The organism is Arcanobacterium hippocoleae, from assembly GCF_031456295.1.
GTDB classification, from domain to species: domain Bacteria; phylum Actinomycetota; class Actinomycetes; order Actinomycetales; family Actinomycetaceae; genus Arcanobacterium_A; species Arcanobacterium_A hippocoleae.
This window is the reverse complement of sequence record NZ_JAVDUJ010000001.1, coordinates 115,344-173,014: the sequence shown is the minus strand read 5'-3', so window position 1 is coordinate 173,014 and position 57,671 is coordinate 115,344. Positions and strand designations below refer to the sequence as shown.

The 57,671-nt window shown below is 46.9% G+C and carries 50 protein-coding genes and 1 pseudogene (1 of these 51 only partly in view); 12 read left to right on the top strand and 39 right to left on the bottom strand.

Translation table 11 applies throughout. The annotated features are described in order from the left end of the window. The 5 genes from J2S36_RS00850 to J2S36_RS00830 form a co-directional block, all read left to right on the top strand. Positions 1 to 1,525: the 3' portion of a PspC domain-containing protein gene (locus J2S36_RS00850; RefSeq protein WP_309954611.1), read on the top strand. It extends 17 nt beyond the left edge of the window; 1,525 of the gene's 1,542 nt are visible here — the last part of the coding sequence; its start codon lies off the left edge, out of view; its stop codon occupies positions 1,523 to 1,525. 89 nt (positions 1,526 to 1,614) lie between these two features. Beyond that, positions 1,615 to 1,845, top strand: a complete 231-nt coding sequence (locus tag J2S36_RS00845; RefSeq protein WP_309954610.1) for a hypothetical protein — start codon at positions 1,615 to 1,617, stop codon at positions 1,843 to 1,845. Between the two features lie 56 nt (positions 1,846 to 1,901). Further along, positions 1,902 to 2,441: a YbhB/YbcL family Raf kinase inhibitor-like protein gene (locus J2S36_RS00840; protein WP_309954608.1), complete on the top strand. Its 540-nt coding sequence runs from the start codon at positions 1,902 to 1,904 to the stop codon at positions 2,439 to 2,441. An 87-nt stretch (positions 2,442 to 2,528) separates the two neighbouring features. After that, positions 2,529 to 3,005: a tRNA (cytidine(34)-2'-O)-methyltransferase gene (locus J2S36_RS00835; RefSeq protein WP_309954606.1), complete on the top strand. Its 477-nt coding sequence runs from the start codon at positions 2,529 to 2,531 to the stop codon at positions 3,003 to 3,005. A 261-nt stretch (positions 3,006 to 3,266) separates the two neighbouring features. Further along, the gene (locus J2S36_RS00830; RefSeq protein WP_309954604.1) at positions 3,267 to 3,578 is read left to right on the top strand and encodes a helix-turn-helix domain-containing protein; all 312 of its coding nucleotides are present in this window, start codon (positions 3,267 to 3,269) and stop codon (positions 3,576 to 3,578) included. Between the two features lie 87 nt (positions 3,579 to 3,665). Here J2S36_RS00830 and J2S36_RS00825 read toward each other — a convergent pair whose 3' ends face one another. The 5 genes from J2S36_RS00825 to glgA all read right to left on the bottom strand — a co-directional run bounded on the left by J2S36_RS00825 (position 3,666) and on the right by glgA (position 8,629). After that, positions 3,666 to 4,544 (bottom strand): TrmH family RNA methyltransferase, encoded by an 879-nt coding sequence (locus J2S36_RS00825; protein WP_309954602.1) that lies wholly within the window; start codon positions 4,542 to 4,544, stop codon positions 3,666 to 3,668. 224 nt (positions 4,545 to 4,768) lie between these two features. Beyond that, positions 4,769 to 5,863 (bottom strand): SPFH domain-containing protein, encoded by a 1,095-nt coding sequence (locus J2S36_RS00820; protein WP_309954600.1) that lies wholly within the window; start codon positions 5,861 to 5,863, stop codon positions 4,769 to 4,771. A 40-nt stretch (positions 5,864 to 5,903) separates the two neighbouring features. Beyond that, a complete protein-coding gene (locus tag J2S36_RS00815; RefSeq protein WP_309954598.1) occupies positions 5,904 to 6,332 on the bottom strand; it encodes an NfeD family protein in 429 nt (142 codons plus the stop codon). 221 nt (positions 6,333 to 6,553) lie between these two features. Next, positions 6,554 to 7,339, bottom strand: coding sequence for an ABC transporter ATP-binding protein (locus J2S36_RS00810; RefSeq protein WP_309954596.1), 786 nt, complete (start codon positions 7,337 to 7,339; stop codon positions 6,554 to 6,556). Positions 7,340 to 7,402: 63 nt separating this feature from the next. Beyond that, complete coding sequence (gene glgA / locus J2S36_RS00805) at positions 7,403 to 8,629, bottom strand: glycogen synthase (protein ID WP_309954594.1); 1,227 nt, start codon at positions 8,627 to 8,629, stop codon at positions 7,403 to 7,405. Positions 8,630 to 8,948: 319 nt separating this feature from the next. Between glgA and glgC the strand changes: the two genes are divergently transcribed. Then, positions 8,949 to 10,193 carry a glucose-1-phosphate adenylyltransferase gene (gene glgC, locus J2S36_RS00800; protein ID WP_309954592.1) on the top strand — a complete coding sequence of 415 codons (1,245 nt, stop codon included), beginning with the start codon at positions 8,949 to 8,951 and terminating at the stop codon, positions 10,191 to 10,193. 181 nt (positions 10,194 to 10,374) lie between these two features. Here the strand turns inward: glgC and J2S36_RS00795 are convergent, their stop codons facing one another. The 23 genes and pseudogenes from J2S36_RS00795 to J2S36_RS00685 all read right to left on the bottom strand — a co-directional run bounded on the left by J2S36_RS00795 (position 10,375) and on the right by J2S36_RS00685 (position 36,025). Further along, positions 10,375 to 10,608, bottom strand: coding sequence for a hypothetical protein (locus J2S36_RS00795; protein WP_309954590.1), 234 nt, complete (start codon positions 10,606 to 10,608; stop codon positions 10,375 to 10,377). A 562-nt stretch (positions 10,609 to 11,170) separates the two neighbouring features. After that, the gene (locus J2S36_RS00790) at positions 11,171 to 12,784 is read right to left on the bottom strand and encodes an ABC-F family ATP-binding cassette domain-containing protein (protein ID WP_309954588.1); all 1,614 of its coding nucleotides are present in this window, start codon (positions 12,782 to 12,784) and stop codon (positions 11,171 to 11,173) included. Between the two features lie 118 nt (positions 12,785 to 12,902). Next, positions 12,903 to 13,226: a metal-sulfur cluster assembly factor gene (locus J2S36_RS00785; protein WP_309954586.1), complete on the bottom strand. Its 324-nt coding sequence runs from the start codon at positions 13,224 to 13,226 to the stop codon at positions 12,903 to 12,905. 115 nt (positions 13,227 to 13,341) lie between these two features. Further along, positions 13,342 to 13,836, bottom strand: coding sequence for a Fe-S cluster assembly sulfur transfer protein SufU (gene sufU, locus J2S36_RS00780; protein WP_309954584.1), 495 nt, complete (start codon positions 13,834 to 13,836; stop codon positions 13,342 to 13,344). Beyond that, positions 13,833 to 15,128, bottom strand: a complete 1,296-nt coding sequence (locus J2S36_RS00775; RefSeq protein WP_309954582.1) for a SufS family cysteine desulfurase — start codon at positions 15,126 to 15,128, stop codon at positions 13,833 to 13,835. The genes sufU and J2S36_RS00775 overlap by 4 nt, the downstream gene beginning before the upstream one ends. A gap of 41 nt (positions 15,129 to 15,169) precedes the next feature. Then, positions 15,170 to 15,919 (bottom strand): Fe-S cluster assembly ATPase SufC, encoded by a 750-nt coding sequence (gene sufC / locus J2S36_RS00770; protein WP_309954581.1) that lies wholly within the window; start codon positions 15,917 to 15,919, stop codon positions 15,170 to 15,172. A gap of 42 nt (positions 15,920 to 15,961) precedes the next feature. Beyond that, positions 15,962 to 16,297, bottom strand: coding sequence for a non-heme iron oxygenase ferredoxin subunit (locus tag J2S36_RS00765; protein WP_309954580.1), 336 nt, complete (start codon positions 16,295 to 16,297; stop codon positions 15,962 to 15,964). Further along, positions 16,287 to 17,432: a Fe-S cluster assembly protein SufD gene (gene sufD, locus J2S36_RS00760; protein ID WP_309954579.1), complete on the bottom strand. Its 1,146-nt coding sequence runs from the start codon at positions 17,430 to 17,432 to the stop codon at positions 16,287 to 16,289. Before sufD ends, J2S36_RS00765 begins: the two co-directional genes overlap by 11 nt. Position 17,433: 1 nt before the next feature. Continuing rightward, entirely contained in the window at positions 17,434 to 18,879 is a 1,446-nt protein-coding gene (gene sufB, locus J2S36_RS00755) for a Fe-S cluster assembly protein SufB (RefSeq protein ID WP_309954577.1), read from the bottom strand. Positions 18,880 to 18,932: 53 nt separating this feature from the next. Continuing rightward, complete coding sequence (locus tag J2S36_RS00750) at positions 18,933 to 19,625, bottom strand: helix-turn-helix transcriptional regulator (protein ID WP_309954575.1); 693 nt, start codon at positions 19,623 to 19,625, stop codon at positions 18,933 to 18,935. 146 nt (positions 19,626 to 19,771) lie between these two features. Beyond that, the gene (gene murJ / locus J2S36_RS00745) at positions 19,772 to 21,340 is read right to left on the bottom strand and encodes a murein biosynthesis integral membrane protein MurJ (RefSeq protein ID WP_309954572.1); all 1,569 of its coding nucleotides are present in this window, start codon (positions 21,338 to 21,340) and stop codon (positions 19,772 to 19,774) included. Positions 21,341 to 21,407: 67 nt separating this feature from the next. Further along, on the bottom strand, positions 21,408 to 22,271 hold the full coding sequence (locus tag J2S36_RS00740; RefSeq protein WP_309954570.1) for a hypothetical protein: 864 nt from the start codon (positions 22,269 to 22,271) through the stop codon (positions 21,408 to 21,410). Between the two features lie 69 nt (positions 22,272 to 22,340). Beyond that, positions 22,341 to 23,342, bottom strand: coding sequence for a copper transporter (locus J2S36_RS00735; protein ID WP_309954568.1), 1,002 nt, complete (start codon positions 23,340 to 23,342; stop codon positions 22,341 to 22,343). 10 nt (positions 23,343 to 23,352) lie between these two features. Then, positions 23,353 to 24,528: a putative cytokinetic ring protein SteA gene (steA, locus tag J2S36_RS00730; protein WP_374717339.1), complete on the bottom strand. Its 1,176-nt coding sequence runs from the start codon at positions 24,526 to 24,528 to the stop codon at positions 23,353 to 23,355. Further along, positions 24,521 to 26,233, bottom strand: coding sequence for a DNA repair protein RecN (recN, locus tag J2S36_RS00725; protein ID WP_309954567.1), 1,713 nt, complete (start codon positions 26,231 to 26,233; stop codon positions 24,521 to 24,523). The genes steA and recN overlap by 8 nt, the downstream gene beginning before the upstream one ends. A gap of 2 nt (positions 26,234 to 26,235) precedes the next feature. Then, positions 26,236 to 27,078, bottom strand: a complete 843-nt coding sequence (locus J2S36_RS00720) for an NAD kinase (RefSeq protein WP_309954566.1) — start codon at positions 27,076 to 27,078, stop codon at positions 26,236 to 26,238. 339 nt (positions 27,079 to 27,417) lie between these two features. Continuing rightward, positions 27,418 to 28,158, bottom strand: a pseudogene (locus J2S36_RS00715) (TlyA family RNA methyltransferase); the annotation flags it as partial. Positions 28,159 to 28,279: 121 nt separating this feature from the next. Beyond that, positions 28,280 to 28,453 carry a hypothetical protein gene (locus J2S36_RS00710; RefSeq protein ID WP_309954564.1) on the bottom strand — a complete coding sequence of 58 codons (174 nt, stop codon included), beginning with the start codon at positions 28,451 to 28,453 and terminating at the stop codon, positions 28,280 to 28,282. A gap of 174 nt (positions 28,454 to 28,627) precedes the next feature. Next, on the bottom strand, positions 28,628 to 29,662 hold the full coding sequence (locus J2S36_RS00705; RefSeq protein WP_309954561.1) for an HAD-IIA family hydrolase: 1,035 nt from the start codon (positions 29,660 to 29,662) through the stop codon (positions 28,628 to 28,630). 36 nt (positions 29,663 to 29,698) lie between these two features. After that, positions 29,699 to 31,261, bottom strand: coding sequence for a hypothetical protein (locus tag J2S36_RS00700; protein ID WP_309954559.1), 1,563 nt, complete (start codon positions 31,259 to 31,261; stop codon positions 29,699 to 29,701). Positions 31,262 to 31,529: 268 nt separating this feature from the next. Further along, positions 31,530 to 33,014 carry a sensor histidine kinase gene (locus J2S36_RS00695; protein WP_309954557.1) on the bottom strand — a complete coding sequence of 495 codons (1,485 nt, stop codon included), beginning with the start codon at positions 33,012 to 33,014 and terminating at the stop codon, positions 31,530 to 31,532. Next, positions 33,014 to 34,771: an ABC transporter transmembrane domain-containing protein gene (locus J2S36_RS00690; protein ID WP_309954555.1), complete on the bottom strand. Its 1,758-nt coding sequence runs from the start codon at positions 34,769 to 34,771 to the stop codon at positions 33,014 to 33,016. Before J2S36_RS00690 ends, J2S36_RS00695 begins: the two co-directional genes overlap by 1 nt. 27 nt (positions 34,772 to 34,798) lie before the next feature. After that, complete coding sequence (locus J2S36_RS00685; protein WP_309954553.1) at positions 34,799 to 36,025, bottom strand: hypothetical protein; 1,227 nt, start codon at positions 36,023 to 36,025, stop codon at positions 34,799 to 34,801. 507 nt (positions 36,026 to 36,532) lie between these two features. Here J2S36_RS00685 and J2S36_RS00680 point away from each other — a divergent pair. Then, positions 36,533 to 37,999, top strand: coding sequence for an amino acid permease (locus J2S36_RS00680; RefSeq protein ID WP_309954551.1), 1,467 nt, complete (start codon positions 36,533 to 36,535; stop codon positions 37,997 to 37,999). A gap of 102 nt (positions 38,000 to 38,101) precedes the next feature. Here J2S36_RS00680 and gnpA read toward each other — a convergent pair whose 3' ends face one another. The 7 genes from gnpA to J2S36_RS00645 form a co-directional block, all read right to left on the bottom strand. After that, entirely contained in the window at positions 38,102 to 40,303 is a 2,202-nt protein-coding gene (gnpA, locus tag J2S36_RS00675) for a 1,3-beta-galactosyl-N-acetylhexosamine phosphorylase (RefSeq protein WP_309954549.1), read from the bottom strand. A gap of 154 nt (positions 40,304 to 40,457) precedes the next feature. Next, the gene (locus J2S36_RS00670) at positions 40,458 to 41,951 is read right to left on the bottom strand and encodes an arylsulfatase (protein WP_309954547.1); all 1,494 of its coding nucleotides are present in this window, start codon (positions 41,949 to 41,951) and stop codon (positions 40,458 to 40,460) included. Positions 41,952 to 42,006: 55 nt separating this feature from the next. Continuing rightward, entirely contained in the window at positions 42,007 to 42,843 is an 837-nt protein-coding gene (locus J2S36_RS00665; RefSeq protein ID WP_309954545.1) for a sulfite exporter TauE/SafE family protein, read from the bottom strand. Positions 42,844 to 42,959: 116 nt separating this feature from the next. Beyond that, on the bottom strand, positions 42,960 to 43,139 hold the full coding sequence (locus J2S36_RS00660; RefSeq protein ID WP_309954544.1) for a DUF6903 family protein: 180 nt from the start codon (positions 43,137 to 43,139) through the stop codon (positions 42,960 to 42,962). Further along, positions 43,136 to 44,107, bottom strand: coding sequence for a carbohydrate ABC transporter permease (locus J2S36_RS00655; protein WP_309954542.1), 972 nt, complete (start codon positions 44,105 to 44,107; stop codon positions 43,136 to 43,138). The genes J2S36_RS00660 and J2S36_RS00655 overlap by 4 nt, the downstream gene beginning before the upstream one ends. Positions 44,108 to 44,118: 11 nt before the next feature. Then, positions 44,119 to 45,111 (bottom strand): carbohydrate ABC transporter permease, encoded by a 993-nt coding sequence (locus tag J2S36_RS00650; protein ID WP_309954540.1) that lies wholly within the window; start codon positions 45,109 to 45,111, stop codon positions 44,119 to 44,121. Positions 45,112 to 45,335: 224 nt separating this feature from the next. Then, a complete protein-coding gene (locus J2S36_RS00645; protein WP_309954538.1) occupies positions 45,336 to 46,691 on the bottom strand; it encodes a carbohydrate ABC transporter substrate-binding protein in 1,356 nt (451 codons plus the stop codon). Between the two features lie 562 nt (positions 46,692 to 47,253). Here J2S36_RS00645 and J2S36_RS00640 point away from each other — a divergent pair. Beyond that, a complete protein-coding gene (locus tag J2S36_RS00640) occupies positions 47,254 to 47,562 on the top strand; it encodes an ArsR/SmtB family transcription factor (RefSeq protein WP_309954536.1) in 309 nt (102 codons plus the stop codon). A 243-nt stretch (positions 47,563 to 47,805) separates the two neighbouring features. Here J2S36_RS00640 and J2S36_RS00635 read toward each other — a convergent pair whose 3' ends face one another. Beyond that, a complete protein-coding gene (locus J2S36_RS00635) occupies positions 47,806 to 48,120 on the bottom strand; it encodes a hypothetical protein (protein WP_309954533.1) in 315 nt (104 codons plus the stop codon). 41 nt (positions 48,121 to 48,161) lie between these two features. Between J2S36_RS00635 and J2S36_RS00630 the strand changes: the two genes are divergently transcribed. Both J2S36_RS00630 and J2S36_RS00625 read left to right on the top strand, forming a co-directional pair. Then, complete coding sequence (locus J2S36_RS00630; RefSeq protein WP_309954531.1) at positions 48,162 to 48,890, top strand: ABC transporter ATP-binding protein; 729 nt, start codon at positions 48,162 to 48,164, stop codon at positions 48,888 to 48,890. 21 nt (positions 48,891 to 48,911) lie between these two features. Then, positions 48,912 to 51,275, top strand: coding sequence for an FtsX-like permease family protein (locus tag J2S36_RS00625; RefSeq protein ID WP_309954530.1), 2,364 nt, complete (start codon positions 48,912 to 48,914; stop codon positions 51,273 to 51,275). Between the two features lie 181 nt (positions 51,276 to 51,456). Here J2S36_RS00625 and J2S36_RS00620 read toward each other — a convergent pair whose 3' ends face one another. From J2S36_RS00620 to glf, 3 genes are all read right to left on the bottom strand, one after another. Further along, a complete protein-coding gene (locus J2S36_RS00620; RefSeq protein WP_309954528.1) occupies positions 51,457 to 51,699 on the bottom strand; it encodes a glutaredoxin domain-containing protein in 243 nt (80 codons plus the stop codon). A 24-nt stretch (positions 51,700 to 51,723) separates the two neighbouring features. After that, a complete protein-coding gene (locus tag J2S36_RS00615; protein ID WP_309954526.1) occupies positions 51,724 to 51,957 on the bottom strand; it encodes a DUF6767 domain-containing protein in 234 nt (77 codons plus the stop codon). 242 nt (positions 51,958 to 52,199) lie between these two features. Then, positions 52,200 to 53,396, bottom strand: coding sequence for a UDP-galactopyranose mutase (gene glf, locus J2S36_RS00610; protein WP_309954524.1), 1,197 nt, complete (start codon positions 53,394 to 53,396; stop codon positions 52,200 to 52,202). A gap of 468 nt (positions 53,397 to 53,864) precedes the next feature. Between glf and wecB the strand changes: the two genes are divergently transcribed. Next, positions 53,865 to 54,983 carry a non-hydrolyzing UDP-N-acetylglucosamine 2-epimerase gene (gene wecB, locus J2S36_RS00605; RefSeq protein ID WP_309954522.1) on the top strand — a complete coding sequence of 373 codons (1,119 nt, stop codon included), beginning with the start codon at positions 53,865 to 53,867 and terminating at the stop codon, positions 54,981 to 54,983. A gap of 117 nt (positions 54,984 to 55,100) precedes the next feature. Further along, entirely contained in the window at positions 55,101 to 57,560 is a 2,460-nt protein-coding gene (locus tag J2S36_RS00600) for a glycosyltransferase (RefSeq protein ID WP_309954520.1), read from the top strand. The last annotated feature ends 111 nt before the right edge of the window (positions 57,561 to 57,671 follow it).

The following is a 57,671-nucleotide window of genomic DNA, read 5'->3' as shown; positions in this document are numbered from 1 at the left end:
AAGTTTGCGAAATGGAAACTATCGACGCACCGAAGATGCATTATTCGGCGGAGTGTGTGCTGGCCTGGCACACCACTGGAGAATTGCGCCGATTCTGGTGCGAATCGCTTTTCTCTTATTGCTTTGCATGGGTGGAATGACTTTCCTGATTTATGGTTTTGCTTGGATTTTGATCCCGAGAGATCAAGACCAAAAAATAGAACTTGAACAAGCACTGCGTGGAAATCCGAGTGCAAGTACTGCTGGAGCTATTGCATTTATGATGCTGGGCAGTTTTTCGATTTTTGTTTCCAGTGCCGGTTTATTTGGGCTTTTGGGAGAATCGGTGCAGGAATTGTTTTATCTGCATATTTTTCTGGTGACGGCACCGATTGTCTTCGTAATGATTCTGCTGGTTCTCGCACATAGTTTTTATTATCGGAAAGTTGCAGCAAATTCTGCGCCAGCTGCATTGGATCCGGATTTTATCAAACAGCATCAATTTGAAACCAGCTCCCAGCAAAACCATGAAAATGCAACTCCAGATTTTAGCTCCGGGGATTCTTTTTCTGCGCATTTGCAACAACAAAAGATGGACGATAAAACCACGCATCAGGAGTTCACAGCGCAAATGCCCAGATCTCAGATGACTGTTTTAGATCACAATGCCGTGCCAAATTTTTCGCCCTACTATGAAAGCCGGGTTGATTTCGGAAGCGATTATGCTGAGCGTAGTCCGCATATATCCGGTCGTTTTGCGCTGATTACTATTTCCGTGATTCTTGTTTTGATCGCACTCGCATTGGCTTTTCTGCCACATACCTACGGCTCATGGGCGATCATGGCTGGAATAATCAGTGCTTGTCTTGGAGTAGCAGTCTTGATTGCAGGAATCAGAGGGTTACGCGCTACCTGGCTCACGTTTTTTACTTGGATTGCAGCTGTCCCCACTGTGCCTGCAATTTTCTTCGCATTGCTGCTCCCGCATGAAGTAACTTTGAATGAAGATACTCAGGTTTTTGCGAAGAATTTCACTGATGTTTCGAGTGTGAAATCTCAGCAAAATAGCGCTGCGCTCTTTGATTTTACTCACCGTGTGATAAACGATCATACTCCATCAGGGGATGTGCAACTCGCGGCAGGGGCAGCAGGTTCAATGAAATTCAAAGTTCCTGACGATCAGGCGGTAATTTTCAAAATCAAAGGGATCGGAGTTATCACGCTCTATTCCCTGCAAGAGTGGAATGTGCAGCATCAAGACATTCTCACCAGCACACAGTTGCCTGATTTCATTGATGGCAATAGTGAGGCGATAATCCGCCCTGCGATGCAAGATTTATTTTTGCGGAGCGGCGAAACACTCACGCTGACTTCCCCCGCCGCACGAAAAAATCCGCAGCAAGCACGCACGATCGAAGTGATATTTGGGTTTGGCGGAGTACTTATTGAGAGCACCGCCCCTGACGGGCAGGAACTTGCAGATTACGTACGCAGCCTGATACATCATACTTCAGAGCGCCTCACGCAGCAGGTACCTGCGCCTTAAAACATACCTCCAAAATTAGCTTATGCGATTGGCTGGCGTGAGAGTTTTTCAAAAAATTATTTATTCAGAATTCACCGGAAGGAGATAAAATGCGTGTAAGTACCACAATTTTCGGAATTTTTAGCCTGATTTTAGGGATGGTCGCAATTTGGGCCGGAATGGGTGGAAGTATCAATATGCGGATGCTGATTGTTTGTTTCCTGGCAGTGCTGGCAGTTATTCTCGGTGTCGCAGCGTTACTACCGGCAAAACCGCAGAAAACTGACGATCCTGAGGAGAACTTGATTTTCGCTCGTAAATCCGAAACACCACAATCGTAAGATGATCCACTCCAAACAAAACCCGTCTGTTTTCAAACAAATGTTAATCTGAAAATATGAATTTAGAACGCCCCATTGCTCCAGATCCATACGATCTGCTTCCGCAAGTACCAGGTTTCGTTTTACACAGCAAAACGATCCGCGACGGCGAATCAATGCCGCCCGAATTGCAAGCAAAAGGTGGAAATGCTGCGCCAGATCTTTCCTGGTCAGGTTTTCCGGCAGAAACTGAAAGCTTCGTAGTTACTTGTTTCGATCCAGATGCACCAACACCGTCAGGATTCTGGCATTGGATGGTAATCGATATCCCTGGTGAAATCACCGAGCTGCCATTCAATTCTGGAGAGTCTGATTTATATCTCCCCGGGCCAGCCGTGCATATACGTAATGATGCAAACGAACCTTCCTACTATGGCGCAAATCCACCAGCTGGCGATCGTCCGCACCGCTATATTTTTGCAGTTCATGCGCTTGACGTGCCAAGTCTTGAACTTGATCCGGAGAATGTGTCCTGTGCCGCTGTTGCGTTTAATGCACTTTTTCATACAATTGCCCGTGCGCGGATTACCGTCACGTATCAAAACACGTCACAATGAGCAAAAGTACATAATATGGTGCAGACACCGGTAGAATACACTGCCGATAAGAATATTCAAAGCACTCCGAAATAAAAGAAAATCAATATGCTACATTTCGTTTTTCATAATCCCGTCATTGCCGGAAATACCGGTAATGCAATACGCCTTGCCGCATGCACTGGCGCAATGCTACACCTCATCGAACCGCTTGGGTTTAATTTCGATGACGCACATCTAAAGCGCGCTGGTCTTGACTATCATGATTTGGCAGATCTGCAGATTCATCATTCTTGGGAAGATGCGAAAGCGTATTTTGATCCTGCCACTCGTATTTTCGCCTTCACATCACATACTGAAAACAGCTATGCGCAGGAGCAATATCGTGATGGTGATGTGCTGCTTTTCGGCACAGAGCCAACGGGACTTCCCCAAGATATCCTCACAGATTCGCGCATTACCAAGCATCTGCGAATTCCAATGCTTCCAGCAAGACGTTCATTAAATCTTTCAAATTCAGCTTCGATCGCTGTCTATGAAGCGTGGCGGCAGCTAGGTTTCCCTGGAGCAGGCGGAGCGAACTAAATATTCGTGTGCGATAAATACCAGACTACTTTATTTTCAAAGCTGAACTAAATTAATTAGCGGCTATCCCGAAGCTGTAATTCCCTCAGGCAAAAGCAGCATATAAAGTCTCTTCATTTTTCCAATAGGCAAGATTTCCCCGCTGCCCACAGCAATCCAGTCTCTCCCTACACTGCACGAAATTGTGGATACATTTATAAATTTTTCACTGCTGGATTTACCCTGCTGCATTTGGCTGGTTATACCCCGATTATTTGAAGCATGTATACAGATAGTGCAATTGAAAAATTAGTCGCAAAATCTCTCGCCGCTACAATCGTAAAAAGACGGAAAGAGCTGAACCTTTCGCAAGAAAAGGTTGCATATGGAGCTTCACTTGATCGTTCACATTATCAAGTTATTGAAGCCGGGATTGGGAATCGGAAAACACTTACACCCGCAAATCCGCGGTTGAGCACACTACTCCACTTGGCAATAGCACTGGATTGCTCGCTTTTGGATTTACTCAAAGAGACTTCCGAACTTTTTGAACGCTACCGGAAGGCAGCTAAATCAATGCAAAATCAAGCATAAGTATTAAGCCTAGTTTTAGTTTGACACAACTTGTTCCAAAAGATGCCACTATTACGGTATTCACAACAGCTAACGCAAATACTGTGCTTATTTTTCTGCTTGTAGTTCCCAGGCTGCAAGCGCACCTGCAGCAGCTACGTTGAGGGAATCGACTCCGTGTTGCATTGGAATGATTACCCGATGCGTAGTTGCTGCAATTGTGCGATTACTCAATCCGTCCCCTTCCGTGCCAAGAACTAACGCAATTCGTGAATTTTCAGCCCGCACCTGTGGCAATTGCGCAAAATCTCGCAGCCCAAGGGAATCGGGCCGCAATGCTAACGCTGCACTGATCCACCCGTCTTGATGCAGCTTTTCCAAATCATTTGGCCAATTTTCCAGACGAGTCCAGGGAATTTGAAATACGTTTCCCATCGCCACTTTTATTGAGCGACGATATAACGGATCTGCACATGATGGCGTTACAAGAATACCGTCTACTCCGAGAGCGGCTGCAGAACGAAAAATCGCACCTACATTTGTATGATCAACAAGATCTTCGAGGATAAAGATGCGTGCCGCGCGACTTGCGGAAAATCGCTGCATAAACTTGTCGAGCGACTCAAGCGCTGGTCGATTCATTGCCGCCATCGCGCCGCGATGAATTCTAAACCCAGTAATTTCATGAATTTGTGCTTCATCAACTACAAAAACCGGCACTTCTGAAGTATCAAATTCGGCGTGCGCAAGAATCTGCGATATTTCAGGAAGCCATTTTTCGGCTGAAAGAATTGCTCGCGGGAGATGATTTGCACTCATAGCACGTGCAATTACTTTTAGCCCCTCAGCCAGGTATAAACCTCTTTCAGTTTCCAGTTTCCGGCGCAATGCGACATCAGTTAGTTTAGTAAAATCTGCCAGTCTCGGATCATCTAAGCACACATTTTGCACAATCTGCACGCGTTTCCCACTTTCTTCCGAGATCACAAAGTCATCTTGCCATTATGATCAAAATATCTTCGTCAAACTATCAATGCTAGTTACTGTTATTTTAGTGCGTCGGATAAAAATTGCTCTGGAGGCTGTACGAAACGCTCCAGAGCAATTCAAATTTAATTTATTTCACGGCAGATACTCATTCAATTCAGAAATTGAACTGACTTCAGCTCCTTCGCTTCAGAAACTGATCCTGCCGCGAAGTTGTTGACTACTTAGTTTGGCTGTTGTCCAAGCAGGTCTTGTTTATCTGCTGGCTTGCCTGAGCGCGTACCTGATTCTTCAGCTTCACTAGTAGCACGGTCTGCTTCACCCTTCGCATTTGCGAGTGCCTCATCAATATCTGGAAGGACGGTATTTGCAAGCGTATCGGAGATTTCCCCTTCACTGCCGAAGTCTACTTTGATTTCTTCTTCTGGAGCTTTCCCAGTGAAACCTTTCGTCACAGAGTCAAGTGCAGCAGTAAGTTCGGTTGGTACGATCCAAAGCTTCGAAGACGCAGAATTAGCAATCAGCGGCAAAGTCTTGATGTATTCATAGGAAAGCAGTTTCGGATCAGCATTTCCACGGTGTACTGCATCAAATACCTGCAAAATTGCGCGACTTTCACCCTGTGCTTTCAAGATCGTCGATTGTGCTTGACCTTCCGCACGCAAGATTGCCGATTGCTTCTCACCTTCCGCAGTAAGAATCGCCGACTGCTTCACGCCTTCCGCAGTCAAAATTGCGGCACGACGATCACGCTCTGCCTTCATTTGCTGCTCCATCGCAGATTGCACAGTCGCCGGCGGATCAATTGCTTTCAATTCCACGCGGGAGACACGAATCCCCCAACGTCCAGTAGCTTCATCAAGCACTCCACGGAGTTGCCCATTGATTTGATCACGACCCGTGAGAGCTTGTTCCATATCCATCGAGCCGATAATATTACGCAACGTAGTCACAGCAAGCTGCTCAATTGCGGACATTGGATCAGCAATTTCATATGTAGCTGCCTCAGGCTGGGTCACCTGATAGTAAATCACGGTATCAATATTTACCACGATATTATCGGAAGTAATCACTGGCTGTGGCGGAAACGGCACTACCTGTTCACGCATATCGATACGTTGCCGTACAGAATCAATGAACGGAACAAGGAAATGCAGACCAGGTGTCAAGGTCTTATGATATTTTCCAAGCCGTTCAATAATATACGTGTATCCTTGATGTACTTGCAGCACTGAACGAATGATTGCAATTACAACCGACAATGCAAAGATTACCAGCACCAATGTGACGATAATACCGCCAATAGCTTTTGGCTCCATAGTTGCTCCTAACTTTTTAGATAAAACTTTTCTGCGAAGATCATACGTTTACTTCATAAACAACAGCGTGAGCACCCTCGATTTCCAAAACCGTCACTTCTGCACCAGCAGGTATGATTTGATCGTTTTTCGTGCGGGCACTCCAAACTTCCCCACCGATTTTTACTCTCCCTGAGTTTTCCGTAATTTCGCTGAGCGCTATCGCATTGCGACCCGTCATTGCATAAACATTTGATTCTTTGCCAGTACCAGCATTTATATGATTCCGTGCCCACGGACGCACAAATAAGAGCGCAACTACTGCCACTACCGCAAAGGTGATGATTTGCAAGGTCAAGCTAGTACTAAAAGCAGCTACGATCGCAGTTGAAAAAGCACCGAGAGCAAGCATCATGAAGAAAAAATCAACAGTGATCGTTTCCACGATCAACAACACAATGGCAATTATCGCCCAAATCCCCCAAGACATTTTCATTCCTCTCGATAGTTTCCACCAATATCAGACCAAACACGGCGGATCTGAAATCTTTAGAAATACACAATACTTTCTAACCAGTTTCAGAGTATCAAGAAAAATATGTGCTCTGCCTCAAATCTGCCATACCAAAGTTGGCAATTTTTGCTTTTCCGCCATCGGCTTAGGGAATTCAGCTACACTTTGCGTTTTTACTACCGATTCGCAACTTTCGATCAGCTGGTTTTCGCATTCGCATAAAAACGTTCCCGCACAAAATTTATCTCCATCGGGAGCTGGAATAAATTGCTGATATTTTCCGCGGTAAAAACTTCATCTAGTGTTCCGTTTGCAAACACTTCGCCTGCTTGTAACAACAGCCCATGCGTAAAGCCAGCCGGGATTTCCTCCACATGATGTGTCACCAGTACCATCGCAGGCGCAGATGGATCCTTGGCGAGAGTCGTCAGCGCTGTCAGTAATTGCTCGCGACCACCTAAATCGAGCCCTGCTGCAGGCTCGTCAAGAATCAATATTTCCGGATTCGGCATGAGTGCACGGGCAATTGCCACCCGTTTCATCTCACCCGATGAGAGTGAAGCATATTTTCGTTTCGCAAGCTGATCCACGCCAAGCGACTGCAGCAATTGCATCGCGCGGGCATCATCAGTTTCTTCATACTCTTCACGCCAAGTAGCAGTTTGCCCATAAGCTGCCGTCCGCACTACATCAAATACAAGTGCGTTTCCAGGAATTTTTTGATCTAAAGCAGCAGATGCCAGACCAATCAATGGTCGCAATTCAGCGATATTCACTTTCCCGATTTTTTCACCAAGCACTTCTACGCTTCCGGAAGTAGGATGCAGATAACCGGAGATCAGCTGTACAAGGGTGGTTTTCCCAGCACCATTCGGCCCAAAGATCACCCATCGTTCGCCTTCATTCACAGACCAATTTACATTCTGTAAAATCTCTTTCCCGCTACGGCGAACCAGTACGTTGGTGACGGCAAGTACTCCCATTTTGCTGCAAATCTTTCTCTTGGTTTCAAGAGGCACTGCCTCTCTTCTGGCCGGTGTCTTCGCTTACTGATTACGTAAAACTTCTTCGTAAAATGCTACCGTCTTCTTGGCGATCTCGCTCCATGAAAAATGCTGCTCTACACGCTGACGGCCCGCTTGCCCCATTTCTTTTGCGCGACCACGATCAGCACAAATCTCATTTAGCGCATTTGCTAAATCGGCTTCAAACTTTTCCGGATCTAATGGCGTACCCGTACCATCATCCATTTGCTCGATCGGCACGAGCAGACCCGTTTCCTGATGTACGATGCAATCTGGAATACCGCCAGTATTCGTGCCAACAACAGGCAGTCCAACACTCATTGCTTCGAGATTCACAATCCCGAGGGGCTCATATACAGATGGCGTAACAAATACTGTTGAGCACGCCTCAAGTGCGACGATTTGTGCATGTGGAAGATGATCTTCGATCCAGACGATCCCGTCGCGTTGAGCTTGTAGCTGTGCCACTAATTCACGCGTTTCTGCTGCAATTTCTGGCGTATCTGGAGCTCCTGCACAGAGAATCACCTGCACACTTGCGTCTACCTGTTGCAATGCGCGGAGCAATCCGGGCACGCCTTTTTGCCGCGTGATCCGTCCTACAAAGATGATCGTTGGACGTTGCGGGTCGAGTCCATGGCTAGCGAAATATGCACGAGCCTGCTCCCATTGCTCCGCAGTTTCAGGCGCTTTCCAGTCTGTTAAATCAATGCCGTTATGGATCACCTGCACCCGTGCTGGAGCTACTTTGGGATAGCAGCGCAGAATATCAGCACGCATCGCATGCGAGACGGCCACAATCCCGGCAGCATTTTCATATGCAGTACGTTCGATCCACGATGAGACTTCATAGCCTCCACCAAGTTGTTCACGCTTCCACGGACGCAAAGGTTCAAGCGAATGCGCCGAGATGACATGCGGGATCCCATGCAAAAGTGAAGCGATATGCCCCGCAAAATTGGCGTACCAGGTGTGTGAATGTACGATGCTGGCACCCGCAACACCTGAGACCATCGCCAAATCTAATCCCATCGTTTTCAATGCACCGTTTGCACTTTGCAAGTCAACTGGATAGTCGTATCCATGTACGCTCACACCAGGTACTGGAGATTCTGCGCGCGGTCCATCAAATGCATGCACATGTACGTCCACATGTGCTTTTAATACTCGCGCTAATTCGGTAACGTGCACTCCGGCTCCGCCGTATACATATGGTGGAAATTCACGAGTTAGCAAATCGACGCGCATGGACATCCCCTTTGACTTAAAATTATTTACTTCAGCAGCATTAAAAATCTGATTCGCCTTCCTGCAAATGCTGCCTTCGCTTTTAAGTCTAAACTAAAATTTCATTTTTATGCGGCTATTCAGAAGATCCGCACAGATTTTTGCAGCTGCCCCAAATTTTATGGAAAACTCCAGATTTATTTACTTGTTTAACGATTTAACTAACGATTTGAAAACACATCTTGAATTGGCTATACCTGATGCTCATTTACCAGCTAGACTACTTACGTATGTAGTCTCAACTTTACTCAATGACGAGAATAGTAATTAAGGTGTTGATATGAAAACAAAACCAAATGTGCTTGCAATTGTTTTGGCTGGTGGTGAAGGCAAGCGTTTGATGCCTTTGACGAAGGATCGCGCAAAACCTGCGGTTCCTTTTGGCGGGATTTACCGGCTGATCGATTTTTCACTTTCAAATTTAGTGAACTCGGGTTACTTAAAGATCGTGGTGCTCACACAATACAAATCGCATTCTCTTGATCGTCATATTTCAAAGACTTGGCGGATGTCTACCCTCTTGAATAACTATGTTGCACCAGTGCCAGCTCAGCAGCGAATCGGCAAGAACTGGTACCTTGGATCAGCCGATGCCGTCTATCAATCATTAAATACCATTGATGACGAACGCCCTGATTACGTCGTGATCACTGGTGCCGATAATATTTACCGGATGGATTTTTCCCAGATGGTGCAGCAGCACATTGATTCTGGTTTTGGATTGACGGTAGCTGGTATTCGGCAGCCAAAAGAGCTTTCAAAAGCGTTCGGAGTGATTGATACAGATCCGGAAAATCTCGGAAAAGTACGGCAATTCCTGGAAAAGCCTGTGGAATGTAGTGGTCTGCCAGATTCTCCTGACGAGATCCTGGCATCAATGGGTAATTATGTGTTTTCAACCGATGCACTCGTTGAGGCGTTACATGCTGATGCAAATGATGTTAGTTCCGCACATGATATGGGTGGAAATATCGTGCCTAGTTTTGTTGCGAATGACGATTGCGGCGTATACGATTTCACTTTCAATGATGTGCCTGGAGCTACGGATCGAGATCGGAACTACTGGCGTGATGTCGGTACGATTGATTCCTTCTTTGAAGCTAATCAGGATTTGATTTCAATAAATCCGATTTTCAACCTTTATAACTCTCAGTGGCCGTTATACACTGGCTATATTGGCTTGCCACCAGCAAAGTTCGTTTATGGATATCATGAGCGTCTTGGTCACGCACTTGATTCGATTATTTCTCCAGGCGTTATCGTTTCTGGTGGTGAAGTGATGGGTTCAGTGCTTTCACCGCATGTACGCGTTAATTCATGGTCGTCAGTACGTAATTCTGTACTTTTCGATAATGTGAATGTCGGGCGTAATGCTACGGTTGTGAATGCGATCATTGATAAGAATGTGGTGATCGAAGAAGGTGCGCAGCTTGGTCTTGATCGAGAGCAAGATATTGAGCGTGGCTTTAGTGTGACGGAAAGCGGGATCGTTGTAGTGCCAAAGGGTGCGCGCGTAACTCGTTAGTTAAGTTCGCAAAGATCCCAATTTTGCGCTGTTAATCATGATGAAACGTTTGTGACCTCGAATCGATTCTCAGAAAATATCTGAATCGATTCGAGGTCACAGTTTCTTTTATTTGTATTTTCCCGAAATGCAAGTTTTTCTTTTCAGCACGCGCGCATTCCGAGAAATTGAGAAATCCAGCTTATCCTACTCCGCCGAGCATAAATCCGATGAAGAACAGAATTGCGGGAGTAAATAGTACAGCTAGGAATAGCAGGAATGCGATGAGTGACAAGCGGTACTGCTGCTTTTGACGGATCGCATAAGCAAGATTGGCAATAGCTAAAATCACTCCAGCTGCTGAAATAATCATCAGGCTCATCTGCACCATCTGGAGCTGATTTAATGAAAATGTGTTTGCCAATGGTGATGTCACGATTCCCCAGGCAATTGCAATTATTACAGCAACTCCGATGAGGACTAGCGAATAATCATTTTTTTCATACTGAGTTCAGAGTTCATTTTTCTTCTCATTTCTTACAATCAGGTAGCGAGAAATATAGCTTTGTAGCTTTAGTATCGAAATATCCACGACCACTAGCAGCAACTTTCAAGTATTTATTTACTTGTAAGCTCACATGGTCATGATACGTACAAGACTCCTGATGCTTCAGGTAAACCTACCTGAGCATCAGCAGAGGTCTGCTACAGAAACGGAAATTTTGTGGGCGCAGCTACCGAAGTAGGTACCGATAAGTCAGCCGCAAATAAGATTAAAGCTGCTGCAGGTATCTTTTTCATCAGATCCTCCTTTTATATAAAACACAACACTTCATTGTGATGCGCCTAACTAAAATATACTAAATTAAATCATTCTTGTCGAATACCAAAGTACGACTAAAAAGAGCAAGATAAGACGATTTTCATTCTCCAGCATGAGTCAGTTTTCAAAGATTGAACTACCATCTTTCCCGCTTTGTCTGAAATGTAAAGCAAACTCAAGCAATTGAAAGCAGCTCAAGATAATCTTCACTCCATAAATCCTCAGCTCCATCAGGCAAAATCAATACCCGATCAGGATCGAGTGCGCGCACTGCCCCTTCATCGTGAGTCACAAGAATCACCGCACCTTGATAAGCTCCAAGAGCTTTCAAGATTTCAGCGCGAGATGCCGGATCAAGATTATTTGTTGGTTCATCAAGCATCAGCACATTTGCTTGCGAAACAACAAGCATTGCAAGCGCAAGACGGGTCTTCTCCCCGCCCGAAAGCACATTTGCAGATTTATCTGCATCAGCACCAGAAAATAGAAAAGAGCCAAGGACAGAACGCATTTGTGTCTCGTCAAGATTATCCGCTACGGATTGCATATTTTCATAAACTGTTTTCGTATTGTCAATTGTTTCATGCTCTTGAGCATAGTACCCTAAGCGCAATCCGTTTCCCGGAATTATTTCACCTGCATCGGCTTGTTCAATACCTGCAATAATCCGTAAAAGAGTAGTTTTTCCAGATCCGTTTTCCCCAAGAATAACGATGCGACTTTCGCGATCAACTGCCAAATCCAATCCGGCGAAAATCTCAAGCGAACCGTAATTTTTCACGAGCCCCGAAATTTGCAACGGTGTTTTTCCGCAGTGAGCTGGTTGCGGAAATCTGAAAGCAGCTACTTTTTCGTCTTTCCGCTCTTCCGACACACCGGCTAATAGCTCATTCGCCCGAGCTTCCATATTTTGTGCAGCAACAGCTTTTGTCGCTTTATACCGGAGTTTATTTGCTTGTGCAAGAAGTTGCGCAGCCTTCTTTTCGGCATTTTGGCGTTCTTTTCGTCGGCGTTTTTCATCGAGTTCACGCTGCAATAAATATGTACTCCACCCCATCGCATATTGATCAATCACAGCGCGATTCGCATCAAGATACCAGATTTGATTTACAGTTTCATCAAGCAAATCTACCGAGTGCGAAATCAGAATCACGCCTCCACTGTATGCCTTGATCCAATCACGAAGCCAAAGAATCGAGTCATGATCGAGATGATTCGTCGGCTCATCAAGAAGGAGTGTTTTCGCTTCAGAAAAGAGCACCCGCGCGAGCTCCACACGGCGTCTTTGCCCACCCGAAAGCGTGTGCAATTCCTGTTCTAATACGCGTGCAGGCAATCCGAGTGCAGCAGTAATTTTTGCAGCTTCAGCTTCTGCCGCCCATCCGCCTGCAGCACGAAATTCGGCATCAAGCCGCGCATATCTTTCGATCGCTTTTGTTTGTTTCGGCCCAGAAAGGTTACTCATTTCCCATTCGGCTTTACGGATTCGGCGAAGACTTTCCGCAATACCGCGTACTGAAAGTACCCTATCTTTTGCTAATTGCTGTGGATCGCCAATACGCGGATCTTGTGCAAGATATCCAATTTCGTCACGACGTGAAATCGTACCAGCATAATCAACTACATCAGAATTGCTTGCCTGCCCTGAAAGTAGCTTTAAGAGAGTGGTCTTTCCAGCACCATTACGCCCGACTAACCCAATTTTTTGCCCTTTATCGACGTGTAGGTTTGCATCTTTTATCAGCACGCGAGTGCCGATTTGCATCGTGAGATTTGAAACGTTAATCACAGATAAATTTTAATTCCTGAAGTTGATGTTTAGTAAAATTACAACGCAAAATTTAGCCGCTCCCGCATGGTGCCAGAGCACATCTCATCACGAAAGCGGCTTTTGATTTAATTTCAGCTTAGACGTTGAAACCGAGCGCACGCAATTGCTCACGTCCGTCTTCAGTAATCTTTTCCGGCCCCCACGGTGGCAGCCAAACCCAATTGATCCGAAAATCATCCACGAGATTCGCAACCGCCATATTGGACTGCTCTTCGATCATATCGGTAAGCGGGCAGGCAGCCGAAGTGAGCGTCATATCCGCGATTGCACTGCCGTTTTCAAGCGTGATCCCGTAGACGAGTCCGAGATCCACAATATTGATCCCAAGTTCGGGATCAATTACATCTCGTAGCGCTTCTTCAATATCAGCTACAGTTACCGGGTTCTCCATTTTTCTCATTTCTTAATTCGCTGTTATTTTTGATCATAACGCAGCGTACTTTTATTTCTTTTTAATTATGACTGCTGGCAGAAAATAATCCTTGACTTACTACTCGATGTTCTCTGCACCGGCTTTATTCACAGTGGCAGGTTTGCTCGCTGGCTGCACCTTTACCATCTTGCGAACCTGCTTGTTCGGTAGCTTCGCGCAATGCCATCCAGCCTAAAAGTGCACATTTGATTCTCGCCGGAAATTTTGCGACGCCTTGAAAAGCTGCCGCATCATCCAACAAATCCGCTGTCGCATCATCGATCGCGTGTCCGCGTCCGTCCATCATTTCACGGAATGCTGTAGAAAGTTGCTCAAAGCGTGTCAATGATGTGCCAGTGAGTAAATCGGTCATGATCGAAATAGATGCTTGCGAAATAGAGCATCCGCTTCCTTCCCAACCAATTTTTTCGATCTTGGTGCCGTCAGCGCTTAGTTCAACCTGCATTTTCACTTGATCCCCACACGTAGGATTGACTTGAAAAGACTCGCCTTGCGCATTCGTCAAAAGACCTTCACCATGACGTTCACGAGAAGCATCGAGAATAATTTGTTGATATAACTGTTCGAGATCGTTCATGATTCCTTTCCTTCTGAATCTGCCAACCCGAAAAAGGCGCGAACTTTACCCAGTGCAATAATAAATGCGTCAATATCTGCTTTTGTATTATATGGCGCAAGCGAAACTCGACTTGAAGCACCCACTGCGAAATGTTGATGCACCGGCTGCGCGCAATGGTGCCCGACACGCACTGCAATACCTTGCGCATCAAGTACTTGCCCAACATCGTGTGGATGTACACCAATTACTTCAAAAGCGACCACACCGATTTTATTTTTCTCCTTCGCGGTCGCCGGACCGAGCACGCGCACATTGGGGACTTGTGAGATTTTTGCACATAAGTATTCAGTCAGTATCGCTTCGTGATCTGCTACAGCAGCCATCCCATACTTTTCAAGATATTCGACGGCCGCCGCAAATCCTGCCATGAGTTCTACCGGCTGGGTCCCCGCTTCAAATTTCTCAGGTACCCGCGCATAGGTGGTCTCTTCCATGCGCACTAATTCGATCATCGACCCGCCGTATTGAAATGGTGGAAGCGTATCAAGTAGCTCAAAACGCCCATAGAGTGCGCCAATACCTGCTGGCCCAAACATTTTATGTGCCGAGAAAGCAGCAAAATCTACGTCTAGCTTTCGAAAATCTACAGGCAGATGCGGCACCGATTGGCAGGCATCAAGTACCACCAATGCACCATGCTGGTGTGCTTTCGCAACGAGTTCAGCTACCGGGGCTATCGCACCCGTCACATTTGAGATATGTGCAAAAGCAAGAATTTTCGTCGAATTGTCAATCACATCTGCCGTTTCGAGATCAAGTGTGCCATCAGATCGTAAATCGATCCAGCGTAATTGTGCTCCAGTACGCAAGCATAGCTCTTGCCAGGGCAGCAGATTCGCATGGTGTTCAGCGCGAGTCACGACGATCGAATCTTTTGCACTGAGCCGAAAATCGAATGCTTTTCCGCGCCCCTGCCGACCGAGCGTGTAATTCCCGATTGCGTATGCCAGCAAGTTGATGGCTTCAGTAGTGCTTCGCGTCCAGATTATTTCTGCCGGGTTTACACCAACAAAATTTGCCACCCGCGCACGGGCAGATTCGCAGATCTCAGTAGCTTCTGCAGCCAGCTGATGCGCCCCCCGATTAACAGCTCCGTTATGTTGCGTCAAATGTTTCGCGATTGCATTTATCACCGAGCTGGGAAGTTGTGCAGTAGCTGCTGAATCGAGATATACAAGCCGATTACTGCCACTCATTTCACGTTGCAGGAGCGGAAAATCATTGCGCGGAAATAACGCGTCAATTTCCATGTCGATCTCCATCAAAGTTTCAGGTTTCAAGCTTTCAAAACTTAATTCTCGTATGCCGCATATCCCTCATCTTCGAGCTTTTCAGCAAGCTCTGGCCCGCCCGATTCAGCCACACGCCCATCAACAAATACGTGTACGAAATCCGGATGAATATATTTCAGGATCCGCGTGTAATGCGTGATCAGCAGAATTCCTGATCCTTCTTTTTCATGTACGCGATTAACTCCCGCTGATACCAGCCGTAATGCATCAACATCCAGTCCTGAATCGGTTTCATCAAGTACCGCAAATTTTGGTTTCAGTAATTCCATTTGCAAGATTTCCAAGCGTTTCTTTTCCCCGCCAGAGAATCCATAGTTTACATCTCGTTGTGCGAAATCGGCATCAACTTTCAGGTTTTCCATCGCCGCTTTCATTTCCTTAATCCATTCACGCAGCTTTGGTGCTTCTCCAGAAACAGCCGTCTTTGCCGAACGAAGGAAATTTGATACAGACACTCCTGGTACTTCAACAGGATACTGCATTGCGAGGAATAGTCCGGCACGGGCACGTTCGTCAGCCGACATTTCCACGAGATTCTCACCATCAAGCAACACTTCGCCTTCAGTGATCGTATATTTTGGATGCCCGGCAATTGAATATGCCAATGTCGATTTACCTGAACCGTTTGGCCCCATAATCGCGTGGATTTCACCGTCGTTGATCTTCAAATCGACCCCGCGTAAAATCGGCTTATCACCTTCAGGAGTTTCTACTGATACATGAAGATTTTTGATTTCGAGATTTGACACGATATTTTCTTTTCTCTTGAAGTTATAAATTCGATTGAAATACTAATTTTGAGCAGCGAGCTCAATGCATACACGATCATTTTGAATCGTTACCGGATACGTTTTTACAGCCACCGTTGCTGGCGGGCTCAGGGGATTTCCCGTAGCCAAATCGAATAATGCGCCATGACGCGCGCATTCGATACTTTCACCTTCCACAAAGCCTTCAGAAAGTGCGATCCGACCGTGCGAACACCGATCATGTATCGCAAACCAGCGATCATTTTCAGTATGAATAAGTGCGATTTTTATTGACGTACCAGTTGCGTCAACTAGGTCGTAGCTCCCTACGTCTCCCGTTGCCACATCTGCTACGCTGCATATATCCTTACTTACCATTATTTGATCCCATCGTTATTGCAAGCTCTTTATCGATGGCTGCAATCAGCTTTTCCTGCACCGATTCGACGCCGATCTGATTGATCAACTCCGCAAAAAATCCGCGCACCACGAGCCGTCTTGCTTCATCCTCCGGGATCCCACGAGACTTCAAATAGAAGAGCTGCTCGTCATCGAAACGACCTGTTGCCGAAGCATGACCTGCGCCTTCGATTTCACCGGTCTCAATTTCCAGATTTGGTACTGAATCAGCTTTCGCACCAGGAGTCAAAATCAGATTGCGATTTAACTCGTATGTATCAGTTCCTTCGGCATTTGGCTCGATCAGCACATCACCGATCCACACTGAATGTGCTCCTTCGCCTTGCAATGCACCTTTATATGTAGCATTTGAACGGCATTTTGGATGATTATGATCTACCAGTAAACGATGCTCAAGATGCTGCTGCGAATCAACAAAATAAGCGCCAAGCAACTCAACATCTCCACCTGGACCGGTGAAATCCACGTTTGTGGTAACACGTACGATCTCGCCACCTAAAGTCACCACGATATGCTTAAAGGTTGCGTCTTTTCCGACCCTGATCCGGTTTGAAAGCGTATGCGCCGCAGGATCATCCCAGTCTTGAATCGTGACCAGAGTGAGATGTGCTCCGTCGGCTACACGCACTTCGATCCCCTCTGCAAAACGTGCAACTCCAGTATGTTCGATCACCACAGTTCCTTCCGCAAAAGGCTGTGCATCTACGAGCAGCTCACATGCAGAAATTTCGGAATCATTATTTCCATGAATTTTCACTACTGCTTCTGAAGAAAGTCTTACATCCCGCAGAAGTGTAACTACATGTGCTTTCTGGAAGTTTTCCCAAGCGAGAGCACCAACACGATCATCGGGAGGAAGCACTTTCCCAAGGCGTGAATCATCACGTTCAACTTCCGCATATTCGACATCGCCCGTAACTTCTACCGTATAGTGCGCACCTGGAGTTTGTGCCGCGAAAAAATCAGTAATCTTCTCAATCGGTGTAAAACGCCATTCTTCCTCATTGCCTTGCGGAACTTGGAAATCAGCAAGATTGAAAGAAACCAATCTATCTGCACGAGAATTTACTTGTTTCGTTAAAAATTCGCTCATCTTAGCCTACCGATCCTTCCATCTGCAGTTCGATCAGCCGATTCAATTCAAGTGCGTATTCCATCGGAAGCTCACGCGCAATTGGCTCTACAAAACCACGTACGATCATTGCCATTGCTTCAGTTTCTTCCATTCCACGGCTCATTAAATAAAAGAGCTGATCTTCAGAAACTTTCGTAACGGTAGCTTCATGCCCCATTTCCACATCATCTACTCGCACATCAACATAAGGATAAGTATCAGTCCGTGAAATTGTATCTACCAGTAGCGCATCACATAAAACATTTGATTTTGCGTGCGTCGCATTTTCGTTTACTTGTACTAAGCCACGATATGATGAGCGCCCGCCACCTCGTGAGACTGATTTTGAAACGATTGAAGATGAAGTATGCGGTGCCAGATGCACCATTTTTGCACCCGTATCCTGATGCTGACCTTTTCCAGCAAAAGCAATCGAGAGTGCTTCACCACGCGCATGTGCACCTGTAAGGTAACAAGCTGGATATTTCATATTTAGTTTCGAGCCAATATTCCCATCGACCCACTCCATTACGCCGCCTTCTTCTACAATCGCGCGTTGTGTGACGAGATTAAGTACGTTACTAGACCAATTTTGAATCGTGGTATAACGCACACGCGCGCCTTTTTTCACAAAAATCTCAACGACTGCAGCGTGCAATGAATCCGACTTATAAATTGGAGCGGTACATCCTTCCACATAATGGATGTAGGAATCCTCGTCAGCAATGATCAGCGTCCGCTCAAACTGCCCAAGATTTTCGGTATTCATGCGGAAATATGCTTGCACTGGAATTTCTACATGCACACCCTTTGGCACGTAAATAAAAGATCCACCAGACCAGACTGCAGTATTCAGCGAAGCAAATTTATTATCGCCTGCAGGCACTGCTTTACCGAAATATTCCTTGAACAACTCCGGGTATTCCCGTAAACCAGTATCTGTATCAAGGAAGAGCACGCCCTGGCGTTCGAGATCTTCACGAATTTGATGGTATACCACTTCTGATTCGTATTGCGCAGCCACACCAGCTACCAGCCGAGCTTTTTCCGCTTCCGGGATTCCAAGACGATCATAAGTATCTTTGATATCTTGCGGAAGTTCCTCCCAGCTGCCAGCAATTTTTTCCGTAGATTTCACATAGTACTTGATCGAATCAAAATCGATATTTGATAAATCTGCACCCCAAGTTGGCATCGGACGCCGAGAAAATAACTTCAATGATTTCAAACGGAGTCTTAGCATCCATTCCGGCTCATTTTTCATTGCCGAAATATTCCGAACTACTTCTTCACTCAAACCTCGTTGAGCCTGTTGCCCTGCCTGGTCAGAATCGTGCCATCCATATGCATAATTTTCATGACCAATAGATGCAATCGTTTCTTCCTGGGTCAAAGATTCCTTTGTACCCGGTGCGCTTTGCGTCATTAGTTTTTTGTTTCCTTTCAGCGGTACTCACGTATCGCTTGATTTACTATGCCCTATTGGGATCTCCGGTTGTGATGATTTGGTATCTTGTGCGTGTTCACAATCGGAATATTTGTAGTGCAGACATGCCCGCCACTGGCTAACGTCGAAAGCCGTTGGATTGGCACCCCCAGCAGCTTTGCGAAAGCACGCGTTTCAGCTTCGCATAGCTCGGGAAATGCGCCGGCAACATCTTGTACCGGGCAATGCCCTTGGCATAGTTGCAGTGAAATTCCGTGCGGACCTCCACGCCGGAGTGTGGTCATGAATCCATCACGATCCAAAGCCTGACCAAGCGCTGCAACTTTATCTGCCGGATGCGGACCAGCCGCATCCACAATTCCTTGATAACGCGATTCTAATGTTTTTGTGCGCCGTTGAGCGAACTCATCAATTCCACTATCTCCCAAATTTTCACGCACAAACGCCAAAGCATGAGTAGCAATATCAGCATATGCCTCATTGAGCTGAGCGTGCCCGTGGTTAGTTGCCACATAACGACGGGAAGGACGCCCGCGTTTGAGCGGTAAGTGTGATGGCGTCTCATAGAGTTGAATGTATTCGTCTTCGATCAAAGTTGTGATATGCCGACGCACCGCAGCTGGAGTAAGCACAAGAATCCGTGCCAACTCCCCTGACGTGATTGGCCCGCGTTCGACGATGAGCCGAAGGATTTGTTCACATGTGCCCAGATCATTACGATCCATAGGACCTCCTTCACACGCTCTACTTCATTTTCACAATTCAAAACCAAACAAACTGTATAAAATGAAGAAAAATCGACATTCCAAGAAATTAATCATTACACAACATTCTTGTTGCAAAAATCGATTTTTGCAAGTTCAGAGAGTTTCTATTGCCTCACTGAAATACGCTGAAAAAGCCACCAGATCCCGCCCGTCCCGCTCAAAATAATGATGCTGCCAAACACAGCTGCCGCAAATGCACCAAGCACAGACGGAAACATCTCAACATGGATCCACTGTACGACCCGCCAAGCAATCCAGGTCATTGGTGCAATCACTGCCACCAATGACACTATCAGCCGGAGTATTCCGCGAATCGCATCCGCCCCAAGCACCTGATATATTCCGCGGACACACATCACTGCACCAACACTCATGCCGATCGTTAATGCCACTCCAATTGCAAAAAGTGCATTTTCCCGTCCGGCAAGACCAAATACATTCCAGATGACGAGAGTGAGGCAAACCGACCCCCAGGCGAAAGTATTTTGCAAGACGACCTTTTTTCCATGACCCAATGCATACATTATCCGCGCCACATGGTAGAGCAGCGAAAATCCAATCAGCCCTCCCGCCATAGCCTGCATCAAAGAATCAAGATAAGCAATATCACGCCCCACTTCGAGCACCGTCTTCGCAGGTTTCGCCAGTGCAACCAGCATCGCAGCAGCGGCAGCTCCAAACAGAATCACCAACTGTGTGGAACGACGCACCAACTGCAGCGTGAGCGCAGAATCTTGCGCTGCCACAGATGCCGAAATTTTTGGAAATACCGCAGTTGCAATCGGCACACAAAGCACGCCATAAGGCACCATAAAAACCGTGTACGCATAATTGAATGTAGTAAAAGCCCCCACGCCACCAGCCGAATTGGCGATGTACATAATCACGACAATAGCGATTTGCTGTGCACTGAGAGCCGCTAAGCCTGCGCCCGCCAATGCAATTGATTTCGACGCAACACCTGCAGGAAATTTCAATGTAAACCGAAAATGCAGTAGTTTCCGCATGGGCAAAATCTGTGGCAGCGAAAAAATAACCACTCCGAAAGTAGTACCCAACCCAAGGATCAGCACCCCACTGTAATCCACCTCGGAAGCTGCAATATCGGCACCAAAATAATAGGCATAAGCGCTAAAACTAAGAATCACCGCAATCGATGAGAGCAACGGCGCAAGGGCAGGCAATCCGAATTTTCCATGTGCCTGAAGCACACCTGTAAAAACCACAGAAAGCCCGTAGAGCGGGATCTGGATCGCAAATATTTGCAATAACGTAGCTGAAAGCGAAATCACAGCCGGATCAGTGGCAGGCCCAAAAAGGACGGATACAAGCGGATACGCCGTCAATCCCACAATAACTGCGACCGGGATACCGACCAACAAAATCCATGAAATCAACGCAGAAACCGTCTGTGATAACCGATCATGCTGCTGACGCGAGACATAACCGGCAATCAGCGGAATCACGGCACCAGCAAGCGCACCTCCAGCTGCTACTTCAAATAATACATTCGGCACAGTATTTGCAGTATCGTAAGCACTGGCAACAGTGCCATCAGACATCGCCCACGATTGTGCTAATTTACGTGCCAATCCGGCAAGCCGCGAAAATACCGTCAAAATAGCGATCAACCCGGCAGCACCAGCGAATCCTTTCACAGCTTTCTTCGTCATTAAATCCTGCTATCTTCCAAAACTTGCCGCTTTTGATCCCGCTGAAAATCGAATTATCGGTCTTTGCTTAACGTCCGAGCTGATCGATCCAATTCAGCACAGTATTTTCTTGGATCACTTTTGAAAAAGAAAATTTTTCAGAAGCAAAATTTAAACCGATAATTACGCCAGCGATACCGAGCTTCGGCAGTAGCTGCGTCTTTGTGAAATCAGCAAATTGCACACCAAGCACACTCCCAAGGGCATTGGCACCCAAATCACCAAGCATTTTTTCCCCGCTGAGATCTTTGGCAAGTCCAAGCATACTTGTCGTAATCAGACCACAGCTCAGCGACTTCGCTACATCATTCTCCGAGATAAACGCCGGCACAGAACCTGCAAGACTCACTTTCAATGCGCGTCCGGGAGCTAAATCAAGCAAATTCAGAAAATTCGCTGTGCCTGCCACAATCACGGCATCTACCCCAGTGATCAGCAAATTTTTCACTGCCGTCTGGGCATCCTGCTGAACATTTTTTACGTTACCAATTGCCGCTTTCTGCAGCATCAGCGCGCTCAAAACTGCGCCCGATCCGATGCAGATAATTTTCAGCATCCCAGAGGTCAGCTGCCCCCTTTTTAACGCCCCAAGATGCCCTTTGAAACCTTTTCCAACAGCAGGAAAACGATCCTCTAAATGGTCATCAATAAATCCGGCAGCACCACTAGCGATCGCAGCTACAAGATGGGCTTTCCCATACGGTGTATCAACTTGTGTGATTCCACTCGTAATTACCCCGCATGCCGATTCAAAACCGCCAAGCAAGGAAACAGCTGAACCGTCGTGATGACGGCGCTCCCATTTTTGCTGACTAAATCTAGCACCAATTTTTCGGGCGCACGCCACTCCGGCCGCTGCTGTGAATGCTGCAAAAGGTACTTGCCACCGCATTTATCTCTCCAGTTTCAAAGTTCGAATCAATTTTACTGAGCCGAATCTTCCGAATTAGTATTTTGCAAATCAGCCTTCAGCTGGCGGCGTTGCTGCAGCTGGTTGTGTTGGAGCAGGAGCCTCCACAATAATTCGTTTCCCAACCACCTCTTGCGCGCCTTGAGCAAAACCATAGGCAACCGTCTGATCTTTCAATTCTGCGGCAACTGCCAACAACACGTTCGTCACTCCCAATGGACCATTCAGCGCATCCACGCTTGATACACCAGCGCCTGAGGTACGCACATGCAATACCAAATCATTTTGGGAATTTGCATATCCGCCAAGTACGCTCGGCAGCTTCTCCCCAATCAGCTTCACCAGTGCGCCGAAAGTCTTCGTATCATAATCAGCCTGGGCAACTTGATCAGGATCTTGCGTAGTTCCCTTTTTCGGAGTCAGATCCGGAGTATCAGGACTAACGAAAATAACCGATGTAGCAGCGGTTTTACCTCCGTCAAGCACTTTTAAAAGTGCCGTATCGGCGCCTGTCATCAGTTCCGCAAGCGTTTTATTTGTTTCAGCCTCAGTACCGTCTTTCACTATTTGCGCTAAAGCTAAAGCAATGATCGTATTGGCATCACTGGCATCTTTTGCCGCTGGTACATAAGTTTTGATTTGTTCGGCAAATGATGAACGGAAAGCAGTATTATCGGCACTGGTCCAAGCTGGCTGAATTTCATATACTCCGCTTACTCCAGCCCCGGTCAATGCGACTTTTTCCTGCACCTGCTTTACATCATCACCATCAGCATGAGGCAGCGTGATAATTGCGATAGATTGCTTTGGCAATATGCCTTCAAGCAGAGTTGGCGCAATTTCCTCAAATGCAGTCACATAGCCAGCTTGCGTTTTTGCAAGCTTCTCGTTTTCACGTTTTAATTCTGAATTCGCTTCCCGCAGCGAATCAACCTCACCCGAGAGCGCATTCCCAATCGAATTTTGCAACGGCCCTGCACCAAGTACAATGCCCACCGCTAAAGCAAAAAATACAGCCACAAGAGAAACTATGTGGTACCGAAAATCAACCATCTAAAATCACCTAAAATCCCTTAAACCAATGAATCATATCGGAGAACCAGACCTGCACGAGATTCAATGTAATCTGCCCTACCGGAGTGGAATATACCGCTGCTCCAAGTGTGACCAGCCCAGATATCAATAAAAGCGCAATCAGCCAGTTCGAAATCCGCGAACGGTATAGTTGAGAAACCCCTTTTGCATCAATCAGCTTCGCACCTACCTGCAGGCGAGTTAAGAAAGTTGATGCCATCCCGCGCCGTCCTTTATCTAAATATTCAATCAAAGTTGAATGCGTACCGACGGCCACGATCAACTGTGCATCTTTCGCGTCCGCAAGCAGCATCGCAATATCCTCTGACGTACCCGTAGCCGGGAATACTACATGCGGAACTCCTAAATCTTCAACACGTTTCTTTCCCGGTGCACGCCCGTCACGATATGCGTGCACAATAATTTCCGCGCCGCTGCACAAAGCTTTGTCTGAAACGGAGTCCATATCGCCAACGATCATATCGAGCTTATATCCAGCCTCCAAGATTGCGTCTGCGCCACCATCAACGCCAATGATCACTGGTCGATATTCACGAATGTAATGCGCTAGGGCGTGAAGATCTTCCTTATAGCGATACCCGCGCACCACTACCAGCGCATGCCGTCCCTGAAACTTCGTGGAAATATCAGGCACACCAATCCCATCAAGAATCAAATCCTGCTCTTTTTCGACATACTCCATCGTATTTGATGCGAAAGCTTTTAGCTGTGCAGTGATCCCACTTTTGGCAGCATCCATATTCGCTTTATTCGTGGAGATCGTTTGGAGCGTCCCTTGTGAAATCAGCACTTCACCGTGATAAACCTCGCCGTTTGGAGTGACGCGCACTTGCGTTCCTTCAGGAAGGTCCATCACCGCAGAGCCTAAATCGTCAATCAAGGGCAAACCTGCTTCCAGGAGGATTCCCGGCCCAAGATTTGGGTAACGCCCAGAAGTTGATTTGGCCGCGTTTAAGACGAGCCGGGGCTTACATTCAACTAGCGCTTCAGCTGAGACACGGTCAAGATCTTCATGATCGATAATTGCGATATCGCCTGGACTTAGCCTTTTGGTGAGATTTTTAGTGCGCTGATCAACCTTCGCACTGCCAATCCATTGCTCTGCATTCTCAGGAGTCTCGCTTCTAAAAAATTTATTAAACACCACGATCCAATCGTGCCATAGAAACGGCGGAAATAAGCTCAGCTGCATGTGTGCGTGCCGCCTCAGAATCTTTTTGCCCAGAAAGCATCCGCGCAAGCTCTTTCTCTCGCTCGTCATCGGTAATCTTCCAGACTTTAGTTTCTGTTTGATCTGCCGCGGTTTCCTTTTCCACCACTAAATGTGTACTGGCGACGGCCGCAACTTGTGCTAGATGCGTTACGACAATTACTTGTGTGCTTTGTGCAAACAGCCCGAGCCGTCTGCCTACACTCAATGCGGTTTCTCCACCAATGCCGGCATCCACTTCGTCAAAGATAAATGTGTGATGTGATTGTGCAGTTTGTTTTGCGAGTGAAACTTCGATCGCGAGCATGATTCGAGACATTTCACCACCAGATGCAGTTGCAGCCAGTTTATTCAATGGCGCTCCCGCGTGCGGCGCGAGCAAAAATTCGATATCATCTTGCCCGTATTTACCAGGTACAGCCATTTTTTCAAGCTGTACTGAAAACTTTGCATCCTTCATTGCAAGCCGATTGAGCTCACGGGAAACATCTTGCGCAAGTTTTGCTGCCCCTTTTTTCCGGAAAGCAGTAATTTTTGCAGCCATCTCTGCACATTCAGCTTCTGCTTTCGCTAAAGAAGCGGAAAGTTGTGCCAAGTATGTATCTGGATCAGTGATTTCTTGCAATCGATTATTGGCATCTTCCCGTTTGGCAAGAATCGTGGGGATATCCATACCTAGTTCACGTGTCAGTGCAGTTAAATCTGCTCGGCGCTGATGGATCGCATTTAGCTGTTCGGGATCCGCATCCAGATTTTCTAGTGCCGTCACTAAATCGGAAAGTACTTGCGAAATAATTGTGGTACTTTCAGCAAGTGTTTTTGCAGAACTTTCAAGATCCGGATCATGGGTTTGGGAAAGTTCACGCTGTGCAGTATCGATCATATTCACTGCACCAGGTTGATATTCGTCGCCTTCCAAGAGTTGCACACTCTGCGCGAGCGCACTGCGCAAAGCTTCAATGTTATCAAGGCGCATTGCTTGTGCGCGTAGTTCATCATCTTCGCCGAGCTTTGGATCAACTGCATCGACCCGTTTTATCAGCGCTTCCAATGCAAGCCGTTCGGCAGCAATTGCTGCGACATTTGCTTTCTCTTGAGTGAGCTTGCGCGATAATTCCTGGCATTTTTGCCATTTTTCAAGATACTCTTGGGAGATCCGCATTCCTCGCAAACCGATGTATTGATCTAAGGCTTGCAAGTGTTCTGTTTTGGAAGCAAGCCGGATTTGGTCTTGCTGCCCATGTACGGTAAAAAGTTCTGCCGCAATTTCCTGTAAGGTCACGATGGGGACGTTCACTCCGCCTAAATATGCGCGCGAACGGCCTGATGCAAGCACTTGCCGGGATACGATTATCTCTGCATCTTTACCGTCAGAATCGACTTTTCCTCCAGCTCTGGCCACTATTTCACAGGCAAGTGAAGCGGCTGGCACGCGAAAGACTCCCGTGATATTGGCGCGTTCCTCCCCGTGCCGTACCTTTGCAGCGGTTGCTTTTGCTCCCATTAACAGCATCAGCGAGGTAAGCACCATCGTCTTTCCAGCACCAGTTTCACCCGTCAAAACGTTCATACCTGATCCGAAGCTTAACTGTGCAGCGGAAATTACGCCTAAATTTTCAATCGAGATCTCTTCAATCATTACTAATTCAAACCTTCCGGAGTGCCCCGCCAACCAGCTACTGGCAGCCTGAATTTTGCAACTAACCGCTCTGAAAATGGTGCATCATTGATGCGCACTAAATTTACTCGTTCGCGTCCGCGAGTCGCAAGGATCTGTGCTCCTTGCGGAGCTTTCAAAACTCGGCGTCCATCACAGCTGATCTGCGCCTGCTCTGAGAGTAAATAAACTTCAATCTGCGAATCAGGTGCTACCACCATTGGTCTAGTAAAAAGGGCGTGGGCAGCAATCGGAACAAGCGTCATTGCTTCCACATCGGGCCAGACGATTGGTCCGCCTGCAGAAAAATTATATGCTGTGGAACCAGTGGGCGTAGAAAAAACCAAACCATCAGTTTTGAAGGTAGAAACAGCACGCCCGTCTACCGCGACCCCGGTTTCAATCATTTTTGCAGGCGGGATCTTTTCAATCGAGATTTCGTTCAAAGCCCATCCGGTACTAACTTTTCCCGCATTTGTGGTGACGGTAACGTCGATCGTCATGCGTGAATCAACGGTCCATGCATGTTCTTTGATTACTCGCACAACTTCATCGAAAGAATCGCTTTCCACTTCAGCCAAGAATCCGACATGCCCATAGTTGATCCCGAGAATCGGTGTTTGCATCCCGTGCACGATTTGCGCCGCATGCAGGATCGTACCGTCACCACCGAATACTGCGATCAGCTCTACTGAATCATCAATTGGTTCAGTGCGTGCATCAAGTACTTGGATTCCAGCTGCTTCAATTTGCTTACGAAATTCTTCAGTAGATTCTTGCACATCTGAACGCCAGGCGTGATTCATGAGCGCAATTTTTCGTACCATTATCGTTCCTCCTGCAATTCTTGCTGTTCACTAACGATATTCGGCTACTATTGCAGTTGCCTCTGCCGTATTACTCATCCGCTGTTTGTGTGCTGTGATTTCGGCATTGACTGCTGCTTGTAATTCTAGTGGGAGTGCAAGATCTGAAACTTGCGTAAGCTGTTTCCCTGCAGGCCCACTATATATCGCTGCAGCTATTTGCGCACTAACTTTCTCACCCAATTGTCTAAGATACTCCGTCGCAGAAGCTAAATCAGGATTAGATTCAATAGAGCCTTCCGGATTTTGTGGCAGAGTTCCTTTCAATGCACCGGTTTTTTCCGGCTTATTATCTGCAAGCTGAAGATGTAAGAAATACTCAACATTTCCAGCTGGCCCTGGGAGCGGCGAAGGCGCAACAGCTTTAATCGCTAACCCGGATTCACGGGCAGCGCTTGCCACTTTGGCTACCGCACGAAAATGCAGGGACGGATCGCGCACTACCCCGCCAGTACCGAGTTGGGATTTGCCAACCTCAAATTGTGGTTTTACCATCAACAAAAAATCTGCTTGCGCAGCCGCGCACTGTACTAATGCTGGGAGCACTAATGTAAGTGAAATAAATGAAAGATCACTCACAATCAATTGTGGTGCAGGAGTGACGATTTTCGGATCAAGTGTGCGCACATTCGTCCGCTCAATTACCGTCACGCGTTCGTCTTCTCGTAAGCGCCACAGAATCTGACCATAGCCAACATCCACAGCATAAACATGCTGGGCACCGCGCCTTAACAAGACATCTGTGAAACCTCCGGTGGACGCACCAGCATCAAGTGCCCGTACTCCACTTACTTGCGGAGCTTCCGCTCCGAGATAGCCTAGTGCGCCAAGCAATTTATAGGCTCCGCGAGAGGCATATTCTTCTTGCGGTGCTTCTTTCACTAATAGTGCGCTTGCACGGCTCATTTGCCGTGCAGCTTTCGTCACTTTCACCCCATCAAGAAATACGCAGCCATCTTGAATCAGCTGTGCAGCTTGTGCACGAGAGCGGGCGAGATTCCGGCGTACCAGCTCTGCATCTACGCGAATCAAATTTCCCATCGCTTGCGCTAATTCCCTTCTCTGCACATTATATTGCTGTATATTCACAAATCACACGAGGTTTTATTCAGCAGCCTGTAATACTCTAGGCACATGATTCATCGCTTTCATGCTCCCGTGTTTATTGACGGACCCTGCTGAGTTCGGTGGTAAGTGCATTATGAATCTTTTCGAGCACCTCGATCTGTATTTCCCGTTCATTTTCAGCTAGTTTTTCCAAAGCACGTTTTACATCAATACCGGACCCTGGTTTTGCTTTCACTGCTGCTGGCAACGCCTTTGCCTGATTTGACACCGCATTCCTCGATTCTCACTGATCCGCAGCTTGCAATAACTCTCGAAGCTATTTCACTGCAGCTATTTATATTTTGTCACGGATTTGTGGTGAAGTTCTTTTGGCAACGATATCTGTGGAATAAAATGTACCCATTCTAGAATGTGGATACTTAATTTTGCGCACGTTACTAAGCTACCGGAGAACCTGAAATTCGGGGATGATCCGGGAAAGATCTTCGATCTCATAGTGCCCTGTATCAATCAAATTCCACGCAAGATGCACAATTGCGCGATACTGATCCAACGTAACTCCAGATCCCACCTTTTTCTCGTCCACGTAAATCGTATCTGCAATAATTTTTGCAATACTCTGCCCCACGCAAACACTGCCGTCATCTAATACGCACACTTCCGGATATGGCACAAGCAAATCAAGCAGATCCAAGGCCAGGAAATTTGGACGTTCAGCAGGTGCGGCAAGTGCCACATCACGACCAGTGTTTACACCAGTTAGTACATGCACGGACGGGATTTGTGCGTTAACCGCTCCAGCAATATCTGTATTGAGCCGATCCCCAACGGCAAGCACATTGACTAATCCCGTATGTTTATGCGTAAATTCGTAAATGTAGGAAGCTGGCTTCCCCGAAGAAATCGGCTCCACTCCAGTAGCATTACGTACCGCCGCAACCAGCGAACCATTGCCAAGCATTTCGCCACGCTCTTTCGGGATAGTTGCATCAATATTCGTCGCAAAATATTGTGCACCAGCTTTGATTGCCAGGCATGCCTCGGAAAGCTCACTCCAGCCGACATCTGCACTGAGCCCTTGAATGACGGCAATAGGCTGCTCATCTGCTGAATCCACCTGCACAAAATCCGCAGCAGCTAAAGCCTGCCTGATCCCATCGCCACCAACCCGCAACACTCGCGCACCAGCAGGCAGGATCTGCCGCATCTGAGCGGCACTTGACATCGCCGAATTGACCACCATCTGAACTTGTGCCGGAATCCCGATCCGATTCAAATGCGCTGCTACTACCTCCGGAGAGCGACCCGAATTATTCGTGATGAAAGCTAAATGCTTACCGAGTTCTTTTACCTTCGTCAATGCTTGCGGTGCATTCGGTGCTGGCACCTCGCCGAGATAACAAACTCCGTCTAAATCAAGGAAAAGCCCATCATATTCGGCAATCAGCGGATCGGCTTCGTTTGAAATTTGATTCATGGTTGTTTCCCTATATTCACCTATGGCTTTGCTCCCTTAGCTTAGTTCTTCAGGAAACTCTGCGTCTGATGCAAGTTCGGCTTCCCAATCAATATCAGCATCATCCAAATCAAGTTCGGCTTCCGCAGCTTCTGCAGCTAATGCGATTTGTAAATTCGCAGACTCCGATTCTGTTTCATCTGAATCCGTGTTTGCGGCATTATCTGCACCCAACTCATCACCGTCTGCTGCAATCTCATCAGGTGTTTCTGCCACGTCGGCAAAAAGCTCAGCAAAAGCTGCATGATCAAATTCTGCATCTAGCGCATCCGAATCGCTATTCTCAGCTACTTCAGGTTCGTCAGCGAAAACTTCTTCTAAATCAAGCACCATCATTTCTTTTTCAGCATCGCCCTGATAAATGGATGCCCATTGCGCACGTAGTGCATCGGCTTGCGCTTCGCGTCCGAGCTCTGTTAGCCGATCAGCGCGTACAAGCTCAACGCGTGCCGCAAGTTCCGGCGCAAGATTTTGCACCAAAATTTTGTTTATGACGGCTAGCCCGCCTTCGCTGTCTCCTAAATCTGCTCGCGCGCCAGATGTAACTAATGCTAATTCAACCTTTGCTTCTGGATTGAGCCGAGCGAGTGGAATTTCTGAAATAAAACGCAGTGCTTTTTCTGAGCGTCCCATTCCGCGTTCCGCATCAGCTTCCATTGCTACATGCGTATAATCATTACTCATCCGTCGATATGTGCGCAGCTCGGAAAGTGCTTCTTGATAGCGTCCCGTCACGTAAGCGGTAATTCCGAGAGCTTCGCGTACCACGTCTACGCGTGCTGCACGATTAAAGGCGGCCTTTGCATGCCGATATGCTACCTCAGGATCAAGATCAAGCATTTCTCCGGCGTACGCGAGATGCCGTGCAACGATTTCACTGTTTTCGCGGTTCAGATTACGCAGATGCGCGCGCGTATGAGGATCAAGCGATTCCGGTGTGATCGACTGTGGAATTTCGTTGATCAGCTCTGCCCGTTGATCGCGGACCCCGCGACTGTCTTGACCGAATCTTTCTCCGCCACGATGCCCCCGTTGGCGTTGCGGATCCGACCCTTTTTGTTGCCGTGAAGGATGCTGCCCTCCGGTACGCTCGAATCGTTCCCGATCCTCGCGATTTGAGCGCTGCCAACGGTTTTGTTCTGTTTCATGCCGACGCGTAAATTTCCGCTCTCTGCCACGGTGATCTTGTTCATTACGGAATTCACGATCATTGCGTCCGCTCCGATCATCGCGTGCGCTATCCCATTGCTGGTTTCTCCGCCCGGAAGAATCTCGCTTTTTGCCCCAAGATTCGTTCTGATTACGACGACCATTAAAGTCTTGCCGCGAATCGTCAGCTGCTTTCCAACGACGACCACCATTACGCGCTTCTCGCCCACTATGACCGCCGTCACGAGAAAATTCATTACGCTCATTGCGCTGCCATTTTCCGCGCGAACTAAATCTTTTCTCGCCACGTTCAAAATCTCGCCCGGCTCCGCTTCGCCCGCCAGCAGATTTCCAACCTGAGGATTTGCCTCGCTGTGAGCTTCGATTATTATTATGCGTATTTTCAGCCATCTGATCCTCAAGTTTCAGTTATAAAAGAACGATTTAGCAGCTGGTGGGGATTTTTTGCAACAATCCCCGAATACTGCTATTAACAGTGCAATTCTACATGGCGAATCAGGAGTTCGCGCAATACTGGTTTTGTTGCTTCACCCACTTAGCTTGGGGTTTCAGGCGCATTTAAGCTCTTGCTGAAGGAAAATTCGCAGATCTATCAACTTTGTATTTTATTTACGCTGCGTCTCCCCCCCCCCGCCCGCTAAAATGACGGCGCAATATTTTATTCTTCGCCCGCAAACTCAGCAGGCAGCTTGATTCGCACCGTAGTTGCATATTCGCTATTCCAGGCAAGATCCGCGCCTCGCTCTGATTCGCTGCATGAGATAACCTCGATCTGCCCACCCATAGCGTGCACAATCTCATTTGCTACTGCCAAACCAAGCCCCGATCCAGGGGCAGGATCATTACTCGCCGTTGCGAAGCGATGCAGGATATCAGCACATTCTGCACTTGGAATACCCCGACCATAGTCAGAAATTTCCAAAACTGCCCAGGATTTACTTTCCGCGGTAAGCAAATCGAGCCGGAAAGTGATCGGCTTTTTCTGCGGAGCATCTGAGATTTCAAAATTATGCTGCATCACTTTGACCGCATTTTCCACGATCTCATCAATTGCCTGACGGAGGCGTGCCGCATCAGCTTGCACCGTCACCGGCTCCGTGGAAGGCAAATAGTTGATCTCCACACCGCTATTTTGCAGCGAAATGCGTTCATCCCAGTCTGCTATCACTGAAATTACCAGTTGCTGCAGATCAAGTTGTGCTCCGCTGCTCACATAATCTCCACGCGATACACGCCCAATCAATACCAAATCCTCAATCAACTGCCGCAACCGATCGACCTCTTGCAAGGCATCTTTCTGATCAGCAGCAGAATTTGTTTCGAGTTTTCCTTGAACCATCGTAATCGGGGTACGAATCGCGAAAGTAAAATCCTCAACGAATCTCCGTTCTTCAGCCAGAGCATCTTCACTTAACTGCACTAAACGATTCGCATTCCGCGCAAGCAAAGCATAATCTTCACTTCCTGAAAGTGGAAGACGCGCAGTACCCTGTTTCACGGCTTTTTCGACTTCTCGCTCAAACTTTACGGTATGCCCCAGAATTTTTCCCGAAACCCAGTAAGCAACTGTACCAATTGCAACCAGAATAATTGTGCCAAGCAGCAGCAACATCAGCAGTTGCGATTTCAGTTTCGTTTCAGCCTGTTCATGAAAAATCACCAGGGCGATCGTGCCAGATTTATTTGCAGCATCTATTTCCACTGATTTCCAGGTGTATTTACCATAATTCGGATCCGCACCTTCACCATTCCCACCAGGAACTGCAATCTGCTTGCGTGTATCGGGGCTTAACATCGAAAAACTTGGCGTCTGCGCACCTGCTTGTTCACTGATCATCCCCTGATTTGCGATCCCGCCTACAATCAACTCAGACTCATCTGCTACCTGCCGCGATAAATACACATCAATGAATCTCTGTACGTCAGCGAATTTTTGCCCGGTAGCCGGATCAATACCAGATTCGGAAAGCACCACGATTTCGGCAGTCTCCTGCTCAAGTGATTTGTCAATGGCACGATTCATCTCGATCCGCATACTCACCGAGATCACGGCGATCAGGAGAATCAAACCAAGTGCAACTACCCCAACAAGCCATGCGACTACTCGCCCACGGCTCACTCCGGTGCTTTTCCTGCGCTTCATTATTCGTCTTCTTCCATTTCATTTTCATTCGCAAAATTCTGATTCGCCAATACCGTTACTGCTCTTTGTACAGCTGCACCGAACGGGTCAGTACCTGCGCCTTTGATATGCGTGCTCCATCGCCGCGGCGCAATTGTATTTCTCCGATCTGATGCGAGGATCAAAGTAGCAGCAAGCTCATCTACATTCCAGACGTCATAAGTATCCATAATTGATTCTGGCTGCGAGGAATACACCACTACTACTCCTGGATAATCAGCAAGTAGTTGCCGTAGTTGTTGTTTTCCATCAAAATCAAGTTGATCGTCCACTTGATTTAAGATCAGCAACGGAGGCGTACCTGCGATCGCGCGCGCAATTTTTACTAAGGCTCTTTGCGCCACTGTTAAAGGTTCTCCACCCCGGCGTAAAACCGTCGCTTCACCTTTTGGAAGTGCCCCCACCACATCTGCAAGCCCTACTTTTTCCAGTAAACCCCGCACATCCACATCAGAGTTTGGATTGCGGTATCGAATTATTCTTGAGATCGAGCCGCGTTCAAGCGGCACATCACGGGATGCGATCCCCACTAATTTGCGGACGTCTTGAGCGGTCATCGCATATAAGTGTTTTCCAGCTACGCAAACCCACGAATCAGGAATCGGGCGATCGGCAATTATCTCTTGCAATACACACTCGACGCGCGCTGCAGACTTCCCGGTAAGTAAAATCCGGGCACCTGGCCGCGCCACAAGCTCCGGAATCGAACCATACTCATCGCGAATATCAGCAATATGCACAACCCCTTGGGAAAGCCCACTGTGGTCGCCAAAATAGCGCATTCGCTCCCGCGCTTGCCGCTGACGTTTCTCGCGTTGGGCAAAAGCCTGTGCATTTTCGATCACCGGAATCAAGATCCGAATTGCCGCACGATAATTCTGGCGATATTCTCCCACACGCCCCAAATCGTTGATTGGTGCTGCCAACATCCCGGCAATAAAAACTGCGGTAGTGATCGTCGCGCCTGTCGTTCCTGCCTGCGCTCCAACTACTGCCACTAACACCGATAAAATCGTGGTAATCGAAGCAGCCGATCCGCGCATCGTGCCAGAAATAAATGCCCGTCCACGGGCTGCGCGCTGTAATTGCAGTGAATGCTGATCGATCCGGTTTACTTCCCGTTTGATCCCACCAGATGCGCGAATCGCTTCTCCAGCAGTGACGGTATCAGTAATATATGCAGCCATCCGTCCACGAACTTTGCGTAGTTTTCCAGCTTTTTGCAGAAATAATCGCGAAAGTACCCACATTAGCGCAGCAAAAATAGTAAGTGTAACGATAATGACTACACCGATTTGTGGTACGAGCAGAAACATTCCGACGATGATTCCACCAATCAATGGTCCGCCCACCACGATCGGCGCAACTCCCAAGGATACCCAATTTTTCACTGCCGTGAGATCGTTGGTAGTGCGCGCGATCGTAATCCCCAAGCTGGTCTGCCGCGCAGGTGCAAGAGCCGAAGTGATCAAAAGCCTGCGCACCTGGCGCACGTAATCTTGCCCAATTTCTTCGCAAACTACACGTTCGATAATTCGCGCTACGCCAATCAGCGCAGCTGCCACCACTAGTGCAATGGCAAGCGGAATATTGCCTTGACGGTGCAGTATTTGTGGTGTCTCGATTGCTACCGTCACTGAAAGAATGGCTTGAAAGAAACCGAGAAAGGCAAGGATTGCAAGGTATATCCGGCGTCTGCCAACAAAAATTTCAGGCATTTTCTTTACCGTTCAATACCGTTTTGGTTAGTTCTCGACGTCGATGATCTCCCGCCGCTGCAACAAGCGTTTGCCGATCACTTCAAGCGCCGTCGAAGCGTTACATAAATCGAAGGTTGGTACGATCGGCACATCTATTACTGCGCGGGCTTCGGCAGTGATCAACGGTGCAGAGGTGAGTCTGCCAGAAACAGCTACCAGCGGTAAACCGGCATTTTGCAATAGTGCCGTGCCTGCCGCTGCTGAGAGTGCCTCACCGCACGCGAAAAGCACTTTATCTACCAGCTCCCCAAAATCTGCATCGTTCACTAATGACGATGTTTCGCCCTGATAGACACCATCAGCAATTTCGATTACTACTGCATCTGGATCGTCACTCGAAAGTACATCTACCATTGAAAAGAGGATGTCTTTCACGCCATCGAGTGAAACCTTATATGTTGAAGGTAATCCGAAATCAGTAAAGTCGATTACCCGATCGGCACCAGCATCCCGGAAAAGCCCTGCATCATTGCCTGCGCCCGTGCCCGTGGCTTTTCCAGCATTGACGGTAAGCCCAGCATTAACGAGTCCGTTTACCAAGCATCCAAGCGTGGTAGATTTACCAGAGTTCATCGAGGAACCGAATACAAAAATTACAACCGGACGCTTTTTGCGCGAATTGAATGATTCATGCGCTTCACGCCATGGGCGGATCGTATGAGAAGCTACACGGCGCATATTTACCACGCCTGCAGCATCACAAATCAGCCCCAGCGGTTCGATTACCGTTGCCGGGTTGATTGCTTCGTGCTTTTCAATCACCCGCCCAGCCATTCCGCCGGCAGCTACGAGATTCGTGTAGTTCAAATTCCGTGGAACCTCTGCCAAAAACTGATCCGGCGCATAGCGGTCACCGTATGCGACGATGATTTCATCACCCGCAAATAAATTCCGGCGGCGTGAATTGTGTGATTCTAAACGCTTATGTTGCCCAATTGCCACCACACGCGCAAGCACAAAGTCTCCTACTTGTGGAGATACTTCGGAGCCGCGCCGGAGCGTGAAATCTTGTTTATTGCTCTGCCGAAGCATCTCCAGAAAATCACGTGCATTATAGGATTTCTTTGCACGCCGCAAACGCTTCGGCTCAAGTGGCACTTCTTGCACTCCTTTATACACGTGTCCTTCAGACGGAGTATCAGAAATATGCCGGTGATCGCGTTCAAGCTCGAAAGCAGCACGACGGGTCAAATCAGATGCAGATATAGACATGATTCCAACTTTCTGTGAAGGCTCAAACCAGCACATTCGAGATTCTGGCGAGCAAACTCGATGTATGTTTATGCGTACATTATCAATAATTCACAATAAAGAATAAACGAACAACGAGAATCTATCGCACATTTATGAATAGCAGGTTAACAATCGCAGGTGGATTTTTGCAGAAATTCTCAAAAGATGGGATCAGCCAGCGGCAAAATGGATCAGCTGCCGCTGTGCCACAAATCAGTAATCCACTAATTTGCACGGATTTTTTGCAAGATGTTGCATTTGAAACACACCTTTATTCGCGCACTAGCACAAAAGCAGAGTAAACTCAGTGCGGTATATATTTTTCAAAATAGTTTTCAAAGACTAAAAAATATTGCATATCAATACTGGCACCGATTTGCTGTAAGCGATAAAAAATACCGTGTGTTAATTTATATGCAGCAATGAAAGCTCAGCTTTGATAGCTGCCACTTTCATGGCAGAATTTAGTTTTCTGACGGAGTAAGCATGCAAAATAACGAACTTGCAGCACAAGAATTGAGTGCCGCAAATCCCCAAAAACATTCCAAACAAAAGCTCGAACGAGGTCTTTCCAATCGCAATATTCAGCTAATTGCACTTGGAGGTGCGATCGGTACTGGTCTTTTCATGGGGTCAGGAAAATCGATCCACTTAGCCGGTCCATCGATCCTGCTTGTTTACGCGATTATCGGTATCGTGATTTTCCTGATCATGCGTGCCATGGGTGAAGTACTCTTGCATAATCTCTCCTATAAATCCTTCCAAGATTTTGCTGGCCACTTGCTTGGCCCATTTGCTGGATTTCTCACCGGCTGGAGTTATTGGGTGCTCTGGGTCCTGATTGCCATTGGCGATATGGTAGTGGTAACCGGATACTTTGATTTCTGGATTCAAAATACAACAATTTCGGCAATCTGCACCGTTGCGCTCTTGATCGCGTTACTTATTTCAAATCTTTTAACTGTAAAACTTTTTGGTGAAATCGAATTCTGGTTTGCATTGATTAAAATCGTGGCAATTCTGGCCTTGATCTTAGTTGGCGGCGCGATGGTTGCAACGGGCTTTGCAGGATCGAATGGTGTAGCAGCGTCCTTTACCTATCTCTGGTCGCATGGGGGCTTCTTCCCAACTGGCGCAACCGGATTTTTAGCAGCTTTCCCAATTGCAATTTATTCTTTTATTGGCACTGAATTGATTGGCACGACAGCAGCTGAAACACAAGATCCACAAACCACGATCCCGCGTGCAATCAACGCTGTACCGATGCGCATTGTGTTTTTCTATGTGCTTTCCTTGGCAATCATCATGTCGATCACTCCCTGGGATCAAATTGATCCGCAGCAGAGTCCATTTGTGAATGTATTCAATCTGGCCGGGTTAGTAGCAGCAGCCTCAGTAATGAATTTCGTCGTACTCACCTCGGCATCTTCCTCAGCAAATTCCGGGATTTATTCTTCATCACGGATGCTTTACGCGCTCGGGCTCACCCGGCTTGCATCGCGCAAATTCGGCCGACTCGGAAAACACCGCGTACCATCACGCGCGCTTGCCCTCTCAGGCGGTTTGATTTTCCTTTTCGTACCGCTTTTGTGGCTTGGAGGTTCAGTGATGGACGCTTTTGCGCTCGTCATGGATGCTGCTTCTACTTTGATTTTAGGAATTTGGGCACTGATCGTACTCGCTTATCTTAAATATCGAAAAGTTTACCCCCAAGCACATGCAGCTTCGTCCTATAAGATGCCCGGTTCTTCCTGGACGCCCTACCTCTGCTTAGCCTTCATTATTTTCATTGGCGCGCTTTTGACCATTGATCCAAATACTCGTGCCGCATTCTTATTAACGCCAATTTGGTTTATGATCCTTGGCGTAGCCTGGATGTTCCGGAAGAATGCTGACACCGAACTCGCAGCAGCCAGCTCAAAAGCAGATCCACATCGGATCGATGAAGCATAAACTTACACATACCTGATTACAATTCTGGTGGCTAATTGATTACCAATATCGCCACCAGAATTGTGATCAATTAACTTTACGAAGCGAAAGTATCAACTCGCTCTAAATCTCGTACCAGCAAATCTCGTTTGCTGCCAATTCCAGATTGAAAGTACTTCCGTCGCCACGATAAATCGTGGTACTTTGTGGCTCGTAAGTATTGTTTACCACGCAATACTTCCCATTTTCCACATATGCGTGTACTTCCACGTTATAGTTCGACGAAAACCAGGTATGCAGCTCATCTTCGCTGTGATCTGCCCAAAGTACTGCACGGTAAAGAAGCCTTGCATTCTCAAATGAATACGGCAAACCGGAGATATAAACTGCGCGTCCTTGACCGTACTCATTTACTGCCAGCTGCACTTCCTTTTCCTTTTGGACCAGAATCTCTGCACCCGCAAGAGCGTAGATCGACTTCTTCCCTTCCCCAAAATCTGGCAAATGATGATTTCGAGCAGGCTTTCCTGCCCCGTCAGCCTCAGCAGCTGCGTCTTGTACATCAGCAAGAATGAAATGATCGCGATGCTCATCCCAATTGTATTTATCGTACCCCAGAGTAAAGCCAGTCTCTTTTTCCACCCCAAGCGCGCTTGCCAGCTGGAAGAAGTGCCCTTGATATTGATGCCCTGACGGCTCGCCAACACCGATAAAGCCTCCACCACGATAAATAAATTCACGAATTGCTGCAACTATTTGCGGATCAGCCCAGGCAGCACCGCCAGTGTGTGCAGTATCAGCATCTCCTACATTAATGATCACATCGATATCTGCAAGTACACTCGCATCTGCCCGCAGATCGTCAAAAGAAATAAACTTAACATCAAAAGGCGCACCGGAAAGTGCTTCGATCACTCCCGCATAAGCATAATTTTGCCGCTGGTAGAGTGCATGGTGCACCATATGTGCACCCCAGGCACGAGCTTTCCCCCAAGAGTTCAGTACTGCTACTGTTTTCACGCAGTACGGCGTAGTGCCTTCAATATTTGTATAAAGCTCACGAAATTCATTTGCCACTGATTCTACATATTCCACAAACTTTGGAAACTTATATGCAAGCTTCAAATATCCGCCATAGCCGATTCGATCAATTGGCGATCGCAAGATCGCACGGCGTGCAGTGACCCAGTTTTCTTTTGCTTCAATTACCGGATCAGCTCCGTCATAGAAAGAATCTGGGAAGAAATATGGCAAGAATCGCCCTTCCGTATAATCTACTCCTTGGATATCTGAAATCAGACGAAGTGTGGAACCATTACCTACTGAACCAACTATTGCATCAACACCAGCCGTCTGGAATTCCTCCATAAACGGTTCAGTACCGATCCAGTGATCACCGAGGAACATCATTGCTTCTTTACCATACTCGTGGCAAATATCTGTCATTTCCTTTACCAGCTTTGCTACTTCTCTGCGCTGGAAGGCTTGAAAATCAAGAAATTCTTTCGACGGCACACGATATTGGTTATTGTAATAGCCTTGGTCAATAATAAATTCCGGACGGAACTTATACCCTACTTCGGTCTCAAATTGTGCGAGGATATAAGGCGATACTGAAGCTGAATAACCATACCAGTCAACGTATTTTTCGCGGCGTAATTCATCAAAGACGAGCGTAAACTGGTGGAAGAAAGTAGTAAATCGCAGTACATCTACGTATGGATGTTCTTCGATGAATTTACGCAGACGGCGCATTGACCATTCGCGGGTCTTCGGCTGACGCACATCGAATGTGATTTGATGTTCGACGTCTTTCCAGTCATTGACCACAGCGTTATACATATGCACTGGATCCCAAATCAAGTATGCAAGGAAAGAAACCGTGTATTCGTGATATTGGATCGGTGTAGAAATTACCACTTCTCCAGTTGCTTCATCATATTCCCATTGATTTGGTGCTAATGGTGCTCCAGTAGTGCGATCAACAACTTCCCACCAGCGTTTGATATCATCGCGTGTATTTGGCTCCATTAATTCCGGAGAAATCCCTGCCATCAGTTTGATTCGCAGTTCTCCTTGCGTAGCCAGATGGAATGCCGTCATTAAATATGACTGCTGTACTTCTTCCGGGTTCGCCTTTGCCCATTCATTATCTTTTCGCGTGGTGTAGTACGTTTTATAAATTTTTGCGCCGGTATCAGCTAACTCCTGCGGGAAATCGGTACCATCAGCATCTCGAATTGCGTCAGCACCCCAGCGCTCCATTAGCTCAAGGGTTTCGGGTACTACATCAAGATCAGTTGGAATAGTTAAGCGTCCATTCATTGGATCCTCCTTCGATATTGTTATTGCCGATATTCATTAATATCTATTTATCTATTGACCAGCACAACTGGTCAAAATTCGGTTAGATTATACTTTTCGCGGTATTTTCCGCCGTCTCCCAAAAGCTTTTACGCATTCAGCAGTTTATGACATCTTAATTTCGCCCGCTTTGCAGCTGTTGCACCCATGCAAATTCATTCACCACTGGGCGCCCGGCTACCAGCTTTCCATCTTCTACAAATCCTTCTTCTCGTCCAGTCAGATACGAAATCAAGCACTCCCGCCACCGTTTTATTTCTGCCTGATAAGCGGCATCAGCAATCAGATTCTCAAGCTCTTGCGGGTCTGCTTCCAAGTTAAAGAACTGTTCGAGCCCTGATCCGGAGAACCAAATAAACTTTCGTTTCCCATCCGTCACCCATTGCATTGATTCTTCTCCGAACACTTCATAAAAATGTTCCCCATGAATCTCGCTACGCCATTGTGCTTCAGCACACTCTGCCCGTAATAGTGGTAGCACGCTCTGCCCGTCAACGCTATCTGGAATTGGTACGCCTGCAAGATCAAGCAGCGTGGGCATCACGTCACGCAATTCGACCACAGCGCCCGAGGTTGGAACCGTTTTCTCACCTGGCAGCTTGACGATAAACGGCACATGTGCACTTCCTTCATACCCGACAGATTTACGGTAAAAATTATGATCTCCGAGCATATCGCCGTGATCAGAAACAAATACAAATGCTGTATGATCCAGCAGATCAAAGTCATTCAATGCTTCCATCAGCCGGTTTATTTGTGTATCAATATGGGTGATCGAACCGTAATAGCCACGAATTGCACGGGCTCGCACTTCTGGGCGTTGCACCCCGAATTTTGCTTCAGCCGCTGCATCATCGCGATACTCATCCCAAACTTTGCTCCACTCTCCTACCGGCGGATCCGGGATCTTTGCCTCACGATACTGGTCAAATGCCCACTGTGGTGGATCATAAGGGGCATGCGGACGGTGCCAAGATAGATAAAGGAAAAACGGATCTGTAGGATCACGCCGATAGAGCCAATCAATTGCTTCGTTCATCACCCAGTTCGTCGGATGGTAGGCTTCTGGTTTATCCCAAGGACGGGTTACGATCGAATTACAGCCGATCCCATGATCGGTTTCAGCTGCAGCTGCCATCCCCGGCTGGCGTTGCAGCCACGGAAGATAGTCGTCGATTAATGCAAGATTCCGCCCATGCTCACGACGTGCATAATGCAAATAGCCGTCATGCAGGCGGACATCATCGAATCCTACGCGATCTCGTTCCGGGTAAACATGCATCTTACCGATAGCTTGTGTCTGATAGCCAGCTTTTCGTAACTCGCCCGGCAAGGTAATCGGATATGCCTCGCCAAAAGGAATTCCTTCCGTATAGCCGACCCTTCCATGCCGTTCCTGACTCTGCCCAGTGAACAGCGCTACCCGCGCCGGTACGCATGTAGGCGTTGCAGAGTATGCGTGTGTAAACCGAGTGCCATTCTTTGCAAGTGCATCCAGATATGGCGTATCAATGATCGGATTCCCAGCGCATGACATTGCATCTGCACGCATCTGATCAACGCAAAGCAAAATCAGATTCAATGGTTTTTGCTTATTTTGCGTTTCCATAACCGCAATCAGATCCTTTCATCATTAGCTGTTTTCAATCGCGCCTGAACCGCATTTATGCAAGTGGAGTGATCAATAATGGAATATTTTGGGCCAGCACAAAGGCTGCTACACCTGCCAGTAATAAACTGAATAGCGCTGTGAGTGTAGAGCTCCGGAAGCGATCATTAAATACAGCTCCAAGCATCCCTCCAAGCATTGATGCGAAAACAAATGGAATGATCACGAACCAGTCAAAAACCACTGCGGTTCCCAGACGCGCAAGCAAACCACTGATCGCCGCAATTATCATCACGACCAGCGATGTGGCAGCTGCTTCACGCATCTGAAATCCGAGTGCGAAAATCAGCATCGGCACTACGATGAATCCTCCTCCGACGCCAAAAAATCCTGTCAGAAAGCCCGTGCAGGTAGCTGCGGCAATCAAAGCGAAAAGATTTCTTGCTTGCGGAGATTTTTCGCTTTCTTTTGTTGGCTGCTCTTCAGTGTTTGCTTTTTCTGTATTTGCGAGAAGATTTTCATCGCGCCGGATAGTAATTGCTTTATGCAGCATCATCACAGCGACGCCTGCAAGCAATACTCCAAAGAGCACTAGCAAAAGTATTTCATTGATCAAAAGGGAAATCCGTGAGCCTGCTACTGATCCAAAAATCGAAAGTATCCCGAAAATCAGACCGTCACGCCACTGTATTTTTCCGCTTTTGACTTGCGGCACCAGTGAGACTAGCGCCGTCAGCCCAACGATTACCAGTGACCCTGCAGCAGCATTGTGCGGAGATTGATGCAATAGATATATCAGAACTGGAACGGAAAGTATTCCGCCTCCTGCTCCAAGTAAACCGACGATCGCGCCAATTGCAAAGCCGGCCAGAAGCGCTTCCACAACTAGCATGATTTACGTATCCCCATTCATCTGCATCAATACTTCCGCTGCTGATGCTGAGGAAAAACTTTTACATCGAATAAGCTCCGCTGGCATGCAGTCAGAATTACGCATCGCATCCCGAATCAACGATTCCGTCGGTTATAGAGATAGAGTAAGGTCAAGATCCCAGCAAGCCCGAGCATCATGATCCCCAGACCACTCCAACCGGGAATGGTATTGCCGTAAATCGCTAATCCAACACATCCTAAGTAGAAAATTACGGCTAGTACGATACGTAGGATGATCACACTTTTTTCATTCACTTGATGCCACCTCCTGTAGAAACTTGTAGCAGCTTCTTCTGTACCACAATGTAGAAAATAATCACTGGAATCGCCACAATCACCATGCCAGCATATAAACGACCATAGTTAGTAGCAGAATGAGCGGTACTCATCAAATTCAGCATGCCCACCTGTACCGTTTTCCGCTCGCCAGTGATTAGCGTCATTGAAATTACGTAATCATTCCAGTAAGACAAGAAATTGAAGAGCATTGCCATTGAGATTGCGGGTTTAGCCAGCGGGAAGAAAATTTGCACCATCGTGCGTGTTAAACCAGCTCCATCAATCATTGCTGCTTCCTCGTATTCTTTTGGAATCGCAGCAAAGAAGTCTTGCAGCAAATAAATCGTGAAAGGTAGCGATGTGGCACCATAAACGAGCGCAAGGATGAAAATATTATCGATAAAGAATCCGTCTGGTAAAAATGCCCGCACAATGTTATCAGCACCGATCAAGAGCAGGAAGATCGGCACTACAATATAATTAACATTCACGAAGAGCAGACCTTGCACCGCAAGCTGCAAAATCTTTTTCCCTGGGAAATCATAACGTGCCAGCGCATATGCACACGGCAGCGCTACTGACATTGAGATGACCATTGCAATCACCGTTACAATAACGGAAATTAAAAATGATTGCCCGATTCCTGAATCAATAAAGGCATCAATGTAATTTTGAAAGTAAAAACCTTTCGGGAGCGTCCACGGGCTTCCGTAAAACTCTGACTGTTCCTTAAAAGAGGCAATCAGTACCCAAATTGACGGCACAATGATTGTCAGGGAAATGATCAAGAGAACGATATGGGCAAAAATTCGTCCTGGAGTCCAGCTATCTTCAGAATTTCGACGATTCTGCCTTATTTGCTCCGTGCTTTCCGCCTGAGATTTCATTTCGGCTGGCTCCATTTCCAAATTTTCATTTCTCATTTGAGTTTGTATTTGTGGCATCTCTTCACTCCTTAGCCGTACTGGATCACATCGCGTTTAGTCACCCGGCTCACGATGAGTGAGAGAGCGAAGGAGAAGGTGAAAGTAACTACGCCAATTGCCATACCATATCCGAACTGGGAATTATCGTAAGCCTGATTGTAGAGGTAGCCAAGCAGAACTTCAGAGGAACCATCTGGCCCGCCGCCCGTCATTGCACGCACGATCACGAAGGACAGATTGATTGACGAAATAATGAAGAATGTGAGTGTAGTGCGAATATTGTTCCAAATCAGGGGAATCGTGATCGTAAAGAGCTGACGCACTTTGGATGCACCGTCAATGCGTGCTGCTTCATAAATAGATGCATCGATCCCAGCCATCGCCGACATGTACATTACCATATAGTAACCGCACGATTGCCAAAGCATTGCAAAGCCAATTGAATAAATCACGATGCTTTGATCGCCCAGCCATGCTTGCGCATATTGCTCTAAACCGATTGCGCTTAACACGGAGTTCAACAGACCATCGTTTTGTGCATAGATCGCAGCAAAGATCGCAGCAATGATCACCATCGAAAGGATTGATGGTAAATAGAGGATAAAACGGATAAAACCGGTGCCGTAAATTTTTAGTTGTACTAGTATCGCGCCGAAAATCACGGCTGCTGGAAGGGTTATCGAAGTGACCACTACAAGGAGCAACACAGTATTTTGGAAGGCCTCAAGGAATTTCATATCCGAGAAGAGGATTACGAAGTTATTCAAACCGACGAATGTTTTTTCCGGCGAATAACCGCCCCATTTGAATACTGACATTTGAAATACTTGTACCGTTGGAATAACGATAAAAATAAACATCAAAATTGCTGCAGGCAAGGAGCAAAGAAAGGCAAAACGCCGCGTATGCCGTGTTTTTTGTGAGGCGTTTCCAGATTTCTTTGGTCTTGCGTATTTCTTTTGAGTTGCGTGCACTTTTTCCGTTTCATGCAACTCTTTGGATCCTGGCATCATGCCCTCCATTACTGGTTTTCTTGCGGTGACCGAAAGATAGTTTTTGGGGCCAATTATCGAAATTGGTGTTTATTGGTTTCAGAAAATTGATCGAGACGTTGGGGTATTTGTAATTAGTTTAAGACTTCAGAGCGCATACCGCCGCATATCCCGCAATCTGAGGGATGAGCGGAAATCCACCCACCCCTCAGACCGCATATTTACGACGAGAACTTACATGTTACCGGTTGAAATTACTTTGCCGCACGAAGCTTATCGGTAACTTCCTTGATATCTTTCTGCCAAGCTTCAAGAGTCTTGTCGCCGGAAGCAACCGAATCAATTGCACCGTATACAGAATCCTTGAAGGAGATACCTTCAGCAGTCTTTGCGAGTGGACCACCAGCTACAGCAGCAACGCCTTCAGCTTTCATCATATCGAAGAATGTCTTCACGCCTGGATCTGTAGCGGCAGCAATTGCCTTATCTGCCGCGCCTTCAACTGGCTGCGCTGCACCTGCACCGGCAAAAATATCTACAGCTTTATCGGAGTAAAGGAATGCAATGAAATCCTTTGCCAAATCTGCATTCTTTGCCTTTGCTGGAATCCAGATATTCTCAACGAAGGAGAATGCAAAACGATCGCCGCCATCCTTGAAAGCAGGAGCTGGGATCACACCCCATTCAAAGCCTTCTGGTCGCGGAGCGTCCTTCATTTCATTTACGATCCAGTTACCGTTTGGCATGAATATTGCTGTGCCGTCAAGAATTGCCTGCTGGTTCTTGACGAAGTTTTCCTTATTTGCATTGCCTACGGTGGAATCAAGCAAGTAATCCTTCGATACGAGCTTTGCTACCGTCTCAAGCGCCTTCGTCGCTCCGTCGGATTCCCAAGCGCCTTCCTTATAGTTTGCAATATCTGACCAAAGCTGTGCTCCACCAGCATTTGCAATGATTGATGGGAGCGCTGAATCAAAGTAGCCTGATACTGGATAGGTAAAGAGTGCGATCCCCTTTGCCTTTGCAGCATCGCCTAACTTAAACATTTCATCCCAAGTCTTTGGTGCTTCCCAACCATTATCAGCAAGCAGCTTCTTGTTATAGACGAAACCGTTTGGAGCATAGAAAAGCGGAGCGAGATAAGTATCTTCACCACCGAGCGGATTCGTAGCTGTACCGCCGAGAAGACCCGGGAGGAGCTTATCTTTAACGGTCTTGTCTTCTCCTGGTACCTTCATCTCGAAGACATCGTTAATCTTCATTACTGCGCCTTCAGAAAGAAGAGTCTCGGTAAATCCGGACTTCTGCCCTGAGGAGTAGTAAACCACATCCGGGAACTTGCCAGCTTTCATTCCAGGAGCAATTTCTTCGTTAATGGTCTTTGAAATTTTCATCTCGACCTTAACGTCTTTGTTTTGCTCTTCATATGCTTTTACGACTTTTTCCCAAACGTCTTTGCCGTAGCCACCCTCGAATGCAGCAAATTCAAGTACTTTCTTGCCACCGTCCTTCGCCTCATCCTTCTTGCCGGAATCGGATGGAGAACACGCGGAGAGAGCCAAAGCTACCGATGCTGCCAATGCGGCGAACATCTTAAACTTAGTCTTCATAATCGACCTTTCTATGTATCTTAAAATGCATCCGTCCTTGGATGTATTCATCAGTGCGTGGTTTAACTACCTCTCTTGGCGGTTATTGCTTGAGACACCGTAGTCTCACGCAGTTTTGCATCTCACTAACTAAAACGTCAGCTACACGTAAAACTCTCTACATCTCGCAGCCTCACGCGCTAACCACGTTTCCAAGTTACCACAGCGGTCGCGATGATGCATTTTACAAAACAAGGTTCATTTGGTTTATCAAAATGGTATTTCTTGCAAGTTATTGCGATTTCATTCTCACTTTTACCTACAAATTCAAGGATTTTATTTACTTGGAAAAATATTTATGAAAAATCCCAACATCTAACCAAAGAATTTAGATTATTGCAAAAGTGAATCCAAATGGGACTTTTGGCAGTAATTATCTATCCCGCTCGCCAACGCATCAAATCAATAAGTGCCAATACTATTCCTACTATTCCAGGCGAAAATATTTTTCGCCGAAAACCGATATCGAAATTAAATATAAATTCAACTTGATATAAATTTATATTTATATATAATAAGTTTTATGAGTTACGAAATTTTCGCTGAAGATGACGGCGTGATTCGCCTGTTTTCAAGTTTGGCAAACCCGATTCGTGCCACAATCATCTGGCGCTTGACGGAAGGCAGCGCTGATGTTTCGGAACTGACTGAGATTCTGCAAGTTTCTCAGCCGCTAGTTTCCGGGCACCTTGCAATCTTGCGCAAAGCTCACCTAATTGAAGCCAAACGAGTTGGCAGACGAATGGAATACTCACTCATCGACGAACACGTAGCTCATATCTTCAAAGATGCCTACACCCATATGAAGGAGCATGATCACTGTGAACACTGAACATCACGAACACCAAAATCACGAACACATTCATTCTGTTGATTGCGAGCACCCACATTTCCAGCATGGCGATCATTTAGATTTTGTACATGATGGCCACGCCCACCACGAGCACGAAGGTCATTGGGATGACTGCGATGTTTGTGCTTGTGCTGAATGCAATTGCGAATCATGCGCAGAGTGCAACTGCGCAAAGTGCTCTTGCGGCACTTGCAAGCACGCAGCTTAAAGCTTCCACAAGATTTACACAGTTCCGATTCGCAATAATTCAAAATCGTCCGAACCTGGTGCGGCATCTTCTGCAAAAAGATGCCGCACCAGGTTCGTTATATCAGCTTTCAGTGCACGCCCCCTGAAGTTTGCCTTTCTACAGCTGATCTGCCCCCTGAGGGATCCCTGATTTTTCCCTGAAACTGTAGCTGAAAAAGCTCTTTTTACGATTATGAAAGCTATGCTAAAGATGTCTGGATGCGCCAGAAGATCGCTTTTCATTGGGATGAGATCGCCAGCAAAGCTCCTTCGTGTATTTGCAATCATTTTGCGCTCTTCACCACGCATCCCCTACTCCTCAAGCAGATAAATAATCGAAAGGAATTTCAATGACCACGATCTTACAAGCCCGCAATATCACAAAAGAGTTTGGCACAACGAAAGCGATGCGGGGAATTTCTTTGGATGTTCACACTGGTGAAGTGCTTGCACTGATGGGCCCTTCTGGTTCTGGAAAATCTACACTCTTGCACGCACTTGCAGCAATTGACCGCCCCACTTCCGGCGAAGTGTATTTTCAAGACCGGCGAATCGATAATTTGAACGATACTGAGCGCACGATTTTACGCCGCACAGCATTCGGTTTTATTTTCCAATTCGGGCAACTCGTACCAGAACTGACGGCTCTCGATAACGTGGCCGTCCCGCTGCTTCTAAACGGCATATCACGGCAAAAGGCACAATCCGAAGCAGCTAAATGGCTCACTCGCGTTGGTCTGGATCATCGCACTAATTCACTTCCCGGCAAGCTTTCTGGCGGTGAGGTGCAACGCGTAGCAATCGCCCGCGCACTTTGCTACAAGCCGGCAGTACTATTTGCTGATGAGCCTACTGGATCACTCGATTCAAACTCGTCAACGCAAGTGATGGAAATGTTTCTAGAACAGGCGCGAGAAAATGAAATGACGGTAGTGATGGTGACGCACGAACCAAGCATTGCTGCCTATGCCGACCGCACTGTGATTGTCCGCGACGGTCTTCTTGCAGATCTGAAATCGTCTGGCATCACCGCTTCCCACACCGTTCCCGCCAGTACTGCGACGAATCCAGAATTGTGATTTGGGAAAGGCGTACTCATCATGAATCTTGCATTAACTCTCTTTCGGAAGTCAGCGGCGCAATCAAAAGGTCGCTTAGCGCTCATCACATTCGCCATTTCGCTCTGTGTGGCAATGATTTTAAGTTTTTCAGCATTCGTCGCCGGCCTCACCGATATGCGGGCAGTAAGTTTGACCACTGCTATGTTTCACAGCCCAACTATCGAAGGTATCGCAGGTGGTGCGATAACTCCAGATGAGCAAAATACTTCAGTTGCGAATCCCGAAAATCTTGCTGAACAGACGCAGCAACAGCAAATTCTGGCAAAGATTCCCGAAAATTCTGTGATCGCCACAATCGGCACAAGTAATTCCGTGCAGAAAGTTGGCATACACAGCGTGAAAATACTGGAATTGCAAACAACTAGCGATAATCCACCAGATTTGTATGGAATCGAGTATCCGCAGCCAGGCGAATTTTATGCGTCACATGCGCTGGCAACTGAGTTATCTGCACATCCTGAATGGTCGATTCGCTTTGGCACAAAATATCTTGGCGAATTACCGCAGGAATTCACTAGCGGTCCGGATGATTATCTTGCAGTGATCGGGAATGCACAGCTTACTGAAAATCCAACGGCATACGTGGTCTCTTCCTGGAATGTTGCTGACGAGGATTTTAGTTTATCAGTTTTGATTATTCGCGCTGTGCTTTATCTGGGTTTAACGATCATCCTCTTCCCTGTTGCACTCCTTATTTCTGTGGCAGCAAAACTCGGAAGTGTCCAGCGTGAGCAGCGTTATGCGGCTTTGCGTTTGGTGGGAGCCACTAATCGACAAGTGTTTTGGATCGTCACAATCGAAGCTTTGATTGCTTCCGTGCTTGGATACATTATTGGGATCGGGCTCTATTTCGCTGTACATCCTTTACTTTCGCAAATCAGATTTGGCAGCAGCAGAATGTGGCCGAGCATGATTTCGGTAGGGATCTGGCATTACCTGGGCACCGCAATCTTTACTTTTGCGCTCGTTTATTTTGCAAACGGTTGGAGCTTACGCCGACTCTCCACATCACCACTTGGGCTTGCCCGCCGGCAAGAAATGGAAAAGAAACCGTCCTTCTTCCGAATCCTGCCGCTTATTGCAGGGATGGGAATCTTCATCTGGGTCTGGCTTACCACCAAAGAGAATGACGGAAATGTGAATACGATTTGGTTCATATTGGGAGCAGTCGTATTGTGCATGTTTGGTCTGACGATTTCTGGTACTTGGATCACGGCAATGGTTGCGAAAGTTTTTGCGAAGTTTGCCCGCAAGCCGACAAGTTTTATCGGTTGGCAGTATGTACGTTCACACGCAAGCCGGATTTCGCGTTCGGTGGCGGGCGTGGTGCTGGCGCTCTTTGCTGGCAGCTTCTTCCTGACAGCAGTTTCAGATGTTGATTTGGAGAGCATCAACGAATTCCAACCCTCACAATCCGTATTCGCTGATGGCACTGTGATTATCGCACCTCACTCTGGTCCGGAAGCTGCAGCTATTATGCCAGATGGATCGGATCTCACTAGTCACACTAATTCTGAATTTACCGCCGCAAAGTATGGTGTGATCGCTCGCAGCATCCCTGGCATTAAAGATGTACAAACGATTTCTTCATATGCGTGGTGGCCGATTATTCCGTGTACCGGTGGTTATCTGAAAGATGATTGTGCCAATATTTTCAAGCAGCCTACAGATGCCAGCGGCTTTGTAGCCGTAAATTATGGCGCACCGTATGATATTGGAACACAGGTAGTTTACGGCGCTGATCGCACTGAGATCGGTAAGAAGATTGGTGCTGATGCAGCTATGGATCAAGATGCACGTACTTTCATCATCATGAAGATAGATTCGCTGCAGACTCTCGAAAATTTGCGTACGGAAATTGTGCAACAGCAAATGGATCAGGGAGATCTTGAGATTTATGTGAGCAGTAAATACTCTGACGATTTCAGCGTGATCAATTCATCAGTGATTGTGACTCTCACCAAGATCACTTATGCCGGGATCATTGCCACGATTTTGATTGCCACACTTTCACTGGTTGTCTCAACTTATGCTAGTATTCTCGAACGGCGCCGTACACTTCTAACTTTGCGGCTCACAGGGATGACGCTGGGTGAAATCAATCGGATGATTCTTGTGGAATCGCTTGCGCCGCTGCTGCTAATTTCGGTAATTTCAACGGCAATCGGGATTGGGGCTGGCTGGATTTTCATGCAGGTAGTATCAGCTACTCTCAGTGCGCAGATATCGCCTGTCTTTGCAGCCGTTTTGGCGGGTTCGATGTTGGCTGCTGCACTTGCGATCCGCGCAGTACTTCCGTCAATCCGGAAGGTGACGGAGCTGTCAGCAAATCGTCAGGAATAAGTTTTCTGTCTCCGATGATAAATTCTGCGCGGTAATCCGGATTTCTCCGAGGTTACCGCGCAGGTTTTATGCTGTTTTATCTGCATTCGATGAGTGGCTTAAATTCGCTGGCAGGAGCACATGCGATGCTAGTAAATACTCCAAAATTGAATATTCACTCAGATTTGATCAGGATGCTATTTCATAGCTGGGCTACTTTTTGTTTCAAATCGGTAGCTGACGGTTCAACTTGGAAGGTTCCGTCAGGATAAACTACCACGGGGATGCGCATCTGCCCAGAGATTTCGATCGCTTTATCTTTTAATTCTTCGCTGGCGGCTACATCGTACCATTCGTATTCGGCTGCTAATTGCCCGAGTACTTTCTTTGCTAGGCGGCAGTCGCCGCACCAGTCTGCACCGTATACTTGTATTTTTTCTGCCATTGTGGTTCCTTTCTAACGACGGTTTCAGTTGTGAGCAGGATCGGGTGTTGGACCAATCGGGATTGTTTTTGTAGCTTCGCGTGCTGCGCGTTTTTTCGCATTATATTCGCGTCTGCGCGCTGCCCATTCTTCGCGTAACCAGGGATCACTCATTACGAGTGCAACGGTTTGGCAGTCTTCTGGACCTGTCACATAAGCTTGACACAGTGTGCATGGCTCACCAAATCTAATTGGGCATTGCGGCGAATTATGAGCCATGCCTGCTCCCGTCTCGTAAATCAGAGCTTGTGCTCATGCACTTTCAGCGTATTTTCGCTTCTGTGTAGATTGCATGATTTAGCATGATTTATCTTGAAATAAACTAATTGTCTCCCCTAATTTTACGCGCAGCGAGTTCTCTTTGCGAGTTCTGAAAAAGTTCAGCAGTTTACACATCTGAACTTTTCATCACCATCCAAAATCATGATGTAACAGGTAAGTTATTTCTGATACGAGCTGAATTAGTCTTCGATCCCGCTGCCGGGAAGTTTTAGCTGCGCTATTTCGCCAGCGAAAAATGGTGCAATCACGTTATCTACACGGCTGAGAGCCGACCCGATCGCCATGTGCATATCAAGGTATTTGTATGATCCAAGCCGTCCGCCAAAAAGCACGTTTTCTTCTGCTGCTGCAAGATCACGGTATTTGAGCATCATTTGGCGGTCTGCATTTTTGTTTATTGGATAATATGGCTCGTCGCCTTTTTGCGCAAAACGCGAGTATTCGTAGGCGATAATAGTTTTATCTTCCGGGTATTCGGTGCGTTCTGGATGGAAGTGTTTGAATTCGTGGATCCGAGTATATGGAACCGCTAAATCACCGTAGTTCATCACGGAAGTACCCTGGAAATCTCCGACGGGAAGCACTTTCAGATCAAGATCGATGGTACGCCAGCCGAGTTCACCGGCAGAATAGGCAAAATAGCGATCAATTGGACCAGTGTAAACGACTGGCACATTCCCAACGGCTGCTTTCTTGTTGAACGGCTGGGATTCGTCGAAGAAGTCGGTATTTAAGTGTACTTCAATATTCGGGTGCTGCGCCATCCGTTCAAGCCAGGCAGCGTAACCGTCGGTAGGCAGACCTTCCCAACGATCATTGAAATAGCGGTTATCATAGTTAAAACGTACCGGCAGCCGGGAAATGATTGATGCCGGCAAATCTTTTGGATCAGTTTGCCATTGCTTTGCAGTGTATCCTTGGAAGAAGGCTTCAAAGAGCGGACGGCCGACGAGGGAAATCCCTTTTGACTGGAAATCAGATACATTAGTTGGATCAATCTCTGCCGCCTGCTCGCTAATGAGCTGACGGGCAGCATCTGGTGTATAAGCACTGCGGAAGAATTGGTTGATCGTGCCAAGATTTACCGGCATTGGAAAAACTTCCCCATTTACCGTCGTATACACCTTATGCACGTAATCTGTGAATGAAGTGAACCGATTTACGTATTCCCAAACTCGTTGGTTTGAAGTATGGAAAAGGTGTGCGCCATATTTGTGTACTTCGATCCCTGTTTCTGGATCTTTTTCAGAGTAAGCATTACCGCCGATATGATAGCGTGAATCAATAATTGCTGTTTTTATGCCGCGATTTGCCATCTGCTCTGCTACCGTCAGCCCAAAAAGCCCCGAGCCGACTACCAAAAGATCAATGTTCATCAGATTCTTACCCACCAGTGTTTGTCCGGAAAATCTTATCTAAATACTGTATCTAAATTATAAGATATACCCATTTCACGTAACTATATCACCCATATATGCAAAATACTCATGAAATTTACGTTTCCCAAACTGCTGACAGCAAAATAACCATCGGATTGCTTCGTAAACCAGACTGCTTCGCAAACCAGAGTGCACCCGCCAGTAAACTCGATTTTGAAAACACGAACAAACTTAAATCACATATAGACACAAAATACAGTTTCAAACCAACATGCCTGATGTAAGTATTTCGCAGGATAATCAGAATCCGGCTGCTCCTGAGAATATTTTGCAAATATCAGCTGCCCCGCATACCTTACCCGGCAGGAACTAACTTTGCCGGAAATATCACCGCTACTCTTCCTGACATCAATTATAATAAGGACAAGTAAATAACAAACAACCGGATGGATAGAAAGATCAATAATGAAAGTTCTCTCTGTGTTTGGCACTCGGCCCGAAGCAATTAAGATGTGTCCGCTCGTGCTTGAGCTGCAAAAAACACATGGAATCGAATCTCTCGTATGCGTAACCGGACAACACCGTTCAATGCTGGATCAAGTTCTCGAAATCTTCGGCGTTACCCCAGATTACGATTTGGCAATTATGAAACCCCGGCAAACGATTACTTCAATCACTACCGCTGTGCTTGAAAAACTTCCGGAAGTGCTTGATGAATGCAAACCGGATATTGTGCTTGTGCACGGCGATACTACCACGAGCATGGCAGCAGCGATGGCTGCATTTTACAATATGATTCCCGTCGGGCACGTTGAAGCCGGCTTGCGCACCTATGACCGCTATTCTCCATTCCCGGAAGAAATGAACCGGAAACTTATTTCCAGCCTTGCGAATGTGTTTTTTGCTCCGACGGCTGGAAATCAAGCTGCACTTGCAAAAGAAGCAATTACCGATAATGTGTACGTAACCGGAAATACGGTAATCGACGCTTTCCAGTACACAGTGAAAGAAAACTATGTTTTCAAAAACGAACAGCTGAAAGCACACGATTTCACACAGCCAACTATTTTACTCACTGCGCATCGCCGTGAGAATCTCGGGAAACCGCTCGCACAGATTTGTGATGCAATTATTGAAATTTGCCGCACTTTCCCGCAGGTACGGGTAATTTATCCGGTACATTTGAATCCTGCAGTACGCGATACTGTTTGGGAAAAACTCGCAGACAATCCGCAGATTACACTCACTGATCCGGTTGACGTGCAGGATATGCACAATGCAATGGCGCGGGCAAAACTTGTGATGACTGATTCCGGCGGGCTGCAGGAGGAAGCCCCGCATCTTGGGAAGCCGGTAATCGTATTGCGCACTGAAACTGAACGGCCGGAAGCGGTAACCGCAGGTACCGCCGTGGTAGCCGGTGTCGGTACCCGAAAAATCGCCGATATTGCAGCCACGCTCCTCGCAGACGAAACTGCATACGAGAAAATGAGTAAAGCAATTAACCCCTACGGCGACGGTCATGCGAGTGAACGAATTGCACAAATACTGCTCGCGAGTCATCAGGATAACGCAGCATCGTAAATTCACATATAATTTACGATGCGCTGCCGAATTTCAAGGGTTTCTTTATCTGAAGCGAAACCTGAACAGAATATTTGATAAAAGAAAAACAGATCTAGTTTTAGAAAGAGTTGGAATATGAAGTTCTTCGTTGCAAGCTGGTTTTTTCCTCCGGCAACTTCATCTGAAGGAATCGTGACGTACAAACTCTTCCGTAATTCACGCCATCATTATGACGTCTGCTGTTCATCGAGCAGTCTCTGGAGCTACCAGCATGTTCTTCCGCTTGAAGCTGAGAACATCCGAACTTTCCCGATTGAAACCAGTGAATTTTCCGAATGGGTAGCAGCAGCTGTCGAAAAATTTAGTGAACTGCATAAAACTGAACATTACGACGCAATTATGACCCGTTCAATGCCGGCGGAAAGTATTGAAGTCGCAAAGAAAATCAAAGAAAAATACCCTGATATTCCTTGGGTCGCTTCAATTGCTGATCCGATTGGGAAATCTCCATATGATATCAAGGCGTGGGTGCTGGAAAATCCGCAGCTCACGGCACCGGAGAAAAAAGATTTCCAGCTCGCCCTGCATACGGGAACCGCGTCATGGACTGAACATGAAAGCAGCGAAATCCGAAAAATGTGTGCGCTGAAAGAAATTGAAGATACTGCAATCGCAAAAGCGGATGCGGTTATTTTTCCCAGCGATACTCTGAAATCTTATGTGCTTGATTCCCGCTGCCGACCGCGTGTACTGACGGTACCGCACTCCTTTGACCCCGCACTTTACCCCGAATCAGCAAACTTCACTTTCCCGGCAGCAGCTGCAGGGAAAACTACACTCTCGTTCCTTGGTCATTCCGATTCGGTGCGCAGCCTTGAACCAATTGTGCGGGCAATGAATTTTTTGCGGCTAAATCATCCCGAATCATTAGAAAAGCTGCATGTTAACTTTGTGGGAAACGTGACTGAAACAATCCGCACCTTGATTTACAATTACTATCTTTACGATCACATCAGCATTCAGCCTAGCGTTGATTACCTCACGAGTCTCGCAATCATGAAAGAATCTGACTGGCTGCTTCATATTGATGCTGATTTTAAATTTTTATCTGACTTTGGCGGTTCAGTATATTTCGCGGGAAAGATTGCCGACTATCTTGGAACAAACACCCCAATTCTCGGATTAACCGGCATCGGCACTCCCGCCTATGAGATTATTCGCCGTGCAGGCGGTGTTTGTGTAAAACAAAATCAAATTACCGAAATTGCATTAATTCTTGCAGATATTGCTGAAGGGCGAATCACACCAGAAATTTCCGAAGAATACCGCCGGAAGTTTAGTGCACAAACGGTAGCCGAAAAATACGATGCGGAAATTGAACAGGCCTGCCTTGCGAAAGAACGCAGCTTTACCCGCAATATCTGGCCGGAAGTTTCAGCAGCAGAAACGGATAGTACCAATATGACGAAGCTGATTACGATTTGTGTGCCAGCGTACAATGTTGAAGCATACCTTGACCGCTGCCTGCACTCTTTCGTCAGCTGCACCCAAGCAAATAAGCTTGAAGTGATTGTAGTGATTGACGGTTCGCCGGATGCATCCGAGACAATTGCACGTGCGTACGCGGAAAAATACCCGCATATCGTGAAAGTTATTACAAAACAAAACGGCGGTCACGGTTCAACTATTAATGCGGCGCTCAAAGCAGCAACTGGAACCTATTTCCGGGTAGTTGACGGCGACGACTGGGTTGACAGCCGCGATTTTGCCGCATTGATACAGAACATCGAAAAGAAACAGCTCTTCCCAGACCTCATATCAACAAATTACAAACAGGTCTACATCTCTGATGGGCATACTGTTAATTGGGAGAAAAATGGCGGACAGAAAGACTATCAAATCTTCCATTTCGCTGCCGAAGATTTTACCAATGAATACTTCACAATGGCTTCAATGATGGTGAAAACCGAAGTTCTCCGCAAAGCCGATTTTCAGCTGCAAGAACACACTTTCTATGTGGATGTTGAGTTTATTCTCTTCCCGATTCCGGATATCAAAACCGTGATGTTTACTCCTGAATATGTTTATCGTTATGCCGTCGGAAATGCCGATCAGAGCATAAATCCCGATAACTTCGTCTCCCGCTATGACCACCACGACCGGGTAATTCGGCGAATCCTCTCGTATTACGCAGAAAAAATTCCAGTTATGGGCAAAGGGCAGGAAAACTACATGCGCGCAATTTTGAAACGGGTAATTGAATCTCATTTCATATTAAGTTTGATTTGGGATGCAGACCGTGAGCGCGGATTCTGCCGAGCAAAAAGTTTTGACGAATTTTTAGCTGCCACAAATCCCCGATTGCACATGTGGGCTGGTGAAAAATGGAATTATCTGACTTACTGCCGAAACCGTGATTTTGATCCGCAGCAAATTAAAATACCTGCTTTGGGTTTGCAAACGGAAATTCCATCCGAGCTGCAGTCTGCAGTGAAAGCAGCCGGAGAAAAACTTGCAAGAAACAAGATACTCGAAAAGATTGCGTTTAATCCTGCGACGCGCTGCGCTTACCGCAAACTTTTTATGCGTGACTAAGCAGGTTCGCTTCGAACGTTTCATTTTCAAAACCTGAACGGAAAACTTCGATATATACATCCATATGGTCGAGATTTTTCGTTGCGTGATATTGTTGGAAGAAATACTCAT

Excerpts from the sequence above, each read along its gene's own strand:
- J2S36_RS00845 (WP_309954610.1), top strand. The coding sequence starts at position 1,615 with ATGCGTGTAAGTACCACAATTTTCGGAATTTTTAGCCTGATTTTAGGG.
- J2S36_RS00840 (WP_309954608.1), top strand. The coding sequence starts at position 1,902 with ATGAATTTAGAACGCCCCATTGCTCCAGATCCATACGATCTGCTTCCG.
- J2S36_RS00835 (WP_309954606.1), top strand. The coding sequence starts at position 2,529 with ATGCTACATTTCGTTTTTCATAATCCCGTCATTGCCGGAAATACCGGT.
- J2S36_RS00830 (WP_309954604.1), top strand. The coding sequence starts at position 3,267 with ATGTATACAGATAGTGCAATTGAAAAATTAGTCGCAAAATCTCTCGCC.
- J2S36_RS00820 (WP_309954600.1), bottom strand. The coding sequence starts at position 5,863 with ATGGAGCCAAAAGCTATTGGCGGTATTATCGTCACATTGGTGCTGGTA.
- J2S36_RS00815 (WP_309954598.1), bottom strand. The coding sequence starts at position 6,332 with ATGTCTTGGGGGATTTGGGCGATAATTGCCATTGTGTTGTTGATCGTG.
- J2S36_RS00810 (WP_309954596.1), bottom strand. The coding sequence starts at position 7,339 with ATGGGAGTACTTGCCGTCACCAACGTACTGGTTCGCCGTAGCGGGAAA.
- glgA (WP_309954594.1), bottom strand. The coding sequence starts at position 8,629 with ATGCGCGTCGATTTGCTAACTCGTGAATTTCCACCATATGTATACGGC.
- glgC (WP_309954592.1), top strand. The coding sequence starts at position 8,949 with ATGAAAACAAAACCAAATGTGCTTGCAATTGTTTTGGCTGGTGGTGAA.
- J2S36_RS00785 (WP_309954586.1), bottom strand. The coding sequence starts at position 13,226 with ATGAGAAAAATGGAGAACCCGGTAACTGTAGCTGATATTGAAGAAGCG.
- sufU (WP_309954584.1), bottom strand. The coding sequence starts at position 13,836 with ATGAACGATCTCGAACAGTTATATCAACAAATTATTCTCGATGCTTCT.
- J2S36_RS00775 (WP_309954582.1), bottom strand. The coding sequence starts at position 15,128 with ATGGAAATTGACGCGTTATTTCCGCGCAATGATTTTCCGCTCCTGCAA.
- J2S36_RS00765 (WP_309954580.1), bottom strand. The coding sequence starts at position 16,297 with ATGGTAAGTAAGGATATATGCAGCGTAGCAGATGTGGCAACGGGAGAC.
- sufD (WP_309954579.1), bottom strand. The coding sequence starts at position 17,432 with ATGAGCGAATTTTTAACGAAACAAGTAAATTCTCGTGCAGATAGATTG.
- sufB (WP_309954577.1), bottom strand. The coding sequence starts at position 18,879 with ATGACGCAAAGCGCACCGGGTACAAAGGAATCTTTGACCCAGGAAGAA.
- J2S36_RS00750 (WP_309954575.1), bottom strand. The coding sequence starts at position 19,625 with ATGGATCGTAATGATCTGGGCACATGTGAACAAATCCTTCGGCTCATC.
- murJ (WP_309954572.1), bottom strand. The coding sequence starts at position 21,340 with ATGACGAAGAAAGCTGTGAAAGGATTCGCTGGTGCTGCCGGGTTGATC.
- J2S36_RS00740 (WP_309954570.1), bottom strand. The coding sequence starts at position 22,271 with ATGCGGTGGCAAGTACCTTTTGCAGCATTCACAGCAGCGGCCGGAGTG.
- J2S36_RS00735 (WP_309954568.1), bottom strand. The coding sequence starts at position 23,342 with ATGGTTGATTTTCGGTACCACATAGTTTCTCTTGTGGCTGTATTTTTT.
- recN (WP_309954567.1), bottom strand. The coding sequence starts at position 26,233 with ATGATTGAAGAGATCTCGATTGAAAATTTAGGCGTAATTTCCGCTGCA.
- J2S36_RS00720 (WP_309954566.1), bottom strand. The coding sequence starts at position 27,078 with ATGGTACGAAAAATTGCGCTCATGAATCACGCCTGGCGTTCAGATGTG.
- J2S36_RS00705 (WP_309954561.1), bottom strand. The coding sequence starts at position 29,662 with ATGAATCAAATTTCAAACGAAGCCGATCCGCTGATTGCCGAATATGAT.
- J2S36_RS00700 (WP_309954559.1), bottom strand. The coding sequence starts at position 31,261 with ATGGCTGAAAATACGCATAATAATAATCGAAGCTCACAGCGAGGCAAA.
- J2S36_RS00695 (WP_309954557.1), bottom strand. The coding sequence starts at position 33,014 with ATGAAGCGCAGGAAAAGCACCGGAGTGAGCCGTGGGCGAGTAGTCGCA.
- J2S36_RS00690 (WP_309954555.1), bottom strand. The coding sequence starts at position 34,771 with ATGCCTGAAATTTTTGTTGGCAGACGCCGGATATACCTTGCAATCCTT.
- J2S36_RS00685 (WP_309954553.1), bottom strand. The coding sequence starts at position 36,025 with ATGTCTATATCTGCATCTGATTTGACCCGTCGTGCTGCTTTCGAGCTT.
- J2S36_RS00680 (WP_309954551.1), top strand. The coding sequence starts at position 36,533 with ATGCAAAATAACGAACTTGCAGCACAAGAATTGAGTGCCGCAAATCCC.
- gnpA (WP_309954549.1), bottom strand. The coding sequence starts at position 40,303 with ATGAATGGACGCTTAACTATTCCAACTGATCTTGATGTAGTACCCGAA.
- J2S36_RS00670 (WP_309954547.1), bottom strand. The coding sequence starts at position 41,951 with ATGGAAACGCAAAATAAGCAAAAACCATTGAATCTGATTTTGCTTTGC.
- J2S36_RS00665 (WP_309954545.1), bottom strand. The coding sequence starts at position 42,843 with ATGCTAGTTGTGGAAGCGCTTCTGGCCGGCTTTGCAATTGGCGCGATC.
- J2S36_RS00655 (WP_309954542.1), bottom strand. The coding sequence starts at position 44,107 with ATGCCACAAATACAAACTCAAATGAGAAATGAAAATTTGGAAATGGAG.
- J2S36_RS00650 (WP_309954540.1), bottom strand. The coding sequence starts at position 45,111 with ATGGAGGGCATGATGCCAGGATCCAAAGAGTTGCATGAAACGGAAAAA.
- J2S36_RS00645 (WP_309954538.1), bottom strand. The coding sequence starts at position 46,691 with ATGAAGACTAAGTTTAAGATGTTCGCCGCATTGGCAGCATCGGTAGCT.
- J2S36_RS00640 (WP_309954536.1), top strand. The coding sequence starts at position 47,254 with ATGAGTTACGAAATTTTCGCTGAAGATGACGGCGTGATTCGCCTGTTT.
- J2S36_RS00635 (WP_309954533.1), bottom strand. The coding sequence starts at position 48,120 with ATGCGTGGTGAAGAGCGCAAAATGATTGCAAATACACGAAGGAGCTTT.
- J2S36_RS00630 (WP_309954531.1), top strand. The coding sequence starts at position 48,162 with ATGACCACGATCTTACAAGCCCGCAATATCACAAAAGAGTTTGGCACA.
- J2S36_RS00625 (WP_309954530.1), top strand. The coding sequence starts at position 48,912 with ATGAATCTTGCATTAACTCTCTTTCGGAAGTCAGCGGCGCAATCAAAA.
- J2S36_RS00620 (WP_309954528.1), bottom strand. The coding sequence starts at position 51,699 with ATGGCAGAAAAAATACAAGTATACGGTGCAGACTGGTGCGGCGACTGC.
- J2S36_RS00615 (WP_309954526.1), bottom strand. The coding sequence starts at position 51,957 with ATGGCTCATAATTCGCCGCAATGCCCAATTAGATTTGGTGAGCCATGC.
- glf (WP_309954524.1), bottom strand. The coding sequence starts at position 53,396 with ATGAACATTGATCTTTTGGTAGTCGGCTCGGGGCTTTTTGGGCTGACG.
- wecB (WP_309954522.1), top strand. The coding sequence starts at position 53,865 with ATGAAAGTTCTCTCTGTGTTTGGCACTCGGCCCGAAGCAATTAAGATG.
- J2S36_RS00600 (WP_309954520.1), top strand. The coding sequence starts at position 55,101 with ATGAAGTTCTTCGTTGCAAGCTGGTTTTTTCCTCCGGCAACTTCATCT.